At 42.9% G+C, this 56,903-nt stretch carries 56 protein-coding genes and 2 tRNA genes (1 of these 58 only partly in view); 46 read left to right on the top strand and 12 right to left on the bottom strand.

Annotated features, from left to right (window positions below; genetic code table 11):
• Positions 1-2 precede the first annotated feature (2 nt).
• From DFP79_RS13350 to DFP79_RS13330, 5 genes are all read left to right on the top strand, one after another.
• Entirely contained in the window at positions 3-734 is a 732-nt protein-coding gene (locus DFP79_RS13350) for a DUF599 domain-containing protein (protein ID WP_133504434.1), read from the top strand.
• Entirely contained in the window at positions 724-1,425 is a 702-nt protein-coding gene (locus DFP79_RS13345) for an O-methyltransferase (RefSeq protein WP_133504433.1), read from the top strand. Before DFP79_RS13350 ends, DFP79_RS13345 begins: the two co-directional genes overlap by 11 nt.
• Before the next feature lie 162 nt (positions 1,426-1,587).
• Positions 1,588-3,516, top strand: coding sequence for a molecular chaperone HtpG (gene htpG / locus DFP79_RS13340; protein WP_133504432.1), 1,929 nt, complete (start codon positions 1,588-1,590; stop codon positions 3,514-3,516).
• A 143-nt stretch (positions 3,517-3,659) separates the two neighbouring features.
• A complete protein-coding gene (locus DFP79_RS13335) occupies positions 3,660-4,487 on the top strand; it encodes a DNA ligase (RefSeq protein ID WP_133504431.1) in 828 nt (275 codons plus the stop codon).
• An 8-nt stretch (positions 4,488-4,495) separates the two neighbouring features.
• Entirely contained in the window at positions 4,496-5,203 is a 708-nt protein-coding gene (locus DFP79_RS13330) for an alpha/beta fold hydrolase (protein WP_133504430.1), read from the top strand.
• 38 nt (positions 5,204-5,241) lie between these two features.
• Here DFP79_RS13330 and DFP79_RS13325 read toward each other — a convergent pair whose 3' ends face one another.
• Together DFP79_RS13325 and xthA are read right to left on the bottom strand one after the other, a co-directional pair.
• Entirely contained in the window at positions 5,242-5,553 is a 312-nt protein-coding gene (locus DFP79_RS13325; protein ID WP_133504429.1) for an ArsR/SmtB family transcription factor, read from the bottom strand.
• Positions 5,554-5,765: 212 nt separating this feature from the next.
• The gene (gene xthA, locus DFP79_RS13320; protein WP_133504428.1) at positions 5,766-6,572 is read right to left on the bottom strand and encodes an exodeoxyribonuclease III; all 807 of its coding nucleotides are present in this window, start codon (positions 6,570-6,572) and stop codon (positions 5,766-5,768) included.
• 148 nt (positions 6,573-6,720) lie between these two features.
• On the opposite strand from xthA, the gene gorA reads away from it, so the two are divergent.
• The 5 genes from gorA to cobO all read left to right on the top strand — a co-directional run bounded on the left by gorA (position 6,721) and on the right by cobO (position 14,934).
• Complete coding sequence (gene gorA, locus DFP79_RS13315) at positions 6,721-8,085, top strand: glutathione-disulfide reductase (RefSeq protein ID WP_133504427.1); 1,365 nt, start codon at positions 6,721-6,723, stop codon at positions 8,083-8,085.
• A gap of 159 nt (positions 8,086-8,244) precedes the next feature.
• A complete protein-coding gene (locus DFP79_RS13310) occupies positions 8,245-9,723 on the top strand; it encodes an aminoacyl-histidine dipeptidase (RefSeq protein WP_133504426.1) in 1,479 nt (492 codons plus the stop codon).
• Between the two features lie 252 nt (positions 9,724-9,975).
• Positions 9,976-13,707 carry a methionine synthase gene (gene metH, locus DFP79_RS13305; protein ID WP_133504484.1) on the top strand — a complete coding sequence of 1,244 codons (3,732 nt, stop codon included), beginning with the start codon at positions 9,976-9,978 and terminating at the stop codon, positions 13,705-13,707.
• Positions 13,708-13,886: 179 nt separating this feature from the next.
• Complete coding sequence (locus DFP79_RS13300; protein ID WP_133504425.1) at positions 13,887-14,342, top strand: SRPBCC family protein; 456 nt, start codon at positions 13,887-13,889, stop codon at positions 14,340-14,342.
• The gene (gene cobO, locus DFP79_RS13295; protein ID WP_133504424.1) at positions 14,326-14,934 is read left to right on the top strand and encodes a cob(I)yrinic acid a,c-diamide adenosyltransferase; all 609 of its coding nucleotides are present in this window, start codon (positions 14,326-14,328) and stop codon (positions 14,932-14,934) included. Before DFP79_RS13300 ends, cobO begins: the two co-directional genes overlap by 17 nt.
• 94 nt (positions 14,935-15,028) lie before the next feature.
• Here cobO and DFP79_RS13290 read toward each other — a convergent pair whose 3' ends face one another.
• On the bottom strand, positions 15,029-15,529 hold the full coding sequence (locus DFP79_RS13290; protein ID WP_133504423.1) for a cyclic nucleotide-binding domain-containing protein: 501 nt from the start codon (positions 15,527-15,529) through the stop codon (positions 15,029-15,031).
• Between the two features lie 363 nt (positions 15,530-15,892).
• On the opposite strand from DFP79_RS13290, the gene DFP79_RS13285 reads away from it, so the two are divergent.
• Positions 15,893-16,174 carry a DUF6404 family protein gene (locus DFP79_RS13285; protein ID WP_133504422.1) on the top strand — a complete coding sequence of 94 codons (282 nt, stop codon included), beginning with the start codon at positions 15,893-15,895 and terminating at the stop codon, positions 16,172-16,174.
• A gap of 101 nt (positions 16,175-16,275) precedes the next feature.
• On the opposite strand, the gene DFP79_RS13280 is transcribed toward DFP79_RS13285, so the two are convergent.
• The 3 genes from DFP79_RS13280 to DFP79_RS13270 form a co-directional block, all read right to left on the bottom strand.
• Entirely contained in the window at positions 16,276-17,109 is an 834-nt protein-coding gene (locus DFP79_RS13280; protein ID WP_133504421.1) for an MOSC domain-containing protein, read from the bottom strand.
• 95 nt (positions 17,110-17,204) lie between these two features.
• Positions 17,205-17,642 carry a DUF6691 family protein gene (locus DFP79_RS13275; protein WP_133504420.1) on the bottom strand — a complete coding sequence of 146 codons (438 nt, stop codon included), beginning with the start codon at positions 17,640-17,642 and terminating at the stop codon, positions 17,205-17,207.
• Positions 17,643-17,647: 5 nt separating this feature from the next.
• Positions 17,648-18,049 (bottom strand): YeeE/YedE family protein, encoded by a 402-nt coding sequence (locus tag DFP79_RS13270; protein ID WP_133504419.1) that lies wholly within the window; start codon positions 18,047-18,049, stop codon positions 17,648-17,650.
• A 202-nt stretch (positions 18,050-18,251) separates the two neighbouring features.
• Here DFP79_RS13270 and DFP79_RS13265 point away from each other — a divergent pair, with 202 nt between their 5' ends.
• Both DFP79_RS13265 and DFP79_RS13260 read left to right on the top strand, forming a co-directional pair.
• Positions 18,252-18,731: a DUF6942 family protein gene (locus tag DFP79_RS13265; RefSeq protein ID WP_133504418.1), complete on the top strand. Its 480-nt coding sequence runs from the start codon at positions 18,252-18,254 to the stop codon at positions 18,729-18,731.
• A gap of 9 nt (positions 18,732-18,740) precedes the next feature.
• On the top strand, positions 18,741-19,181 hold the full coding sequence (locus tag DFP79_RS13260; protein WP_133504417.1) for a tellurite resistance TerB family protein: 441 nt from the start codon (positions 18,741-18,743) through the stop codon (positions 19,179-19,181).
• Positions 19,182-19,258: 77 nt separating this feature from the next.
• Here the strand turns inward: DFP79_RS13260 and DFP79_RS13255 are convergent, their stop codons facing one another.
• Entirely contained in the window at positions 19,259-19,843 is a 585-nt protein-coding gene (locus DFP79_RS13255) for a superoxide dismutase (protein ID WP_133504416.1), read from the bottom strand.
• A 164-nt stretch (positions 19,844-20,007) separates the two neighbouring features.
• Between DFP79_RS13255 and DFP79_RS13250 the strand changes: the two genes are divergently transcribed.
• From DFP79_RS13250 to nadA, 18 genes are all read left to right on the top strand, one after another.
• Positions 20,008-21,015, top strand: coding sequence for a hypothetical protein (locus DFP79_RS13250; RefSeq protein ID WP_133504415.1), 1,008 nt, complete (start codon positions 20,008-20,010; stop codon positions 21,013-21,015).
• A gap of 132 nt (positions 21,016-21,147) precedes the next feature.
• The gene (trhP, locus tag DFP79_RS13245; RefSeq protein WP_133504414.1) at positions 21,148-22,503 is read left to right on the top strand and encodes a prephenate-dependent tRNA uridine(34) hydroxylase TrhP; all 1,356 of its coding nucleotides are present in this window, start codon (positions 21,148-21,150) and stop codon (positions 22,501-22,503) included.
• 169 nt (positions 22,504-22,672) lie between these two features.
• The gene (gene cysD / locus DFP79_RS13240) at positions 22,673-23,584 is read left to right on the top strand and encodes a sulfate adenylyltransferase subunit CysD (protein ID WP_133504413.1); all 912 of its coding nucleotides are present in this window, start codon (positions 22,673-22,675) and stop codon (positions 23,582-23,584) included.
• Between the two features lie 18 nt (positions 23,585-23,602).
• The gene (gene cysN / locus DFP79_RS13235; RefSeq protein WP_133504412.1) at positions 23,603-25,216 is read left to right on the top strand and encodes a sulfate adenylyltransferase subunit CysN; all 1,614 of its coding nucleotides are present in this window, start codon (positions 23,603-23,605) and stop codon (positions 25,214-25,216) included.
• Positions 25,217-25,324: 108 nt separating this feature from the next.
• On the top strand, positions 25,325-25,834 hold the full coding sequence (locus tag DFP79_RS13230) for a GreA/GreB family elongation factor (protein WP_166637706.1): 510 nt from the start codon (positions 25,325-25,327) through the stop codon (positions 25,832-25,834).
• A gap of 209 nt (positions 25,835-26,043) precedes the next feature.
• The gene (gene aspS / locus DFP79_RS13225) at positions 26,044-27,813 is read left to right on the top strand and encodes an aspartate--tRNA ligase (protein ID WP_133504410.1); all 1,770 of its coding nucleotides are present in this window, start codon (positions 26,044-26,046) and stop codon (positions 27,811-27,813) included.
• A gap of 115 nt (positions 27,814-27,928) precedes the next feature.
• Positions 27,929-28,486, top strand: a complete 558-nt coding sequence (ruvC, locus tag DFP79_RS13220; RefSeq protein ID WP_133504409.1) for a crossover junction endodeoxyribonuclease RuvC — start codon at positions 27,929-27,931, stop codon at positions 28,484-28,486.
• Positions 28,476-29,075, top strand: a complete 600-nt coding sequence (ruvA, locus tag DFP79_RS13215; RefSeq protein WP_133504408.1) for a Holliday junction branch migration protein RuvA — start codon at positions 28,476-28,478, stop codon at positions 29,073-29,075. Before ruvC ends, ruvA begins: the two co-directional genes overlap by 11 nt.
• Before the next feature lie 5 nt (positions 29,076-29,080).
• Positions 29,081-30,097 (top strand): Holliday junction branch migration DNA helicase RuvB, encoded by a 1,017-nt coding sequence (gene ruvB, locus DFP79_RS13210; RefSeq protein ID WP_133504407.1) that lies wholly within the window; start codon positions 29,081-29,083, stop codon positions 30,095-30,097.
• 10 nt (positions 30,098-30,107) lie between these two features.
• Positions 30,108-30,788 (top strand): protein TolQ, encoded by a 681-nt coding sequence (gene tolQ, locus DFP79_RS13205; protein ID WP_133504406.1) that lies wholly within the window; start codon positions 30,108-30,110, stop codon positions 30,786-30,788.
• Positions 30,788-31,213: a protein TolR gene (gene tolR / locus DFP79_RS13200; protein ID WP_133504405.1), complete on the top strand. Its 426-nt coding sequence runs from the start codon at positions 30,788-30,790 to the stop codon at positions 31,211-31,213. Before tolQ ends, tolR begins: the two co-directional genes overlap by 1 nt.
• Before the next feature lie 3 nt (positions 31,214-31,216).
• Positions 31,217-32,236 (top strand): cell envelope integrity protein TolA, encoded by a 1,020-nt coding sequence (gene tolA, locus DFP79_RS13195; RefSeq protein ID WP_133504404.1) that lies wholly within the window; start codon positions 31,217-31,219, stop codon positions 32,234-32,236.
• Positions 32,236-33,534 carry a Tol-Pal system beta propeller repeat protein TolB gene (tolB, locus tag DFP79_RS13190; protein ID WP_133504403.1) on the top strand — a complete coding sequence of 433 codons (1,299 nt, stop codon included), beginning with the start codon at positions 32,236-32,238 and terminating at the stop codon, positions 33,532-33,534. The genes tolA and tolB overlap by 1 nt, the downstream gene beginning before the upstream one ends.
• Before the next feature lie 20 nt (positions 33,535-33,554).
• On the top strand, positions 33,555-34,160 hold the full coding sequence (gene pal / locus DFP79_RS13185) for a peptidoglycan-associated lipoprotein Pal (protein WP_133504402.1): 606 nt from the start codon (positions 33,555-33,557) through the stop codon (positions 34,158-34,160).
• A complete protein-coding gene (gene ybgF / locus DFP79_RS13180) occupies positions 34,160-34,990 on the top strand; it encodes a tol-pal system protein YbgF (protein WP_133504401.1) in 831 nt (276 codons plus the stop codon). The genes pal and ybgF overlap by 1 nt, the downstream gene beginning before the upstream one ends.
• A 43-nt stretch (positions 34,991-35,033) precedes the next feature.
• Positions 35,034-35,109: transfer RNA gene (locus DFP79_RS13175), tRNA-Lys, on the top strand.
• A gap of 31 nt (positions 35,110-35,140) precedes the next feature.
• Positions 35,141-35,216 (top strand) — tRNA-Lys (locus tag DFP79_RS13170).
• Between the two features lie 39 nt (positions 35,217-35,255).
• On the top strand, positions 35,256-36,302 hold the full coding sequence (gene nadA, locus DFP79_RS13165) for a quinolinate synthase NadA (RefSeq protein ID WP_133504400.1): 1,047 nt from the start codon (positions 35,256-35,258) through the stop codon (positions 36,300-36,302).
• Positions 36,303-36,383: 81 nt separating this feature from the next.
• On the opposite strand, the gene DFP79_RS13160 is transcribed toward nadA, so the two are convergent.
• Complete coding sequence (locus DFP79_RS13160) at positions 36,384-37,811, bottom strand: M48 family metallopeptidase (RefSeq protein WP_133504399.1); 1,428 nt, start codon at positions 37,809-37,811, stop codon at positions 36,384-36,386.
• A gap of 46 nt (positions 37,812-37,857) precedes the next feature.
• On the opposite strand from DFP79_RS13160, the gene DFP79_RS13155 reads away from it, so the two are divergent.
• Together DFP79_RS13155 and DFP79_RS13150 are read left to right on the top strand one after the other, a co-directional pair.
• Complete coding sequence (locus DFP79_RS13155; protein WP_133504398.1) at positions 37,858-38,109, top strand: sulfurtransferase TusA family protein; 252 nt, start codon at positions 37,858-37,860, stop codon at positions 38,107-38,109.
• Positions 38,110-38,113: 4 nt separating this feature from the next.
• A complete protein-coding gene (locus tag DFP79_RS13150) occupies positions 38,114-39,184 on the top strand; it encodes an AI-2E family transporter (protein ID WP_133504397.1) in 1,071 nt (356 codons plus the stop codon).
• A 105-nt stretch (positions 39,185-39,289) separates the two neighbouring features.
• On the opposite strand, the gene bcp is transcribed toward DFP79_RS13150, so the two are convergent.
• Positions 39,290-39,739, bottom strand: coding sequence for a thioredoxin-dependent thiol peroxidase (gene bcp, locus DFP79_RS13145; RefSeq protein WP_133504396.1), 450 nt, complete (start codon positions 39,737-39,739; stop codon positions 39,290-39,292).
• Between the two features lie 291 nt (positions 39,740-40,030).
• Between bcp and dapA the strand changes: the two genes are divergently transcribed.
• The 5 genes from dapA to DFP79_RS13120 all read left to right on the top strand — a co-directional run bounded on the left by dapA (position 40,031) and on the right by DFP79_RS13120 (position 44,848).
• Positions 40,031-40,909: a 4-hydroxy-tetrahydrodipicolinate synthase gene (gene dapA / locus DFP79_RS13140; RefSeq protein ID WP_133504395.1), complete on the top strand. Its 879-nt coding sequence runs from the start codon at positions 40,031-40,033 to the stop codon at positions 40,907-40,909.
• Positions 40,909-42,012: a hypothetical protein gene (locus DFP79_RS13135; RefSeq protein WP_133504394.1), complete on the top strand. Its 1,104-nt coding sequence runs from the start codon at positions 40,909-40,911 to the stop codon at positions 42,010-42,012. Before dapA ends, DFP79_RS13135 begins: the two co-directional genes overlap by 1 nt.
• Before the next feature lie 31 nt (positions 42,013-42,043).
• Complete coding sequence (gene purC, locus DFP79_RS13130; RefSeq protein ID WP_133504393.1) at positions 42,044-42,760, top strand: phosphoribosylaminoimidazolesuccinocarboxamide synthase; 717 nt, start codon at positions 42,044-42,046, stop codon at positions 42,758-42,760.
• 173 nt (positions 42,761-42,933) lie between these two features.
• Positions 42,934-44,175, top strand: a complete 1,242-nt coding sequence (locus tag DFP79_RS13125) for a lipoprotein-releasing ABC transporter permease subunit (protein WP_133504392.1) — start codon at positions 42,934-42,936, stop codon at positions 44,173-44,175.
• Complete coding sequence (locus DFP79_RS13120) at positions 44,168-44,848, top strand: ABC transporter ATP-binding protein (RefSeq protein WP_133504391.1); 681 nt, start codon at positions 44,168-44,170, stop codon at positions 44,846-44,848. Before DFP79_RS13125 ends, DFP79_RS13120 begins: the two co-directional genes overlap by 8 nt.
• Before the next feature lie 61 nt (positions 44,849-44,909).
• Here the strand turns inward: DFP79_RS13120 and DFP79_RS13115 are convergent, their stop codons facing one another.
• Positions 44,910-45,425: a DUF2062 domain-containing protein gene (locus DFP79_RS13115; RefSeq protein WP_133504390.1), complete on the bottom strand. Its 516-nt coding sequence runs from the start codon at positions 45,423-45,425 to the stop codon at positions 44,910-44,912.
• A 242-nt stretch (positions 45,426-45,667) separates the two neighbouring features.
• On the opposite strand from DFP79_RS13115, the gene DFP79_RS13110 reads away from it, so the two are divergent.
• The 8 genes from DFP79_RS13110 to murI are packed head-to-tail and all read left to right on the top strand — an operon-like array spanning position 45,668 to position 51,998.
• Positions 45,668-47,347: a ComEC/Rec2 family competence protein gene (locus DFP79_RS13110; RefSeq protein WP_166637705.1), complete on the top strand. Its 1,680-nt coding sequence runs from the start codon at positions 45,668-45,670 to the stop codon at positions 47,345-47,347.
• A gap of 11 nt (positions 47,348-47,358) precedes the next feature.
• A complete protein-coding gene (locus DFP79_RS13105) occupies positions 47,359-47,973 on the top strand; it encodes a MotA/TolQ/ExbB proton channel family protein (RefSeq protein ID WP_133504388.1) in 615 nt (204 codons plus the stop codon).
• A gap of 23 nt (positions 47,974-47,996) precedes the next feature.
• Positions 47,997-48,413 (top strand): ExbD/TolR family protein, encoded by a 417-nt coding sequence (locus tag DFP79_RS13100; protein WP_133504387.1) that lies wholly within the window; start codon positions 47,997-47,999, stop codon positions 48,411-48,413.
• Positions 48,413-49,441 carry a tetraacyldisaccharide 4'-kinase gene (lpxK, locus tag DFP79_RS13095; protein ID WP_133504386.1) on the top strand — a complete coding sequence of 343 codons (1,029 nt, stop codon included), beginning with the start codon at positions 48,413-48,415 and terminating at the stop codon, positions 49,439-49,441. The genes DFP79_RS13100 and lpxK overlap by 1 nt, the downstream gene beginning before the upstream one ends.
• A complete protein-coding gene (locus DFP79_RS13090) occupies positions 49,438-49,632 on the top strand; it encodes a Trm112 family protein (RefSeq protein ID WP_133504385.1) in 195 nt (64 codons plus the stop codon). Before lpxK ends, DFP79_RS13090 begins: the two co-directional genes overlap by 4 nt.
• A gap of 1 nt (position 49,633) precedes the next feature.
• Entirely contained in the window at positions 49,634-50,095 is a 462-nt protein-coding gene (locus tag DFP79_RS13085) for a low molecular weight protein-tyrosine-phosphatase (RefSeq protein WP_133504384.1), read from the top strand.
• Positions 50,096-50,100: 5 nt separating this feature from the next.
• Entirely contained in the window at positions 50,101-51,114 is a 1,014-nt protein-coding gene (murB, locus tag DFP79_RS13080) for a UDP-N-acetylmuramate dehydrogenase (protein WP_133504383.1), read from the top strand.
• A complete protein-coding gene (gene murI / locus DFP79_RS13075) occupies positions 51,111-51,998 on the top strand; it encodes a glutamate racemase (protein WP_133504382.1) in 888 nt (295 codons plus the stop codon). Before murB ends, murI begins: the two co-directional genes overlap by 4 nt.
• Before the next feature lie 22 nt (positions 51,999-52,020).
• Here murI and DFP79_RS13070 read toward each other — a convergent pair whose 3' ends face one another.
• Positions 52,021-53,706, bottom strand: coding sequence for a SulP family inorganic anion transporter (locus DFP79_RS13070; protein ID WP_133504381.1), 1,686 nt, complete (start codon positions 53,704-53,706; stop codon positions 52,021-52,023).
• Positions 53,707-53,797: 91 nt separating this feature from the next.
• On the bottom strand, positions 53,798-56,903 hold the 3' portion of the coding sequence (gene rne, locus DFP79_RS13065) for a ribonuclease E (RefSeq protein ID WP_133504380.1). The gene runs 86 nt beyond the window's last position; only the last 3,106 of its 3,192 coding nucleotides appear in the window; its start codon lies beyond the right edge, outside the window; its stop codon occupies positions 53,798-53,800.

The following is a 56,903-nucleotide window of genomic DNA, read 5'->3' as shown; positions in this document are numbered from 1 at the left end:
TAATGGAAACCGAAACGGCTTCTCGTCTCCTCGATCCTCTCAATATCGCAACTATCGTTGTATTCTTTACGTGCTGGTGGGGATACTCACTTTACGCTCAATACAATTCTAAACGTAAATCCTGTTTAGTCAGCGTGTTACATCAATTCAGACTGGCGTGGATGTCTCGTTTGCTTCGGCGCGACAATCGCATTGCCGATGCTTCGGTTATGGCCAACTTAGAGCGGAGCAGTTTATTTTTTGCCTCCAGTAGTTTGCTTATTATTGCCGGTTTGTTTACGGCGTTTAATTATTCTGAAAAAGCGGTAGGAATTATCGCTGATTTCTATCTGCTTGCTCCAAACAGTCAACAAGAGTGGGAAATGAAGGTCATTATGTTGATTGTCATTTTTGTCTACGCATTTTTCACCTTTACTTGGTCTGTAAGACAATACAACTTTTGCTCTGTGCTAGTGGGCAGTGCTCCCTTGGCAACAGAGCGTGGCGTTGACGAGAATGAAAGGCAATCGTATGCGACACATATGGCACGTGTGTGCAGCCTCGCTGCCAATCAGTTTAACTATGGATTAAGAGCGTATTATTTTGCTATGGCATTTTGTGGTTGGTTTTTAGGCCCCTACTTTTGCATGGCATCTAGTCTAATGGTCGTGCTTGTATTGTATCGTCGAGAGTTCCGTTCAAAAACATTTAAGACTTTAAACAGAGGATTAGTCGTAAATAACCATGCTTCCTAATTTTCCGAAACCGGTATCAGAAGAAAACCGTCCAGTTAATCGCACTGTAAAAGTCGATGATAACCTTTATAACTATTTAATCGATCATTCTGTTAGAGAGCCTGATGTTTTAGACGCGTTGCGCCGAGAAACGGCTCAATATCATATGGCTCGCATGGCGTTATCTCCAGAAGTCGGCCAGTTTCTTGGAATGCTGACTTCGTTAATGAATCCTCAAAAAGTGTTAGAGATAGGCGTTTTTACAGGGTATAGCACAATATCGATCGCTCGATGCCTTTCCGCTGGGGCGACTATGTTGGCAGTTGATAAAAAACAAATGTGGTTAGACATTGCCAACCGGTATATCGATCAGGCAGACATCGAGGCTGATATAAAGACGGTCTGCGCCAATGCCGTAGATGTAATGCGACAGTTACGTCAAAGTGAACCCAATACCTTCGATTTTTTATTCATCGATGCGGACAAAGCTAACCTAATGGAATACTACGAAATTGGAAAAGAGCTGCTCAAGTCCGGTGGGTGTATGGTTATTGATAACACGTTATGGTGGGGCAATGTAGCCAATCCAGAGTTTGATGATAAAGATACCGTTACTGTAAGAGCTCTGAATGACCGTATTCATAGTGATTCAGATGTAATGTTGTCACAGTTGCCTATTGGTGACGGTTTGACCATTGTTCGTAAACATTAATCCACCGGCCACTAATAATTTGCATAAGTTCCAAACAACTTAAAGAAAATGTGGTTATGAGCCTTGAAATCTGAATGGCAGCCTCTATTTAAGAATACACATTATTGAATATGCCACCTTCCTTGGGTTGGTTAAGTGTTATAAATAGGAGCTGCTAGAAAGATGGCAACAGAAACTCAAAAAGAAACGTTAGGATTTCAAACTGAAGTAAAACAATTGCTTCACTTGATGATTCACTCTTTATACTCCAACAAAGAAATATTTTTGCGAGAGCTCATCTCTAACGCATCCGATGCCGTAGACAAACTACGCTTTGAGTCTGTATCAAACGCAGACTTATTATCAGATGATCCTAATTTACGTGTTCGTTTAGAATTCGACAATGAAGCCGGTACAGTCGTTATTGATGACAACGGCATTGGTATGAACCGTGATGATGCAATCAATAACTTAGGTACGATTGCCAAATCAGGTACAGCTAGTTTCCTTGAGCAGCTTAGCGGTGATCAGAAAAAAGACAGCCAGTTAATCGGCCAGTTTGGCGTTGGTTTTTATTCTGCATTCATCGTAGCGGACAAAGTAACGGTTGAAACTCGCAAAGCGGGTTTTGCATCAAATGAAGCTGTACGCTGGGAATCTAATGGCGACGGCGATTTCACCATTGAAGCGATTGAAAAAGAAACGCGTGGCACGCGTATTACGCTTCATCTTAAAGCGGATGAAAAAGAGTTTGCGGATAACTACCGTTTACGTTCTTTGGTAACAAAATACTCCGATCACATTTCTATCCCTGTGGAAATGGAAAAAGTGGTTTATCCTGAAATGGATGAAGAGGGTAATCCTAAGCCTGTTGAAGAAAACAAAGCGCCAGAATTCGAAGCGGTTAACTCTGCTAAAGCACTTTGGACTCGCGCTCGCAGCGAAGTCTCTGATGAAGAATACGCTGAGTTCTATAAGCATGTTTCACATGACTTCCAAGAGCCTCTAAAATGGTCGCATAACAAGGTTGAAGGTAAACTTGAATACACAAGTTTGCTATACCTTCCTGCAAAAGCGCCACATGATTTGTGGAATCGCGACATGCAGCGCGGATTAAAGCTTTACGTTCAGCGTGTATTCATCATGGATGAAGCGGAAGCATTCCTTCCTCCTTATATGCGCTTTGTAAAAGGTGTAGTGGATTCGAATGATCTGTCTCTAAACGTTTCTCGTGAGATTCTTCAGAACGATAAAGCTGTTGACTCCATGCGTTCTGCTCTTACTAAGCGCGTACTCGACATGCTTACCAAGATGGCGAAAAACGATACTGATAAGTATCAAACGTTTTGGGATGAGTTTGGTAACGTCCTAAAAGAAGGGCCTGCGGACGACTTTGGTAATAAAGATAAGATTGCTCAGTTGCTTCGATTCAGCACAACGCTTACAGATAAAGCAGAGCAAACAGAATCTTTAGCGGGCTACGTTGAACGTATGTCAGAAGGTCAGGATAAGATCTACTACATCTATGCTGAGAATCATAATACTGCGAAGAACAGCCCTCATTTAGAAATCTTGCGTAAGAAAGGTTTTGAGGTCTTATTGCTAAGCGATCGTATTGACGAATGGATGATGTCGTCTCTACAGGAGTTTGATGGTAAGAAGTTCCAAGACGTTACTAAAGGTAAGCTTGATCTTGCTGAAGACGACAGCGAAGAAGCGAAGAAAGAGAAAGAGCAGAAAGCTGAAGAAATTAAGCCACTGCTTGATCGAATGAAAAGCGTTTTAGAAGAACAAGTGACAGATGTTACTGCTACTGATCGTCTAACCAATTCACCGGCGTGTTTGGTTGTTGGGGAATACGACATGGGCCTTCAAATGCGTCGTCTACTTGAGCAAGCTGGTCAAGCAATGCCTGAATCTAAGCCTAGCCTTGAGATTAACCCAGACCATCCGATCGTTGTTAAAATGGACAAAGAATCTGATGAGGATCGTTTCTCAGATATGGCTTGGTTGTTGTTCGAGCAAGCGACGTTGTCTGAAGGTGGCCAGCTAGACGACCCAGCTTCTTTTGTTTCTCGTATGAACAAGTTGATCGTTCAGTTAAGTCAGTAATACTGGCGAGACTTAAATAACCCGTTAGAGAGGTTCTGACGGGTTATTTTTATATCAAGCTTAAGTGCTGTTTGTTACCCTGAGTTATGGGAACACGGCCAAAATCACAACGGAATATGTGATTTTAAAGAGAAGGAATCTCTATGAATCTCTCCTATTTTTTGAGCGGTGTTTGTGTGCTGCTCTCCTCATGCCTGTTTGCTCAAGATGTTCAGCTTGCGAAAGCGTATCGTACTGATATACCCATATCAGACTACTATGTAAGTGAAAAATACGATGGTATTCGCGCCATTTGGACGGGCGACCGTTTAGTGACAAAAAACGGGCATCCGATACACGCACCGAGCTGGTTTATCAAAGATTTGCCTAAAATATGGCTTGATGGTGAGCTGTGGGGAGGGCGAAATAAGTATCAGTTTGTCGCATCGACTGTATTGGACAACACTCCTGACGACTCATCTTGGCGTCAAATAAAGTATATGATTTTTGATGCACCAGATTATATACATCCTTTTAGTATGCGGTGGCGTGTTTACGACGCCTTGGCTAAGTCACTTAATTCAGACCATATTCAGGCAGTACAACAGCAAGATATCAAATCTCAAGACGCGCTTTACATATTACTTGAAGAAATAACTAATATGGACGGAGAAGGCCTTATCTTGCACAAAAAGTCTGCTTTATTTGCATCTGGCCGTACCGGAAACTTGCTAAAATTTAAAAAGTTTAACGACGCTGAGGCGGTTGTTGTATCTATACAGCCTGGAAAGGGAAAGTTTAAAGGTATGATGGGAGCGCTTGTGGTGAAAATGCCGTCAGGCCTACGCTTCAAAATAGGAACAGGATTTTCAAATCTTCAGCGGATGAATCCTCCAAAAGTGGGGGAGAAAGTAACCTATAAGTATTTTGGCTTTACGAGTAAGGGTCTGCCTCGATTTGCAAGCTTCTTACGTGTACGACCGCAAGAGTAAGACCATTTATGTTAAAGACAAAGTTGATACGCAGAAAACTCTACTGTCTACCCGGTACCATGTGTGATGAGCGGCTTTGGTCGGATGTCGAAAGACATTTGGACCCTTCAACAGAGCTTATTCACATTGATATCCCAATGGCATCTAGTTTACGCGCAATGATAGATAAAATTGCGACCGTATTGCCAGACGAGCCTGTTGAAATGGTTGGATTTTCATTGGGAGGGTATTTGGCAAGCTATTTCACCGCCTATAACCCTGAGAGGGTTTCTCGTCTATACGTGGTGTCAAATAGTGCTCAGGCATTGCCTGAAAGTGAGCTAGCTCAGCGAAAACAGGCGCTTAATTGGGTATCTAAGCGAGGGTACCAAGGAGTGCCCGTAAAGAAAGCGGAATCTATGCTAGGTGCTCGTAGTCGACGTAAGCGAAGTCTCGTTCAACAAATAATGTCGATGGCGGATGTATTAGGAGAACAAGCCTTTGTCAGTCAGTTAAGTGCTACGATGAATAGGCCGTGCCTTATCGATGAGTTGAGCGCTTCGCGCGTACCGATTAAAGCATTTATTGGGATGGAAGACAGTCTTATTTCAATGAGACAAATTCGTAAACTTTCACAGGTAGAAAATTTGAATATCTATCTAACGTCTGATTGTGGGCATATGTTGCCCATGGAGCAACCTAAGTGGCTGGCTTCACATCTCAATAAATCGAGTTGAACGGGTACGATCATGGATTGCAGAAAACGAGTAATGTTTTATCCTTTGCAAAATAGTGTATACATAGTTTGCATGAGTTGTCGTACTCGTTCATCGCCGATGGAATAATAGATGGTTTGGGAATCTCGTCGTGTTGTGACCAATCCATCTTTCCTTAGTACTGCTAAATGTTGAGAAAGCGCTGATTGGCTCAACGGGAGTCTTTCATTTAGGCCGCTAACGGACAGTTCTTGATCCACTAGGTTGCATAAGATAATTAAACGTCGTTCATTTCCTAATGCTTTTAAAAAGCCCGCTGCTTCTGAAGCGCGCGCTAACATTTCATCCATGGATAAGTTGCTATCTGTCATAGGTACTGCTGTCCAATAATTTTAAACGTGTTTACATTTTTCAGTATTCATCCACAGACTCTGTGGATAAACTTGGGGGAAGAGGTCTGATAATTCTCTCTTCCTTCCTGTTTGCAGGGTTTTGGTCTTGCGAATTTATGGGTGTCTAAAAAACGCTCAAAAATCCGCTTTTAAATACAAGTAATGGCGACTGAGTGCAGGTGCAACTACTTTTAGGAAAAGCTAGCCCAAATAGGAGCGTGATCAGAAGGTTTTTCCGAACCACGAATATCATAGTCTATGCCAGTTTCCACTAACTGATCAACTAATCCGTCGCTTGCAAGAATAACATCGATTCTTAGACCTCGTTTCGGTGAATCATCGAATCCTTTTGAGCGGTAATCGAACCAGCTAAACAATTCGTTACTGTCTGGGTTTTGAGAGCGATAAGTATCTGTTAATCCCCAGTTTAACAATTTGTTGAACCACTCTCTTTCTTCGGGGAGGAAACTACACTTTCCAGTTTTTAACCATCGTTTGGCGTTTTTTTCGCCAATGCCGATGTCGAGGTCAGTAGGGGAAATGTTGACATCACCCATGACGATAATTTTTTCATCTTTTGTGTGGTTTTCAAGGTATGACATAAGGTCAGCATAGAACTTTCGCTTTGCAGGAAACTTTGTTTCGTGATCTTGACTTTCACCCTGCGGGAAATAGCCATTAATGATTTTAACTGGGCCGTTTTCGGTATCGAATGTAGCGATGATCATGCGACGTTGTGCGTCTTCTTCATCTGTTGGAAATCCGTATTCCACTTTTACAGCAGGTTGCTTGCTGAAGATGGCAACGCCGTAGTGAGACTTTTGCCCATAGTAATATGCGTGATACCCGTGTTCTTCAGGAATTTCTTTTGGAAATGCATCGTCATGCACTTTTATTTCTTGTAAGCCGATTACATCAGGCTGGTGTTTTTCGGTAAGTGCTGCGATTTGATGAGGACGTGCTCTTAGTCCGTTGATATTAAAAGAGATAACTTTCATATTTGTTTAGCCTTGTTAGTTAAGCCTGAATAAGACAAGAATAAAGCTTATTGTTAAAAAATGCGATAATTGGAGCGCTTTTAGAGCATTTGTAATGGCTTTCTATTATGGTTACAGTCGTTAAAAATTGATTGAGGAGTTTTATGTGATGTCTTATCAGTACGATTTGTTTGTTATAGGTGCTGGTTCTGGCGGTGTTCGCGCGAGTCGCGTTGCGGCATCTAAAGGCTATAAGGTCGCTGTCGCTGAGTCGTCTGCATTGGGGGGAACATGCGTTAACATCGGTTGTGTTCCGAAGAAACTATTTGTATACGGTTCGGAATTTTCCCATGTAGCGCAGGATGCTAAAGGATACGGTTGGTCGTTTCCTGAGCCGTCGTTTGATTGGAAGACATTACGAGACAATAAAACGAAAGAAATCGAGCGTTTAAATGGTATCTACGGAAACCTGTTGGCATCTCCGGGTGTTGAAGTTATCGATGGGCATGGAAAACTTGTTGATGCACATACGGTAGAGGTGGCCGGTAAGACTTATACTGCCGAGCGTATATTGATCGCTGTTGGTGCGACACCCTTTGTTCCTGATATTCCAGGTAAAGAACACGTCGTTGTATCAGACAATATGTTCTATTTGGAGGAGTTGCCGTCTAAAGCACTGGTAGTGGGTGGCGGGTACATTGCGGTTGAATTTGCATGCATTTTAAAAGGTCTTGGTGTTGATGTGACATTGGCTTATCGTGGTGATCAGCTTTTACGAGGGTTCGATTCTGATGTACGAGCGTTTGCGTCACAAGAATATATTAGGTTAGGCGTTGATGTACGATTGAATACTGATGTCTCGAGCATTTCCGAAGATGACGGCATTAAGCGTGTAACATTTAAAGATGGCTATGATGAAGACTTTGGGCTTGTTTTGTATGCCACGGGTAGAGTGCCCAATACAGCAAGCATTGGTTTGGCAGATGTGGGCGTCGATACGTCTGGCAAAGGTGCAATCAAAGTAAACCGAAATTATCAATCCAGTGTGCCAAGTATATACGCAATTGGCGATGTGACCGACAATATACAGCTTACTCCGGTTGCAATTAAAGAAGCGATGGCTTTGCTGGATTATTGGTTTGAAGGGCGCGACGTTCAGCTGGATTACGATAACATTCCAACGGCAGTGTTTAGTCAGCCTCAGATTGGTACCGTTGGTTTGAGTGAAGACGATGCTGACTCCAAAGGGATGGATATTCGGGTATACCAAACAGACTTTAAAGCCATGAAAAACACCTTGAGTGGAAACGAAGGTCGGTCATTCATGAAGTTAATTGTCAATAATGAGAACGACAAAGTAATCGGTGCTCATATCGTTGGCGATTATGCTGGTGAGATCATTCAAGGCTTGGGGATTGCAATTAAAGCGGGAGCAACAAAAGCGCATTTTGATTCGACCGTTGGTGTACATCCTACAAGTGCGGAAGAGTTTGTTACGTTTTCAGCAAATGCGCTGAAACAACGAAACCGTTAGAATTTAAGTTCACTTGAACATCTAAAAAGCCGTAAGGGTCAACCTTACGGCTTTTTCTTATTTACTTTTTAAATAAGAGTGTTTCTTTATTTGAATTGCCTCCTAATGACCATTCCATATATTGTTAACTCAAATTGAAAGGAGCCTGCGAGAATTTTTATGAATGAGCACTTAGCCACTTTGGAACCGAGAATAGTATGGCGCCATTTTCAAACGTTGTGTAATACACCTAGGCCTTCTTACAAAGAAGCCGATTTAAGGAAAAAGCTTATTAGATGGGCTGAGTCAAAGGCGCTTGAGACCTATGTTGACCCTGTTGGTAACCTGATCATACGAAAGGGCGCTACAAAAGGTATGGAAAACTGTATGGGCGTTGTTCTTCAGGGGCATTTAGATATGGTGGCCCAGAAAAATGCAACCTCAATGCATGATTTTGACAAGGACCCTATAAAAACCCAAGTAATTGACGGATGGGTTCACGCGACCGAAACAACTTTAGGTGCAGACAATGGCATTGGTGTTGCTGCGGCGCTTGCTGTTCTTGACTCTCAAGATATAGAACACGGACCGATTGAAGCATTGTTTACCATTGAAGAGGAATCCAGCTTGCGTGGAGCGCTGCAACTGGAAGAAGGCATATTAAAAGGCAAAATTCTTTTGAACCTTGATTCTGAAGATCGTGGTGATGTGTACATAGGGTGTGCGGGCGGTGTCGATGTTAATGTAAAAAGGTGCTTCAATTCTGTAGACGCATCGGAAAATCAAATAGGGTTGACGTTAAAAATTGACGGTTTAAAAGGCGGACACTCTGGGTTAGACATTCATAAAGGGAGAGCCAGCGCCAACGAACTGTTAGTTCGTTTGCTTAATGCGTTACACAATCAGTTCTCGGTATCGTTAACCTCATTTTCTGGCGGTACGTTGCGTAATGCGATTGCCCGAGATGCTGTTGCTACGTTCAACGCAGCGCCTCATCATTTTGACGAAATAGAATCTTCTCTTAAACTGCTGTATCGCGATATAAAAAACGAGTTCGCGCAGACTGAACCTGATCTTGGCGTTAAGTTGAGCGCTGGAAGTGCTCATGCTAGCTCCTTGGCTTTAGAGGATCAGGAAGCGCTGCTTGCATCATTAAATTGCGCTCCACATGGCGTGATGAAGATGAGTTCTGAGTTAGCAGGTGTGACGGAAACGTCGAGTAATTTAGGCGTAATAAGTTTAGAAGCAGACGGTACCCAAACAATGGTGTTTTCTGCATGTTTGCTAACCCGATCGATGATTGACTCAGCGTTTGAAAATGTTGCAAACAAAGCAAAAAGTGCGTTTCTCCTTTGTGGCGCTGAAGTGGTGTTCGAAAATGGTTACCCTGGCTGGAAACCTGAGCCAGAAGCTCGTCTGTTAAAACAGTTTTTGAATGTACATAAAGCAGCGATGGGTTACGAAGCAAACGTTAAGGTCATACATGCGGGTTTAGAGTGTGGCATTATTGGTGCGAAATATCCGGGCATGGAGATGGTGTCATTTGGGCCAAATATACGCGGCGCCCACTCGCCATCAGAAAAATTGGAAATCAGTTCTGTTGCTGATTTTTGGACACTTCTAAAAAGCTTACTGTCTCTGACTCCGGTAAACCCGTAGTCATCGTGCAAAAGTTTTTTTAAAATAGTTGTGTTGTTTTCCTCTTCTAAAAATGAGCTGTTTTTGGAGGAGGGAAACTGATATATGTAAATTCCCCTCTTGGAATCCTCCTCAATACAAGATTATCTGATTAGCTGTTTTTAAATTCGTCATTCATTCGGTTCATTCATTTTCTTATTATAAATTTTCACCTCGAATTTTATTGCGTCAGTTATAGTAATGGAGCGACTTAATATTTGAGGTGAAAGTGTGATCGTTAAATCTCGTTCTTATGAAGTAATCGAAAGCCGATTAAAGGAAGACGTTCTGATTCTCGACGGTGCAATGGGCACTATGATTCAGGATCATAAGCTTGACGAAGCCGGTTTCCGTGGTGAACGGTTTGCTGATTGGGCGAGTGAACTTAAGGGAAATAATGATCTTCTTTCGCTGACACAGCCTGAAATGATTAAGGCCATTCATCGCGCCTATCTGGAGGCCGGAGCTGACATTGTTGAAACGAATACGTTTAATGCCAATGCGATTTCCATGATTGATTACCACATGGAGGCGTTAAGTTATGAATTAAATTTTGAATCGGCATCACTTGCAAGACAAGTTGCCGATGAAATAACGGCAAAGGAGCCTCATAAACCGCGTTTTGTCGCAGGGGCTATAGGGCCAACTTCTCGTACTTGTACGATATCTCCGGATGTAAACGATCCAGGCTTTCGAAACATCCATTTTGATGAGCTTGTGGCGGCGTACGATACCGCTATTGATGGATTAATTAAAGGCGGTGTCGATCTCATTCTAATCGAAACAATTTTCGATACATTAAATGCAAAAGCTGCGATCTATGCAACGCTTGAATACTTTGAAAAAACGGGTGTTCGTTATCCGATAATGATCTCAGGTACGATTACAGATGCTTCCGGACGAACATTATCTGGACAGACTACGGAAGCGTTTTGGAACTCGATTGCCCATGCTAAACCAATTTCAGTGGGACTAAACTGTGCATTAGGGCCAAAAGACCTGCGCCAGTACATTGATGAACTGTCCCGAGTCGCGGATACCTATATTTCAGCGCACCCAAATGCTGGTTTGCCTAACGCCTTTGGTGAATACGATGAAACGCCTGAAGAGATGTTGTCAGAAATCAGTGAGTGGGTTGCGTCAGGCTTACTTAATATTATCGGAGGGTGCTGCGGCACCACACCTGAACACATTTCCGTGTTCGCGGACTCTTTTAAAAATGCAACGCCTCGCCTTGTTCCTAGTATTGAAAAAGCATGTCGCCTGTCTGGGTTAGAGCCGTTTAACATTGGTGATGACAACTTGTTTGTAAACGTGGGCGAACGAACCAATGTAACTGGATCGGCTCGTTTTAAACGTTTAATTAAAGAAGGCGATTATGACGCGGCATTGGAAGTTGCAAGGCAACAAGTAGAAAATGGCGCTCAAATTATCGACATCAATATGGATGAAGGGATGTTGGATTCGAAAGCCGCGATGGAGCGCTTTTTAAAGTTGATCGCCTCTGAACCAGACATATCCCGTGTGCCTATTATGCTAGATTCCTCTAAATGGGACATTTTGGAAGCTGGGTTAAAATGGGTTCAGGGTAAAGGTGTCGTTAACTCGATCAGCCTAAAAGAAGGCGAAGAAAAATTTGTTCAGCAAGCGCGTCAGCTTATGAAATACGGCGCAGCTGTCATCGTGATGGCATTTGATGAAGTCGGTCAAGCGGACACTCGTGATCGCAAAATTGATATTTGTCGTCGTTCTTACGATGTATTGGTCAATAAAGTTGGTTTTGCGCCAGAGGACATCATATTTGACCCTAATATTTTTGCTATTGCTACCGGCATAGAGGAACACAACCGCTACGCGTTGGATTTCATCGAAGCAACGGGTGATATCAAGCGTGAGTTACCTTACGCTAAAATTTCCGGAGGGGTGTCGAACGTATCTTTTTCATTTCGCGGAAATAATCCAGTCCGTGAAGCAATCCATGCCGTCTTTTTATATCATGCGATTAAGCAGGGTATGACAATGGGCATCGTGAACGCAGGTCAGCTTGCTGTATATGAAGACATACCAAAGCGTTTACGAGAGGTGGTGGAAGATGCGGTTTTAAATCGTACGCAGGATGCAACCGACCGATTGTTGTCTATTGCCGGGGAGTTTTCTGGAACAGGTGAAGCCGTCGAAGCAGAAACTCAGGAATGGCGTACACTTTCCGTTAGCGAGCGCTTAAGTCATGCACTTGTTAAGGGTGTCACAGAATTTATTGAAGAAGATACGGAAGAAGCTCGTCAGCAATATGATCGTCCGCTTGAAGTAATAGAAGGTCCTTTAATGGCTGGAATGAGCATTGTGGGAGATCTATTTGGAGCGGGAAAAATGTTCCTACCGCAAGTGGTGAAATCCGCCCGCGTGATGAAAAAAGCGGTCGCGTATTTGATGCCTTATATAGAAGAAGAAAAGGCGCGCAACGCGGATTCCGCTTCGTCAAGTGCTGGTAAAGTGATTATGGCGACAGTCAAAGGCGACGTCCACGATATCGGTAAAAACATTGTAGGTGTCGTACTTCAATGTAACAATTTTGAGGTGATTGACTTAGGCGTCATGGTGTCTGCGGAGAAAATTTTACGTACTGCACGAGAAGAAAAGGCAGACATTATAGGACTGTCTGGTTTGATCACTCCATCGTTAGATGAAATGGTGCATGTGGCGAAAGAGATGGAGCGGCAAAGCTTCGACATTCCCGTTATGATAGGTGGCGCGACTACTTCTAAAGCGCATACAGCCGTAAAAATAGAAAAAAACTACTCTCGTAATCAAGTTGTACATGTAACCAATGCTTCTCGTAGCGTAAGCGTTGCAAGTTCGTTATTGACAAAAGATGCGGACCGTCGCCAAACGTTTATTGATGGTATCAAAGATGATTATGAGAAAACGCGTCAACGATATAAAGATCGCGTTAGTGCAGGGCGGCGTGTGTCGTTAGACAAAGCACGAGAAAACAAAACGGCAGTGGATTTTAGCTCAATAGTAAAGCCCAATAATATGGGCGTAACGGTGTTTACGGAATCCGATATCGATTTTAGCGTTGTTCAGAGTTACATTGACTGGACGCCTTTTTTCCAAACTTGGGAGCTGGCCGGAGCCTACCCGAGAATTTTAACAGACAACGTTGTCGGTGAAGAAGCAACTCAATTGTTTGAAGATGCAAATGCAATGCTTGCTAAAGTCATTGCGGAGGGCAGCCTGCAAGCGAGGGCTGTGGTAGGTCTTTTTCCTGCAGCTCAAGTTGATCACGATGATGTTGTTATTTATGAAGATGAAAATCGAGAAAAAGAGCTCGTACGCTTGAACTTTTTACGGAATCAAAACGAGCTGAAAACGCCGGGTAAGTACAATCAATGTTTGTCGGATTTTGTTGCCCCGAAAGACAACGGCATAAATGACTACATGGGCGCTTTTGCCTGTGCAGCGGGTTTCGGTATCGATCCACTTGTCGAAGCGTATGAGGCGGATCACGACGATTATAACGCCATAATGATAAAAGCGGTTGCAGATCGTTTAGCCGAAGCCACCGCAGAATACTTGCATGAGAAAGTGCGTAAAGAGCTATGGGGTTACGCATCGGATGAAAACCTAACGAATGACGCCATAATCAAAGAGCGTTATCAGGGAATTCGCCCTGCACCTGGTTATCCTGCGTGCCCTGATCACACTGAAAAAGACAAGCTTTGGGCGTTGTTAAACGTCAAAGAAAATGCCGATATCGACCTAACGGAAAGTTACGCTATGTGGCCAACCGCGGCGGTAAGCGGTTGGTATTTTGGAAATGGAGACAGTAATTATTTTGGTGTTGGGAAAATAGGCCCAGATCAAGTCGAAAGTTATGCCAAACGAAAAGGCATGAGTAAAGATGATGCTGAGCGTTGGTTGGCTCCAAATCTTGGATACGATCCGGAAGATGATCGTATATAACGAAGGGACTTAAGCGGCCTCTATTTACCAATAGAAGCCGCTTCCAATCTGTTTTGTGCCGTCAATAACGTATGTGATGGTGGTACCGCGTTAATTGAGTTGCCTAAGTGCTGTGTATTGTGAGGCATTTTACGTTAGCATTGTGTATTTTTAGCTTAATGGTTAATAGGTCATATTGAGTGAAAGTATACGAATCCACTACTATTGTTCGCGCTGCCCCTGAACCTCTTTGGCGTGCTGTTCTCGATCACTTTCAAGACGATAACGCGCCGCTTTTCTATATCGACTCAACGCTCAAATCTTGGCCTTCTTTGGCGGATGTTAAACTGGTTTCTAAATATGGCTTTAGACGAAAAATTCTAAAAGGTCAGGTTGTTATTGCAGATCCTCCTAAGCACTTGTCTCTCAGCTTTTCGGTGCTGTTGCCTTTATTTCATACGAACGAAGTTTGGTCTTTGAGTATTGAATCTAAAAGCGATTTTTCGTCCACAATCGTTTTTTCATCGAATGTAAAAGGCTGGTGGGCACTAAGACATTTTAGAAAAGTGCGTACTGAACGGCAGCTTCAAATTGATAATTTCATGCATACGCTTAAGAGCACTATTGAGGTAGTTAAAGATGTCCAAAGTGATTAAGGATCCAGAAAAGCACATTGAAAGAATGAAGCGGATCAAGGAACATGTAGATCGTCGAATCGCAAAAGCACAAGAAGATAAAGGTACATTTGTTCTACTGACGGGCAACGGCAAAGGGAAATCCAGCTCTTCTCTTGGTATGGTGGCAAGAGCACTAGGACATGATATGAAAGTTGGTGTCGTGCAGTTTTTAAAAGGTGAATGGGACACTGGTGAAATTCGTTTTTTTAAGCAGCATGCAAACGTACAATGGCATATTATGACTTCAGGATTTACTTGGGAAACGCAAAATAGAGCGCAAGACAAGGAAAGTTCAGAAGAAGCGTGGGCTCACGCCAAAGTGTTGCTTCAAGATGAGGCAATGGATCTAGTAGTGCTTGATGAACTAACGTATTTATTGCACTACGAATATCTCAATGAAGATGAGGTGCTAACGGCGATAATGAATCGCCCTCAAAACCAACATCTTGTTGTCTCTGGTCGTGGCGCGTCTGACGCTTTGGTTGAGTTGGCTGATACCGTAAGTGAAGTAACAGAAGTTAAGCATGCTTTCAAACGTGGGGTCAAAGCGCAGAAAGGTCTAGAGTACTAATAGTATATACGACGGTAGTTTTAATTACCGTCGTTACGTACAGCGTTATTTTAAGAAATGCGGTTAACCATATCGATTAGCCGCTTTCAGCGTCTTAATTTATACGAGTTGTATCGAGCACGACTTCTTTATCCACTAAAGCGTTGCTAATTTGTCTAACTGATCTTGCCATGTCTCTGGCTAAATTCAGGATGAGTATGCCAAAATCGAATGCATATCGATCGTGTAGCGCATTGAACAGCTCGTTGTTTATTTCAAGCAGCACGCAGTCTGTTTTAGCTTTTGCCGAACCTACTCTGTCATGTAGAGCAATCATTGAGACAAACCCTAGAGCTTCTCCATAAGTCACGGTGCGTGTGTGGCACACTGCATCATTATGTTGCTTGTAGAAGTCAACTTCACCTTCTAGAACAATAAAAAAGCTTTTCACTTTCTCGCCGAACTCAAAAATAGACTCGCCGGAATGGTAAGAGAAAACGCGTCCATTTTTTATCATAAAATCTACAGATTGTTCGGACAATGCACCAAAGACGGAACCGTTTTTAAAGTCACGAGCTAAATAGCCTGTTTTGTTATTTTCTTTGACGGTGTTCATAAATCACCCTCCATCTACTGCCTACTGATTTAGTATGGCAGATTGCCTTCTAGTATGTCGTTAGTTTTAATGACGTATCGTAGAGCTGTGTAAATAATTGCGACGAATTATTGCTCTAAGTGCACACTTTCTGTAAAGTTCGGTTCGTTGCAAAAGGCATACCTATGTTGTCGAAATTTGTGCAATATAATTGTATATACAAATATGAAGTTCATACTTTTAGACGATTTCCACTAAATTTGCATGTAAGTGGAAAACGCTGTGGATTTTATAAGCGTTGCATTTTAATCAAAAGGAATATTGGTTATTTTACGGAACGATGATCGGCTTCCTAAGCCTCATACAAGGATAACAGGCAAAATTATGTTTTTTTCTAGATTTACTTCCCCTATTCAAATGATTCTTTCTCGTCTTGGGCTCGATTTTCTATTTAGCGGAAAATTAGGTGTTACTTTCTCAACCTTTTTCCTGGGCGTGCAATTTGCTGTCATTTGGGGGGGGCTAATGTGGTTGTTTTATTGGTCCGTTAATCCTGTGGAATTAAGCTTTCAGATTCTACTTTCTGGTCTGGTTGGCTTAGTGGTTGGTGGTTGGATGACCTATTGCAATCGCAAGCATCCTGATGAGAATGAACACTCATTTTAATTTAGCCAATCAAATAACCTGTTTTTTATAAATGGCTGTTTTATATCGCACGGATTAGATACAACCAATAAGCCACCCAGTTGAAAGGTGGCTTATTTGAATTAGCGTTTATCGGTATAAACTTCAGGCGTTTTGTACTCTATTACCTCTATTTGATCCCCTTGTTTGATGATCCCTTCGTTCAGAGCGATGAGGTTTACACCAAATGTTACCCCTTTCTTTTCGAGTTTTCTGAACTTTGCTAATGTCCGGAGCGGCTCGGCGAAGGAGTTCTTGTCTGACGTGTCTGGGTCAATAGTTGTAAAGCTGCATCGGATGCAAGGTTTCACGTTTTCAAATTGGACATCGCCGATTCTAATAATTTTCCAACTGTCTTCTTCAAATGGTGTTATGCCTGAGACCACAATATTGGGACGAAAACGTCGCATATCGACCGTTATCTCGGTTGTGCGGTTCAATTCCTCTAACGAGGCGGTATTCGTAAGTAAAAAGGGGTAGCCATCTGCAAATCCGACTGGAGAGTTTGGACGTCGGCTAGTAACGCGCTTAGATTCATCTCCAAAAAAGAGTAGATGAACCTGCAACGATAAGAGTTGAGAGAACCATTGGTCGGCATGTTCGGTGGTTTTTTGCCCTTTCACTTGCGTCTTCCAGATTTCAGTAGACATATAGGTCTTTTCGAAAGAGGCTGTTCTCAGCTCAAGTTCACTGTCCATTTTGGGGTGAGTAAGGGTGATGGACCCATTATCGTGAACGACGGGGTGAACTAATGTTAATGTTGGGTGTGTTCGGGCAGTGATCATCTTTCCGTTTTCGTCACACAATAAATACCTACGATCATATGCGAGCCCTGATAGGTTCACACGTGATGAATGAAGAGGAATACCTTTTATTGATTTGACAGGGTAGATGGCCAGAGATTCTAGTTTTATCACGTAATACTCCTTCAATGTGAAGGAGTATTATCTAACTTACTCCATTGTGAAAGCTACATCTAGTGACAAGAAAGTATGAAAGAATTGTGCTTTTATTATCGCAATGATGGTAAATGGGAGGGAAAAAAACGCCCCTTCTTCTCGAAAATATAGCTTCCTACTATTAAGCTTATAAAGAACAGTAAACCAGAGCTAGGAGATAAGAATGCAGCGAGGAGTCCTGGTCCAGGGCAATAGCCACTAAGCCCCCAGCCGATGCCGAATATGGTTGCGCCAATAACAAGGTCTCTATCGATGTTCGTCTTTGAAGGAATTTGCCAATCAACCGCAATAAAGGGGCGTGAGCGCTTTTTTCTGATGACATTTGCGACTAAGCCTACGGATACGGCACTGGCCATAACAAACAATAAGCTAGGATTCCATTCGCCAAATATATCTAGAAACCCAATGACGTTTTCTGGATTCGCCATTCCTGAAATCATCAATCCTGCTCCGAAGAGTAGGCCGGAAAGAAAATAATTGAATGCATTCATTTTTGTTACCTCGTTAAAATGACGGTTACGATAGCGGATACGATAAAAATGCAAGTCGCGATAAGAGAACGTAGAGAGAGGCGAGGTATTCCACATACACCGTGACCGCTCGTGCAGCCGCTTCCAAGTCGAGTTCCATAACCAACGAGTAGGCCTGAAAGTATGATCATCCAAAATGGTGTATTTAATGTGTTCTCTATTGTGTCAAAACCAAAAAACGTTTGGCTAAAAGTGCCGCCTAAAATTAAGCCTGCAAGAAAAAGAAAGGGAAGTATCTTTCTATCTTTAAACAGGAGATTTGCAAGTAGTCCGCTTATCCCTGCGACACGTCCTGAGCCTAGTAATAGTATGCTTGCAGACAGCCCGATCAAGAGGCCGCCTATAATTGGGTATGTGAAATCCGACATTTTAATCCTGTTATTTTGTTATCGTAAGACGGTTCTGAATAATGAGTATTTTAAAATATAAGACAATTCTAATATTAGGTTATTCTAATATAAAAACCCCATTTGTCCACCTGAAATTTCGAATTGATGTTATTTTCTATTTGTTTACACTTCATTTGTTTGTGAGTGAGGTAGTTTTAATGGGGCTTATAGGAAAGGCTGAATGCTAGGTGCGGAACTTAAAAGTGCGAACATTGTCTTTTGGATGCCAAATGCGCCTTGTATTACTAAAGACGGCGTAAACTCGGTTTCAGATGAAAATGAAGTCGCAGCTATAGAAAACCAAAATGGTAATCATTGGCGTAAAATATTGACTATCGCTGCAAAATTGAGTGTTGATGTTGAGGAAGAATGGCGTCATTACAAAGCAAATCGATTGTTGATCGAATCGACCTTCGTTTTTTCTAAAGCGGATTTTGAAGGAAGCAAAGCAAAATTTAAGTTTATTGTTGGCAAACAACTTGCGGAGTCAAAGCCGCCTCCACTTGATGCAGATAAAATCTATGGAGTAAATGACCCTCTTGAAAGGTCTAACGATCGCGTGGTGTTGTCAAAAGAAGGGGTATACTGGACGCCGTATTTTGATTATAGGCAGTTCCCTAATGCATTAATTGGTGCTGTTCGAGCTTATATGCAAGATTAAAGGTTTATTATGATTCAAGCGTTACGAAAGTTGTTTCTGACAGAAACAGAAGAAAAGGCTCCAATCAGCTATCAAAGAGCGGTCGCAGCTTTGTTGATTGAAGTTATGTTGGCGGACCATGAGACGGATGAGCGCGAAGTCGAAATGGTTAAAGAAGGATTACGAGATATCAGCGAACTAGGAGAGGATATCGATGCTATTTTTGATGATTCTCTAAAAGGTGTAGATGAAGCAAATGATTTATATCAATTTACAAAAGTGATTAACGAGCAGGCTTCAAATGCACAAAAAATGGAGTTGTTAAAAGGTCTATGGCGAGTTGCATTCGCGGATAATAGTTTAGATGCCTACGAAGATCAGAGAATTAGGCGTATTAGTGAGCTACTGTTTATGCCGCATTCGGAATTTATACAGTGTAAATTAGCGGTTCAGTCTGAACTGGGTGACTAGGGTGTCAAAATAGAAACTTATGCAAAAATAAAAAATGCGGCCATTGCCGCATTTTTTATTGACTGGTCTAGCTTAGCTTATGCTGCGAAGTTTGCTGCTGCAAATTCCCAGTTAGCTAGTGCCCAGAAACCTTTTAGGTAATCTGGACGTACATTACGGTAATCAATGTAGTAAGCGTGTTCCCAAAGGTCAACTGTCAATAGAGCAGTTTGATCCGATGTTAACGGCGTTGCAGCGTTGCTTGTGTTTACAATATCCAAAGAACCGTCAGCTGTTTTAACTAACCACGTCCAAGAAGAACCGAAGTTGTTAACTGCTTTATCGTTGAATGCTTCTTGGAAAGCCGCAAAAGAGCCCCATTTTGCGTTGATCGCATCAGCCAAAGCGCCTGTTGGTTCACCGCCACCATTTGGGCTTAAGCTATTCCAGAAGAATGTGTGGTTCCAGATTTGAGCGGCATTGTTAAAAACAGGGCCCGCTGGAGCCGTTTTAATGATTTCTTCAAGAGACTTACCTTCGTATTCTGAACCTGGAACAAGTCCGTTTAGCTTAACTACGTAGGTGTTATGATGTTTGCCGTGGTGAAACTCAAGAGTTTCAGTAGACATGTGTGGCTCTAATGCGTCTTTAGCATAAGGTAGTGCCGGTAGTTCAAAAGCCATATCTATATCTCCATGCTTTGTTTTTACGAAAAATGCTTGTTATCAAGCAGTTAATGGTGCTTATATAGTAGCACTGAACATATGAATATTATATTCATGATATTTGTGTGGTTATTTATATCTCAATTCTTTTAATTTTTCATAAGTAAAGTGCGTTAAATTTCATGCAAAGAGACGATGAAGTAGAAATTCCAAGCTTAACTCTGGATCTGGATGAGTTGCAGAGCAGAAACCCGCAACAATCCAAACCTAAGAGGAAGCTTAATCCACCCCCTGCAAAGCCGACATCGTCAGCTGCGCAGGCGAAAGCGCCTGTCTATAAAAAGCAAAGTTTGTTTGGAGTATATTTCCTCTTACTTTTAATTCTTGGGGCGGCCTCTGCGGCGGGTTATTGGCTTTGGCAACAAAATCAACAGCTTAAAGGGCAACTTGCTGGTGCCTTAAATGAAATTCAAGATTTGGATCACCAACTTATTGCAGCGGATGTTTCTGCCGGTGAGCTAGGGTCCACGGTCGAAGAAACACTTAAAACTCATGAGAGTGAAATACGTAAGTTGTGGGGTGTTGCCTATGATCGAAATCGTAAAAATATCCAAACAAACATTGAAGGCTTAAAATCAACTCAAACTAAGCTTGCTGAATTACGCGAGAATGTGGCAACTCAAGGTAAACTTGTCGCGGTGCAAGGTGATGCGTTTAATGAGATTGAAGATGGATATAACCGCCTTGTTGAGTCCGTAAGTTCGCTTGATAAAAAGTCTGATGAAGAACTGTCTGCTTTGCAGCTCAATGTTCAAGCTGTTCAGCTTCAAGGTGAGCAGGTAAGCGGCAAGCAATCGAATTTACAAGCTCAATACGAGGCGTTAGCGCTACAAATTAATAAGACTCTGGCAAGTATCGAGTCTTTGGAGGATAAAATTGAGGCGAATAAAACCGAAATCGATGAGGTTGCGGTATTGGCCGCAGCAGCAAACGCAAAGCCAGTAGCGACAGCGCCTTCAGTTAAGCCTGATGAATTGGCTAAATTGGATAAACAAGTTTCTGAAAATAATGAAGCAATTGCTTCGATTGATGTATTCCGTTCACAAGTGTTGAGTCAGCTTAATACTCTTAAAGCACAAGTGAATCAGCTTGCGCTGCAGCAGCAGTTAACAAACAGCGACGGTTTATAGCAAAGCTCTTTTGATCTGAATCAAAAAAGGCCAACTTAGTTGGCCTTTTTTTGTACCTAGTAAACTCTCTTTCCCCTCGTTTCGATAGAATGCGCCGGTTTTTATGATGATTAATGGCAATTAGTAGGGTTTATGACAGAGTTACTTTCTCCAGCCGGAACGCTAAAAAATATGCGTTATGCTTACGCTTATGGTGCTGATGCAGTGTATGCCGGGCAACCTAGGTACAGTTTACGTGTGCGTAATAATGACTTCGATATGTCGAATCTTGCTACAGGTATAGAGGAGGCTCATCAGAAAGGTAAGTCGCTGTATGTTGCAAGTAACATTGCCCCTCACAACGCAAAAATCAAGACTTACTTAAAGGATATTGAGCCCGTAATTGAGATGGCGCCGGACGCATTGATTATGTCAGATCCTGGCATGATGATGTTGGTAAAAGAGAAATGGCCTGATATGCCTATTCACTTGTCGGTGCAGGCAAATGCAGTGAATTGGGCAACGGTTAAGTTCTGGCATGACTATGGTTTGACGCGGGTTATATTATCGCGAGAATTATCGCTGGATGAAATCGGAGAGATACGTCAGCAAGTGCCTGATATGGAGATTGAGACGTTTGTTCATGGGTCCCTGTGCATCGCTTATTCCGGACGCTGTTTGTTATCTGGGTATTTTAATCGTCGCGATCCAAATCAAGGTACATGTACCAACTCATGTCGCTGGCAATATGATGTTAAAGCGGCGAAAGAAGAGCCTACAGGCGATATCGTTCCCGCAGACGGAAGCCATCTGAAAGGTGTTCAGCAGTTCGTACCTGATTCAACGTCTCACCAAACAACGCTAGGAGAAGGGAAGCCTTACGATGACGTTGTTTTGCTAAGAGAGCAAGGTAGAGAAGGGGAGTATATGCCCGCTTTTGAAGATGAGCACGGTACATATATCATGAATAGTCGCGACCTCCGCGCGATTCAACATGTTGAAAAACTGATTGAGATGGGGGTGCATTCTCTGAAAATTGAGGGGCGTACAAAATCTCATTTTTATGCTGCTCGAACGGCTCAATTATATCGACAGGCGATTGATGATGCCGTTCACGGAGAGTCGTTCGATATGTCTTTAATGGATCGTTTGGAAGGACTCGCGCATCGGGGCTACACTGAAGGTTTTTATCGACGCCATGTCCACGATAAATATCAAAATTATCAACATGGTAACTCTATGTCGACGCATCAACAATTTGTTGGCGAGATGATTGACTGCAAAAATGGCTGGCTAAGTATTGACGTGAAAAATCGTTTTAAGCTAGGAGACACATTGGAGTTGATTACACCCAAAGGCAGTCAGTATCACACTATTAGCGCAATGGAGAGCCTGAATGGTGAAAGAATGGATGTTGCGCCTGGATCTGGCTATAAAGTAAAGATCGCGTTAGATCGACCAGATTTTGATACAGAATTTGGGCTTGTGATGCGCAACTTGCCTAGTTAATAAATCATCGTCGCATCCCCTACGTGTGATTAAATTTCTAAAAGGCTCAGCTTATGAGCCTTTTTTTATATTTTTATATCACTAAAGTCTAAATGAATTGATTTTTATAACTTAAATGCATGTTATAGTTAACCTAACAAAATCCTTCGATATTTAGAGATGGGGAATTATGACTACTGAGGCAAGACTGACTCACTTGAAACAGCTTGAAGCGGAAAGTATTCACATTATTCGTGAAGTGGCCGCTGAATTCGATAATCCAGTGATGCTATATTCCATTGGTAAAGACTCTGCTGTGATGTTGCATTTGGCAATGAAAGCTTTTTATCCAGGCAAACCGCCATTTCCATTGATGCACGTTGATACTGGATGGAAATTCAAGGAAATGATCACGTTCCGTGATGAATTGGTTGCAAAACTTGGTCTTGAATTGATTGTTCATCAAAATCCAGAAGGTATAGAGCAAAACATTAATCCGTTTACACACGGCAGTGCGAAGCACACTGATGTGATGAAGACGCAAGGCTTAAAACAGGCGCTTGATAAATACGGTTTTGATGCTGCGTTTGGTGGAGCGCGTCGTGATGAAGAAAAATCACGAGCAAAAGAACGTGTCTATTCGTTCCGTGATAAACAGCATCGTTGGGACCCTAAAAATCAGCGTCCAGAGTTATGGAATATATACAACGGTAAAGTGAACAAAGGCGAAAGTATCCGCGTGTTCCCTTTATCTAACTGGACTGAACTGGATATTTGGCAATACATTTATCTTGAGCAAATTCCGATTGTTCCTCTTTACTACGCAAAAGAGCGTCCTGTTGTTGAGCGTGATGGTACGATGATCATGGTTGATGATGAGCGTATGCCACTTAAAGAGGGTGAAGTTCCCGAAATGAAATCTGTACGTTTCCGCACCTTGGGCTGTTACCCATTGACTGGCGCGGTATCTTCCGATGCAGAGACGTTACCTGAAATTATTCAGGAAATGTTGCTGACCAAGAGCTCAGAGCGTCAGGGTCGCGTTATTGATCATGACTCTTCTGGCTCGATGGAAGAGAAAAAGAAACAAGGTTATTTCTAATTTCGGAGTGGTATAAGAATGTCTCATCAATCAGAACTTATCAGTCAAGACATCCTTGGCTACTTGAAGCAACATGAAGAAAAAGACCTGTTGCGTTTATTGACTTGCGGTAATGTAGACGATGGTAAAAGTACACTAATCGGTCGATTGTTGCATGATTCTAAGCTTATTTATGAAGATCATCTTGATGCTGTGAAACGTGACAGTAAAAAGTCAGGTACTCAAGGTGAAGAAGTGGATTTGGCTTTGCTTGTAGATGGCTTGCAGGCCGAGCGCGAACAGGGGATTACAATCGATGTTGCGTATCGTTATTTCTCCACTGAAAAGCGCAAATTTATCATTGCGGACACACCTGGGCATGAGCAGTATACTCGCAATATGGCGACAGGTGCTTCCACATGTGATTTGGCCATTATCCTAATCGACGCTCGTTATGGTGTTCAAACCCAAACTCGTCGCCACAGCTATATTGCTGCTCTTTTGGGTATTAAACACGTTGTTGTTGCAATTAATAAAATGGATTTGGTTGATTTCTCGGAAGAGAAATTCAATGAAATACGTGCCGATTATCTTGCGTTCGTAGAGCAGCTTGGTGATCGAACACCTGAAGATATTCAGTTTGTGCCAATGTCTGCTCTTCAGGGTGATAATGTTGTAAACCTTTCTGAACAGACTCCTTGGTATCAAGGTCAGCCGCTAATGGCGATTCTCGAAACGGTGCAAATTAATCGAAATGTTAAGAAAGATGCGTTCCGTTTTCCTGTTCAGTATGTGAATCGTCCGAATCTTGATTTCCGCGGTTTTGCAGGAACCATTGCAGCAGGTCAAATACAAAAAGGTGATGAAGTTGTTGCTTTGCCGTCCGGTAAAACGTCTACCGTAGCGGATATCGTTACTTATGATGGCAGTCTAGAAACAGCAAAAGCGGGTCAGGCCGTTACCATCACGCTTGCTGACGAAATCGATATTAGTCGTGGAGACATGTTGTCTCACAAGGGCGAAGAGCCTTTGATGAGTTCGACACTTCGCGCATCCATTGTGTGGATGTCAGAGCAGGACCTAGTGCCTGGTAAGTTGTATGACTTTAAATTGGGCACGCAAACTGTTCCGGGTAAAGTGCATCACTTTAACCATAGGGTTGATGTTAATACGCTTGAAACCAGCGATATAGATGCACTTGAATTAAATGGTATTGCAGACTGTACTATTCAGTTTGATGCGCCGGTAGCATTCGATCGTTATCAAGATAGTCGCTTAACGGGTGCATTGATTGTTATCGATCGTTTAACGAACGTGACAGTGGGTGCTGGCATGGTTGAGCAGGAATTAGCGGATATCAATGAAGATGCGCCAGTTACTGCAGAAGACCGAGCTGCTCGCTTAGGTCAAAAGCCTGCTGTAATCAAAGCGACGTCGGCATTGGTCGAAAACGGTGTTGCTTTGGAGCGTGCATTATTGCGTTCTGGTTTGGTTGCACTTGTTAGGTCCGGTTTAACTGCTGAGCAGGTGTCGTTGCTAAGTGAGACAGGTGTTATTGTCATTACGGATGCTGAAGTGGGTGCTGATAACGACATCGATGTTGCGGATGTGGCCGCTGCTGTCGAAGAGATCGCCGCGCTAGTTCGGTTGTAAGATAATGGTTTAGCGCATTTGCTAGATGCGCGGCTTGCCAAATAGCTAAAAACGCTCGATGTATCCCATCGGGCGTTTTTTTATTCTAGAATGCTTCCTTGGGTTGGTATGTATGAAAAATCTGTATTGAATATGATGAGATTAAAAGAAAGGCTCTTGGTGCTGTTGCCTGTGTTTTTTCAGGAGAGGCTTGACGGTGCTGTGGCTGCGGCAAATCAGGCGAAGGCTGCTGCAACTGATTCTGAAAGTGTGGCGGAATCAAAATACGACACGTTTGGATTAGAAAACTCGTATTTAGCTCACGGACAAAGCCAAAGGGTTGTTGAGTGTAGAGAGGATCTCCATTTTTTTTCAAACTGGAAGCCGAAGTCTGATGAGCATGATTTGGTTTCTATCGGAGATTTGGTTGAGATCGGTGTTGGCGGTTTGAGTGTATTTTATCTGCTTGTACCTAAATGTGGTGGAAATAAAATTTTGGTGCAGGATGTTTGGGTGCAGCTGGTGTCTTTTGATTCGCCGTTGGGTAAGTCTTTAGCGGGTAAAAGTGAGGGTGATGAGTTTTTTATTCTGCGTTCAGGTATTGAAACGTCAGCGGAAATTCTAGAAATTCATTTATAGTCTCTAGAAAATCAAACCTTAGGGTGGCAAAAGTTTCGTTAGTATCAGTAAAAGTCTGGAGAGTCGCTAATGCTTCGCATATAATGCAGTGCTTTAAAAATTATCTAGACTTTTTCTAACGAGATTGGCCATTGCAAATAAAGGTCATCTTAAGAGAAACGTACATTTGCGTGACAGCTCCAAAGAGAGATAGGAATAGGAAACACATTATGCGCAGCCATTATTGCGGCGAACTAACAGCGAAAAATATTTCTGAAGAAATTACATTGTGCGGATGGGTACATCGTCGCCGTGATCACGGTGGTGTAATCTTTCTTGATATCCGTGACCGTGATGGCATTACACAAGTCGTATTTGATCCCGACCGTGCAGAAAGTTTTGCACTGGCAGACAGCGTTCGTAATGAGTATGTTGTTAAAGTTTCAGGTTTGGTTCGTGCTCGTCCAGAAGGTACTGTTAATCCAAATATGACGACGGGCGAAATTGAAGTTCTTGGTAAAGAGCTTGAAATACTAAATCGTTCCGAAACGCCTCCATTCCAGTTAGACGAACACCAAAACGTTGGCGAAGACATCCGTCTAAAAAGCCGTTTCGTAGACCTTCGTCGTCCAGAAATGCAGGAAAAATTACGTTTCCGCTCTAAAGTAACCTCAGTGTTGCGTCGTCATCTAGATGACAATGGATTCTTGGATATCGAAACGCCTATCTTAACGCGTGCAACTCCTGAAGGCGCGCGTGATTATGTTGTTCCAAGTCGCACGCACCAAGGTAGTTTCTTCGCATTGCCTCAATCTCCTCAGTTGTTCAAGCAAATGCTGATGGTGTCAGGCTTTGATCGATACTACCAAATTGCAAAATGTTTCCGTGATGAAGATCTGCGTGCTGATCGCCAGCCAGAATTTACACAGATCGATATTGAAACGTCGTTCATGGATGAAGAATCGATTATGGGTATGACAGAATCCATGATCGTGAGCTTGTTCAAAGAATTGAAAGACGTTGACCTCGGTGAATTCCCGCGTATGCCATATGCTGAAGCAATGGAAACATACGGCAGTGATAAGCCAGACTTACGTATCCCTCTAACCATTCAGACTGTTTCTGATTTGATGGAAGGTGTCGATTTTAAAGTGTTCTCTGGCCCAGCGGTAGATCCAAAAGGTCGTGTCGCAGCCCTTAAGGTACCAGGTGGAAATTCGCTTACTCGTAAGCAAATTGATGCATACACTAAGTTTGTTGGTATCTATGGTGCGAAAGGGTTGGCTTACATTAAGGTCAACGATAAGGACGATCTTGAAGAAGGTCTACAATCTCCGATTGTTAAGTTCTTGCCTGTTGAGGTGCGCAAAGCATTGCTTGAGCGTACAGCGGCTGAAAATGGTGATTTGATTTTCTTTGGTGCTGATAAAGAAACAGTTGTGAACGAAGCGTTAGGTGCTTTGCGTTGCAAGCTAGGTGAAGACCTAAATCTTTATACATGTGAATGGGCTCCTTTGTGGGTTGTTGATTTCCCAATGTTCGAAGAGTTGGCTGATGGTGCTGTAACGGCTATTCACCACCCATTTACTGCTCCATCTTGTTCGCCTGAAGAGCTAAAGGCAAATCCAACTACGGCACTTTCTCAGGCATACGATATGGTGCTTAATGGTACCGAACTGGGTGGTGGTTCTATTCGTATCCATCAGCCAGAAATGCAGCAGACGGTCTTCGAACTATTGAATATTAGTGAAGAAGAACAAGAAGAAAAATTTGGTTTCTTGTTGGATGCGCTTAAGTATGGTGCGCCGCCACACGGTGGTTTAGCATTTGGTTTGGATCGTCTTGTGATGCTGATGACAGATTCTTCTTCGATTCGCGACGTGATTGCATTCCCTAAAACACAAAGTGCTACATGTCTTTTGACACAGGCTCCAGGTGATGTAAGCGATAAGCAGTTAAAAGAGCTGAGTATTCGCGTACGTAAGCCAGTCGCAGAGTAATTTGCTCATTTCATAAAAAAAGCCGCTTTTAGCGGCTTTTTTTATGAATCAATTGCAAGGTGATTTGATAACTGGTCAAATATACAGTTGTTGAAGGCTTTAAATGGAACGGTGAGTGGCTCGAATATTGGCAATTGACCCTGGTTCTCGCATAACTGGGTATGGTGTAGTAGACGCAAAAAACAGTAAGACGGTTTATGTATCAAGTGGCTGTATAAAGTTACCAAATGAAAACCTTGCTGTGCGCCTTCGTGTAATCTTTGAATCTGTATCGGAGTTGATTTCTCAGTTTTCACCCTCAGAGTTCGCAATTGAGGAAGTGTTTATGGCAAAAAATGCCAGCTCTGCGCTTAAGCTAGGTCAGGCTCGCGGCGCTGCGATTGTTGCAGCGAGCGTTGCTGATTTGCCAGTGTATGAATATGCGGCTAGGCGGGTTAAGCAATCTATTGCTGGAAACGGCAATGCAGATAAAGTGCAAATTCAGACAATGGTACAAATGCTACTGAGCTTGCCGGCTCCTCCTCAGGCCGATGCAGCCGATGCGCTGGCTATTGCTATGTGTCACGCAAATACGCGAACGTCTGATGGATTAGAATACGGGATAGGTAAACGAGCAGGTAGGCGTTCCGGTCGTTGGAGTGCATCAGATTTGAGGAAATACAGTGATAAGTAGAATTGTTGGAACCTTAGTGGAAAAAGTACCGCCCGAACTGCTTGTAGATGTAAACGGCGTTGGTTATGAAGTTCATGCGTCAATGACTACTATTTATGATTTAGCGGCAATTGGTGAAACTGTTGTATTACATACGCATCTTCAGGTTAAAGAAGATTCCCACACTCTTTATGGATTCTATTCTAAAGATGAGCGTGCGGTATTTAGAGTGCTTATCAAGGTAAATGGTATTGGCCCGAAAATGGCATTAGCAATACTTTCAAGTATGTCTACCAATGAATTGATTGAAAATGTGCAGGAATCTAACGTCGATGCATTGGTGAAGATACCTGGAGTGGGTAAAAAAACAGCCGAGAGGCTGATAATAGAGTTACGAGATAAGTTGGGCCAAGCAGCGAAGCAAGATTTGTTTTCCGTCCCTAAAGTGTTAAAACAAATTCAAGCAGATCCAAGGCAAGAAGCGGAAGCTGCTTTGGTCTCGTTGGGGTACAAGCCTCAGGAAGCAGCTAAGGCGGTTGCGAAAGTGCCACAAGATGAGTCGAATAGTGAAAGCATCATTAAAGCGGCATTAAAAGGTATGTTGAGGTAGTCAAGTTGATAGAACAAGATCGAATAATCTCCTCGCAAACACAAGGCGGAGAGTCTCAAGTTGACCGAGCGATTAGGCCACAGATGTTGGCTGAATATATAGGTCAGCCGATCGTGCGTGAACAAATGGAGATATTCATTCAGGCGGCCCGCCAGCGTTCGGAGCCGCTTGATCATACCCTGATTTTTGGTCCACCTGGCTTAGGTAAAACGACGCTTGCGAATATCGTGGCGAATGAGATGGGGGCTGATATAAAGACGACATCTGGCCCTGTATTAGAGCGCGCAGGTGATTTGGCTGCTTTGTTGACGAATTTGGAAGAGGGTGATGTTCTTTTTATTGATGAGATTCACCGCTTAAGTCCAGCGATTGAAGAAGTTCTCTATCCGGCGATGGAGGATTATCAGCTTGATATAATGATTGGTGAAGGGCCTGCTGCACGGTCTATCAAAATAGAAATTCCTCCGTTTACTTTGGTAGGGGCAACAACAAGGGCAGGACTCCTTACGTCGCCTTTGAGAGATAGGTTTGGAATTGTGCAACGTTTGGAGTTTTACGATGTCCAATCTCTGACAACCATTGTTGGCCGCTCCGCCAATAAGATGGATGTCGTTTTGGACGATAGTGGCTGTTTTGAGGTTGCGCGTCGTTCAAGGGGCACGCCGCGGATTGCGAACCGATTATTGCGCCGGGTTCGAGATGTTGCGCAGGTTGGCGGAGAAGAAGTTGTTGGAGAAAAGGTTGCTCGACGTGCATTAGATATGTTAAGTGTAGACAGTCAGGGATTCGATCATCTTGATCGTCGTATGTTATTGACTATGATAGAGAAGTTTGATGGTCGTCCGGTTGGCTTAGACAGCATTGCTGCTGCCGTCGGAGAAGATAAAGATACTATTGAGGATGTGATAGAGCCATTTCTTATTCAGCAAGGATTCGTCATTCGGACTCCGCGCGGTAGGCAAGTCACAAAGCGTGCTTACGAGCACTTTAATTATCAGTTACCGTCAGAAGATTTTAAGTAAGAGGTTATAAATGTCGATTTGGGGGCTTATTGCCAGTGCTAGTATTGTCGTTCAGTTAGTTATGTTGACACTTCTGCTCGCGTCATTGTTTTCTTGGATTGTGATATTTCAACGTGTTCGCATATTGAAACGTGCAAAAGTGGTGAGAAACCGCTTTGAAGATCAGTTTTGGTCAGGGATAGATCTTAGTAAGCTATACAAACAACTGACTACCGACGGACGAAAGGTTGAAGGAATCGAAAATATTTTCACTTCAGGTATTCGAGAGTTTACGCGTTTGCGACAGAATTCTCATGTTGACCCTGATGCGGTGATGGAAGGGGTTGCACGTGCGATGCGAGTTGCGCTGTACAAGGAAGAAGAAAAGTTAGACCAACATCTTCCATTTTTAGCAACCGTTGGTTCGATTAGCCCTTATATTGGACTTTTTGGAACTGTTTGGGGGATTATGCATTCCTTTATCGGGTTGGCAGAAGTGCAGCAGGCAACGCTTGCGACGGTTGCGCCAGGTATCGCAGAAGCTCTTATTGCGACAGCGATTGGTCTTGCGGCCGCGATTCCTGCAGTTATTGCTTACAATCGTTTTTCAGCAGGGGCGGATAATTTAGCATCCAGTTATGAAAATTTCTCTGACGAGTTTAGTAGTATTCTTCACCGAAAGGTTCATTCGAGTGAGGGGGCAGGTGCATAATGGCTCGCACTAGAAGAAGGCGCGCGCATCGCAAACAAGTCGCAGAAATAAACGTTGTTCCTTATATTGATGTTATGTTGGTGTTATTAGTCATTTTTATGATAACCGCACCAATGTTAACGCAAGGTGTTGATGTTGAGTTACCCAATGCCAACGCGTCACCGATCCAGCAAGAAGAGACGGATGTCTTGATCGCGTCTGTAGACAAAAAAGGTCAGTACTTTATTGATATTGGCGGCGAGCAGGCTCCTATTTCTTTGGTTGATCTTCAATCGCGTGTGCGAAAAATATTGAGTCAGAATCCAAATATACCGGTATTGGTTCGTGGAGATAAGAATGTTTCTTATGGAGAAGTGGTCGGGCTGATGGTTTCATTGCAAGGGGCGGGTGTGCCGAACGTTGGTTTGGTTACGGAGCCAGAATAAAGCATGAAATGGCTCGATAAAGAGAATTACTCGTTACCCGTAGTGTTTGCAATTGCGCTTCATGCTCTTGTTTTAGTGGGCGGCGTTTTTGTTGTCAATTTCACTGAGGAAACTAAAGTCGCGCCGAAGCCTGCGATTGTTCAAGCTACGGTTATTGATATCTCTCAAACGGTAATCGGTAAACGAGAAGCGAAGACCAAGGCCGCTGCAGCTCAGGCTGCTAACGAAGCTAAGAAAAAAGCAGATAAGGAAAAGAAAAGAAAGGCAGAAAAGAAAGCGCTTGCTGAGAAAAAAAGGAAGTTAGCGGAAACAAAGCGTAAGCAGAGCGAAGCTCGTAAAAAAGCAGATCAGGCGCGCGACCAAGAGCTTCAACGACAAAAAGTTGAAAAGCAGCGTAAAGCGCAAGAAAAAGCAAAAGCAGAAGACGCAAAAAAGAAAGCGAAAGAAGAGGCTAAGAGAAAAGCAAACGAAAAAGCGAAAGCTGAGGCTAAAGCTAAGGCGGATAGACAGAAAAAAGCTCGTGATGAAAAAAGGAAGCAAGAGCAAGCTGAGCTGAAAAAACAGCGCGATGCAGAAAGAAAGAAAAAGGCTGAGCAAGAAAGCTTAGCGCGTCAGCGTGAAGAAACGGCTAAGAAAGCCGCTGACGCAAGGAAGAAACGAGATGACCAGCAAAGACAGCAGCAGATAGTGCGAGAGCAAAAAGAGCGTGATGCCAATGAGGTGCAAGCAGTTCAATCGTTAAGTGGTTTAATTAATGAGCGCATCACTGCTTCTTGGATCAGGCCGCCAAGTGCGCGTAATAATATGAAAGTGAAATTGCGAATCTACTTCCTACCAAGTGGGGAGGTGCGTGAAGTGCAGATATTAGAACGCAGCGGGAATGATGCTTTTGATCGTAGTGCTGTTGCGGCGGTAAATAAAGTAGAGCAAATTGAAGAGTTGTCTAAGCTGGATTCGTACATATTTGAACGAAATTTCCGTCAAGTTGAATTAATTTTTAATCCACAAGATTTGAGAAACTAATGAAGTTATTTAAAACGCTATTGTTAACTTTTGCTTTCCTTGTGCTGTCTCAATCCGCAAGAGCGCAGCTGGTTATCGAGATTACAAGTGGGGCAGATCAGCTGCTGCCGATTGCGGTTGTTCCTTTTCAATATTCTGGAGCTGATCCTCTTCCGGAAGATATTGCACAGATTGTTGAAGGGGATTTGCTCCGCAGTGGAGTGTTTGAAGGTATTCCGCGAACATCCATGTTAAGTCAGCCGGGTTCTTCTGATAAAGTATTTTATCGTGATTGGCGCTTATTGAAGGCTGAGTATATATTGGTTGGTACTGTATTAAGCGCATCAAATGGAAATTACCAAGTTGCATTCGAGCTTTTAAACGTCAATACTCAACAGCGTCTTGGTGATAAAGAAGTTATTTCAGTTACTCCTTCTAGCTTTAGGGATGCCGCGCATTTTATTAGTGATAAAGTCTATCAGGCATTAACTGGGATACGAGGTGCGTTTAGTACGCGTATATTGTATGTGACGGCTGAAGGTGATAGGTCAGCTCCAAACTATAAGCTTCAAGTAGCAGATGCAGATGGCCATCGTGCCCAAGTGATTGTTGAATCTAAAGAGCCTATCTTGTCTCCGTCATGGAGTCGTAATGGACGGTTTATTACTTATGTCATGTTTAATAACCGTAGACCAAATATATTTATTCAAGAGTTGGCAACTGGAAAGCGCAGTAAAATTGCGCAATATAGAGGGTTAAATGGTGCACCAGCTTGGTCGCCAGATGGCAAGAAGTTGGCTATTGTGTTATCAAAAGACAACAATCCAGAGGTGTACGTGTTTGATTTAGCAACGCAAAAGCTAGAGCGAATGACAAATCATTACGCGATTGACACAGAGCCAAGCTGGGAGCCAGATGGAAAAGGTATTATATTTACGTCTGATCGTGGCGGTAACCCTCAAATTTATCGTTTAGATGTAAAAAATAAAGATGTTGAGCGTGTGACATTTGAAGGAGATTCAAATACTCGTGCTCGCATGACACCAGACGGTCGCTATTTGGTTACTGTTCAAAAAGACTCAGGAAATTACCATATTGCGCTTCAGGATATGAAAAATGGTCGAGTTAGTATTTTGACGGAAACTTATTTGGATGAATCTCCGAGTATTGCACCGAATGGAAGTATGGTTATGTATGCAACAACAGAAGGAAATAAAGGTATACTTTCTGTAGTTTCCGTTGATGGTTTGGTGAAATATAAGTTACCATCATCAAATGGTGATGTACGTGAACCTGCTTGGTCACCGTATTTCAAATAAAGCGCATTAAGGAGCGAATAATGAGTGTAAACAAACTAGGTAAGTTTGCTGTGATTGGTTTGTCTGCGGCTTGGATCGCAGGCTGTAGTACAAACGCAACTGAAACGGATTCTTCTGCAACGGTAGCAGAAGGTTCTGCAACGACTGCTGCTGAAGAGCAAAGTGGTGATGCAGCTAGTAAAGAAGGTCAAACTGGCGATTCATTTGCTGCTGGCGAAAATGGCAGCATCACTAGTGTTGTCGTTGATGATGCGGCGGCGGATTCTGCTGTTGATCAGGCTGTGGACTTACTAGCGGGTGTTGAAACAGTTTTCTATTTTGACTTCGATAAGTCAATTGTTCGCCCTGAAGCTCGTGAAGCATTGGCAAAACATGCGGCGTTCTTGGTTGCTAACCCAGATGCTCGTGTAGTGTTAGAAGGTCATGCCGATGAGCGTGGCACTCGTGAGTACAACATGGCTCTGGGTGAACGTCGTGCTAAGGCTGTTGCTCGTTACTTGACTATTCAAGGCGTTGCTGCGTCTCAAATTGAATCAACTAGCTTCGGTGAAGAAGTGCCAGTTGCTTTCGGTCATGACGATGCGTCTTGGCAACTGAACCGACGTGTTGAAGTTCGTTACGAATAATGAGTTTCAATAAGGCGGTTATTCGCTCTATTGCTTTGGTGGCAGCTTCGGCTGCCCCTTTTGCATTTGCTAACTCTCCTGCTCAGGGGTTGTCCCCTGCTGCGGCAGCTGATTTATTGTTTCAACTTGAGTCGTTGCAACAGGAGGTTCAGCAGCTTAGAGGTATGGTTGAAGAGCAAGAATATGAGTTGAAAAAAATTAAGGAGCGCCAAAAAGATCGTTATATCGATCTGGATAAGCGTATTTCCTTGATCATGTCTACAGCTTCGTCTCAGGCTCCCCAAGAGCCCGTAAATTCGAGTGCTAATAGTACGCAGCCTTCTGGAGAGGTTGGAGTGGCACCTGTTGCTGTGGCTCCAATTAGTCAAAGTGCAGGCGTAAATGGAAGTAATACAGAGTTAGAGGGTGGCTCTTCTGAGGGTCCGTTGTCGGTCGTTGAGATTACGGAGCCAAGCGATGAGGCAAAAAGTGCTTACAAAGCCTCATATGCTCTAATTCGAGAGAAAAAGTTTGAGGAGGCAGCACAAGCCTTTGATGACTTTGTGTTGGTTTACCCCTCTAATACGTTAACAGGGAATGCGCATTACTGGCTCGGAGAGTTAAAACTTGTTCTAGGTAAGCCTAGCGAGGCGTTAGACGAGTTTAATATGGTTGTTATGAAATTCCCAAATCACAGTAAGGTCGCTGATGCGACATATAAGTTGGGTATTGTTAATGACCAGCTTGGCAATAAGGATGAGGCTAAGGCGTTTCTTCAAAAAGTTGTTTCACAGTTTGCGGGAACGAACTCAGCCACGCTTGCTGCAGGTTATTTAAATAATATGGAATAAAAGCTTGCATTTCCCAATGGGTTCAGTAATATACGCGCCCGTTGGGTCGTTAGCTCAGTTGGTAGAGCAGTTGACTTTTAATCAATTGGTCACTGGTTCGAATCCAGTACGACCCACCAACAATTCTTTATAGCCTTCAATAGGTGTGCCGGGTCGTTAGCTCAGTTGGTAGAGCAGTTGACTTTTAATCAATTGGTCACTGGTTCGAATCCAGTACGACCCACCATTACACCGGTTTCAATTGCAGTCCTTTAAGGGGGCGAAGATGTCTCAGTCTGTTGATAAAATTGCATTGAGAGAGACCGTTCAAAAGTTTCTTTCCGAAGCTGAAGAAAGTCTGCAGCAACCCTCTCTCGATAACGAAATAATCCGTCAGGAAATCAAAGATCTTTTGGTGGAAAAAAATGCTGTCCTTGTTGCTCATTATTATACAGATGATGCGATTCAAGAGTTGGCCGAAGAAACGGGTGGCGTTATTGCCGACTCTCTAGAGATGGCCCGCTTTGGTGCGAATCATCCCGCTAGCACACTGGTCGTTGCTGGTGTGAAATTTATGGGAGAGACTGCTAAAATCCTTAGCCCTGAGAAGACAGTGCTAATGCCTACCTTGGAAGCGACGTGTTCGTTGGATATAGGTTGTCCTGCTGACGAATTTTCGGCCTTTTGTGATCAGTATCCTGATCGTAAAGTGGTGGTGTATGCCAATACGTCTGCTGCGGTAAAGGCGAGAGCTGATTGGGTGGTTACCTCCTCTATTGCGCTTGATGTTGTAGAGCATCTGCATGATCAAGGCGAAAAAATAATCTGGGCTCCAGATCAGCATCTAGGTGGCTATGTTCAAAAGCAAACTGGCGCAGATATGGTTCTATGGGACGGTGCTTGTATTGTTCATGAAGAATTTAAAGCAAAGGGTGTACAGGATTTAAAAAATGTTTACCCTGACGCGGCGATTCTTGTACATCCTGAATCTCCTGCATCAGTCGTAGAGATCGCAGATGTCGTTGGATCTACTTCTCAGCTTTTAAAGGCGTCACAAGAGATGAGTAACAGTACTTTTATTGTTGCTACGGATCGAGGGATCTTCTATAAGATGAGGCAGGCATCGCCTGACAAGCGTTTCGTAGAGGCTCCCACAGCGGGTTCTGGAGCGACGTGCCGAAGTTGTGCTCATTGTCCTTGGATGGCGTTAAATAGCCTTGAAATGTTAAGAGATTCGTTAAAAAATAGTGATGGCGAAATCTTTGTTGATCATGAAATTAGGCGCAAGGCGTTGATTCCATTGCAGCGAATGCTAGATTTCAATGTAAATTAGTCGCTATTTATCTAAAAGAAATTGATGAAAAAGCTCCTCGTAGGGGCTTTTTTCGTTTTTGCCGATTTTTTTCTGTCGCAATTAAGGGGTTATGTCTGAGGCCTTTTCTGCTTCCAGTATATTCTGATAATAGGTCAGTAAATTATCCGTTGTTGCTTTGTCTCCTCCTTGCTTTTGTGCTCGTGTGATTAGGCCTTGCGCAATGTCGGCTTTGCCTTTATTAAACTCCATTAAAGATTTATAAATGAGCGCAGATGTGTTGTCTTCTTTAGTGACAGCAATGTCTATGTTGCTCTTTAATTTTAATCTTAATTCGAATTGAGGTTCGTTTAGAGAATAGGGTAGGTATTCGTTGTCTTCTAACTGCGCTAACAGTGGAGCGAATATAGGGTCGTTTGGTGCTAGCTCTAACCTATTATTTAGCTGACGCTTTGCTTTTGATATGTTGTTGCTTTTAATGTGTGTTAATACAAGTAAGTAGTCGGTAAAGCGATTGCTTAATTCAATTTTGTTCAGGGTTTCAATGGTGTTGAGTAGAGAGTTTGATTGATAGCTAACAATCGCTTGAGCAAAGAGCGTCTCGTCTGAACTGAGTTGTTGGTTTTGAATATAGCGATAAGGTCTATCATCTAGTAACGCGCGATATGCAATGAGTGTTGCCCTGAAAAAGCCAAAGCCATATTGCTTTTGGTTGTTTTTCTCTAAAATTGAAGTGCTTAAAGGTGTTTGTGATTCGCCAGTAATCGAGTCACTTAACCTTGTTTGAGGAAGTGGGTGTGTAGATAGAAATTCAAGCTTATTTCCTCCAAGTGAATTTTTTAGGAATTCATTGAAGAGTTTTGTCATTGCACCTGAAGGTATTCCGATATTGTTGAGTAGTTGGCGTCCGCGTCTATCGGCTTCTTGCTCGTTTTCTCGTGAATACGCTAATTGATTTGTTGCTTGGTTTGCGATTCCGCCAATCCAAAGGGCAGATGTTGTGTCGGCATCTTTTCCTATTATGGCTGCTGCAACACCCGCAGCGAGTAGCAAAAGCAGTCTTTTTTTCTCTTGTTCGGTATTATATAAGCGACGCTCATAGTGTCGTAATTCTAAGTGTGATATTTCGTGAGCAAGTAGAGCGTAAAGTTCGTCTTCTTCCTTGATTAGCGATAGTATGTCACTGTAGATAAATAGATGATTTCCAGGTAGGACGAAGGCGTTGGCTTGTGTGCTATTTAGCAGTGAGGTTTCTACTGTCTTGTTGTTCAAATTGCTATAGGAAGACAGCTGGCTCACAGTATTGCTTAGATATTCATAAGCAGGTGGAAAATCAATAAGTGCATTACTGCCGTTGTACTTGCGGAACCAGTATTGCCCAAGCACATAAGATGGGTTTGAAAGGCTTCTTTCATCTTTGATGGCTTCTAAGTCCGGTATTTTATCTGCCGCAATAGAATACGTTGCCAAGCCCAGTACGAGAATTGGTAGTGCAAATAAAGTGATAATGGTTTTTGTTATTCGTTGCATTATGTAAGTTGTTAGCTAGGAAGTAGAATGATAAAAAGGTGTATAGATGTTACCCATTGATACAACGGAGTATGACGTATTCATCGATGCTTTAGAAGATCGATGTCCAATGCCGTTGCTTAAAACTAAAATGGCGCTGACTAAAATGTCTATGAATGGGCGTTTGTGTATTGTTGCATCTGATGAAGGTTCGATGAAAGATATCCCGAGATACATAGAAATGTCAGAGTATATAATGGAACAGAGTCAAATAATCGATGGAGTGTATATGTTTGTAATACGCAAAGGTGACGTTTAATTTTATGTTTAAAATCGTCGATTCATTAATTAAAAGGTACCTATCGAACGAAGAAGTTGTTGTTTTTATGCTGCTTCTTACTACAAGTATCTTAGTGCTTGCGTTTTGGGGTGGGATTCTTGCTCCGGTATTGATTGCAATTGTACTTGCTTTTTTATTGCAGGGAGGTGTTGTTCGGCTTAAGAAAGCAGGTGTCGGACACAATGTTGCTGTGTCTATTGTGTTTATTTTCTTTGTGGTCAGTTGTTCTGTGATTATCGGGGTTATGGTGCCAATAATTTGGAGGCAGGCTGTAAGGTTTGTGAACGATCTCCCCCGAATGTTTTTGGATTTGCAAATTTTTTTAGAGACGTTTGCAAAAGAAAACTCGGCTTACGTTAGCGAGTCAGCGATTCGGGAGGTTATTAGTACTGCAACAAATGAGCTTGCTGGTTTAGGGCAATGGGTGGTTTCGTTTTCTTTATCAAGTATTCCATCTCTGTTTTCGCTCGCGATTTACCTTGTGCTGGTTCCGCTTGTTATGTTTTTTTTACTTAAGGATCAAAAGAAAATTTTGGCCTACTTAACCTCCTGGCTTCCTCAAGAGCGTAGTATGATGAAAAACATAGCGAATGAAATGAACGATCAGATTGCAAACTACGTTCGCGGTAAAGTTATTGAAATGCTCGTAGTTGGGGTTGTTACATATATCGTCTTTTGGTTTCTTGGTTTGCGCTATGCTGAACTGTTAGCGCTGCTAGTTGGTATGTCTGTTCTGATTCCGTATATAGGTGCTGCTGCAGTAACAGTGCCCGTTGTTTTGGTTGCATTTTATCAACATGGTACGGCGAATGAATTTTGGTATGTGTTCGCTGCATATCTGGTTGTGCAAGGTCTTGATGGCAACGTACTGGTTCCACTGTTGTTTTCGGAAGCGGTAAATTTGCACCCTTTAGCGATTATTGTTGCTGTTTTGTTTTTTGGAGGGATTTGGGGTTTTTGGGGGATCTTTTTTGCGATCCCGCTCGCTACGTTAGTAAAAGCTATTATAAATGCGTGGCCTGATAGTCAGGAGTATCGCCAGTACCATCGATGATGTGGCGGCACTCAGTATAGAGTTTCTTGTTATGTATCCACCTCCAGCACAGAATGTGTGTTTCGTGTGATAGCTGGAGGTGGAGCAGTATTGTGCTTGCGCGGGTTACTTTAGAATTTGAGCGGTGTGATCTTTCGTCTTCACTTTGGTGATAATGTCTTCTATTTTACCGTCTTCATCAATGATGAATGTTGTTCTAACTGTCCCCATGTATTCTTTTCCCATGAACTTTTTCAATTGCCATGTGTCGTATAAGTCGTGGACTTCTTTTTCCGTATCGGAAATAAGGGGGAAAGGTAGTTCGTTTTTCTTAATGAAATTTAAATGACGCTTCTCTGTATCTGTACTAACCCCTAAGACGATGTAGCCTTGTTCAAGCAAAGTGTTGTAATTGTCGCGAAGGTTGCATGCTTGAGCTGTACATCCTGGGGTTGAATCTTTCGGGTAAAAGTATAAAACGACTTTTTTACCGCTAAAATCGCTCAAAGAAAGTGCGTTGCCATCTTGATCTTTTGATGTGAAGTTAGGCGCGATGTCGCCAATGTTAAGGCTCATGTGTTTTCTCCTTAAGAGCTGAAATTATAATCGTGTCAATAGTCTAACAGATTGATCATGAGGGAGTGTAAATCTTCCTATGGATGACTCGGCGGAGTTTTAGGTTCTTGCGGGTGGGTAAAGTACCGGATTTTTAGAAAACGCTTGTCATTTGGTAAGTCCTTAAGTGTTTTGTTGATAAAAATCCTTAACATTAGGGCAAACTCGTGTTGTTTCCGCCTAAACACGACGGTACTATTAGCACGCTAAAAATTTTAATGGCATGCTAAAAATTTTAATTGGAGTTTTGAAATGATCACAGGTAGTTTAGTTGCGCTTATCACCCCTATGAAGTCCAACGGCGACGTTGATAAGCAAAAGCTAGATGAACTTATTGAGTTTCATTTGGAAGCCGGTACGCACGGCATTGTAGCGGTAGGAACAACCGGTGAGTCGGCAACTTTAACGTATGAAGAACACTCAGATGTTATACGCCAAGTTGTTGATACCGTTAAAGGTCGTGTCCCAGTTATTGCCGGAACCGGAGCGAATTCAACTCATGAAGCCATCGATCTTACTCAAAGAGCCAAAGACGCGGGTGCTGATGCCTGTTTATTGGTGACTCCATATTATAACAAGCCAACACAAGAAGGTTTATTTCAGCATTTCAAAGCAATTGCTGAGGCGGTGGATATCCCACAGATTTTATACAATGTTCCTGGGCGTACTGCTTGTGATATGTCTAACGAGACGGTGCTAAGACTGACCGAATTTGAAAATATCGTAGGTATTAAAGATGCTACTGGTGATTTGTCTCGAGCGAAGGATTTAATTGCGTCAGCACCTTCTGAGTTCGCTGTCTATTCTGGCGATGACCCTACCGCTGTTGGTCTAATGTTGTTAGGCGGTAAAGGAAATATCTCCGTTACAGCTAACGTCGCGCCAAAACAGGTGGCTCAAGCTGCGGAAGCGGCTATAGCTGGTGATGAAGAATTGGCGGAATCGTTAGATGCAAAAGTAGCTGTTCTTCATGAAAAACTGTTTGTGGAATCTAATCCCATTCCAGTTAAATGGGCTTGTGCCGAGCTAGGGTTATGCGATTTGGGGATTCGACTTCCTCTGACTGTTCTTTCTGCTGAGCATTATGATGTAGTTCGTGATGCATTAGCTAAAGCAGGAATTACTAAGTAATGGGCTTATATAAACGATTTTCTCTTGTGGTCTCTGCTTCGGTTTGCATTGCTGCACTCAATGGATGCTCATCCATTGTTAAAGACCACGGTCTTGATTATCAAGACAGCCAAGCCGCAACTAAAAAGCTGGAAATGCCTCAAGGCAGTCACGTACCGAACGATAAGTTACAGATTCCAAATGAATCAAAAATTGACTCTTATACTGCAACGGGTGAATTTGAAGCACCTAGAGCGCCTTTTGTTTATTCGCAGATGGCGCAAATAGACATCCTTGAAAAAGAGTCGGTTGTCATTCTTGATGTGCCTGCGCCAGTCACAACAACGAAGCGCTTAATCCAGAACTACTTGAATGCATTATATGGAGAAGAGGGGATTGCTGAATCCCAAGCAGATAATGTTATTTCCACTTTGCCCCACACACTCAAAGCGACGGGAAAGCTTAAGCGTATTTGGAGCAAAATTACGCGCTTACCTCTAGAAGAGGTGATTTGGCGATATAGGGTGATGGATGCTCCGCTGACGGGACAGACACAATTAGAAGTGTCTATTCGATTTAAAAAAGGTGATGAGTACAGCGATTGGCAGTCTCCGGTGGGAGATGATGCTACGCATGAGCAAGTGATTGAATTTTGGCGTAGTTTGGCTCAAAACCTAGACACTGGGTCTGTTATTCTATCGAAACGTGAAAATAAAACGTTGGAAAAAGACGCTATTTGGTCTGCTTTAAATGGCAATTTAGCATTCTATCTTGGTGTAGAGAATGTTCAGTTGGCTCAGATTAAAGATAGGGTTGATCGCAATCCTTTGTTGTATTCTGACTTACGTGATGCTCAATTGTTCATCTCTGTAGTGCCTAGTGATCAGGTTGCTAGAGTGGGTGATGTTGTACCCTTGACATCTCCGCTTCCTGGGCACGCAGAAGAAGTTAAATGGTTCAATGTTAGGCGTAAAGATCTCGATGATGTGACATGGCAAGAGCGGGAGTATCCCGTCAAGCTGATTAGGCAGGCATCAGGTATCCTTTTAGAGATTGATACTTCAGCAGCAGAGTACCCATTGCTTATTTCATATCGATTGCTTTCATTGCTATCGAAAAATTAATACCCTCACAGACATAATCGGAGACCCTTCAATGGAAAAACGACAAGAGCTATATGCAGGTAAGGCAAAATCTGTATTTCGTACAGATGATCCTGACAAAATGGTTCTCGTATTCCGCGACGATACCTCAGCTTTTGATGGCAAAAAGGTTGAGCAGTTGAATCGAAAAGGCATGGTAAACAACAAATTTAATGCGTTTATTATGCAAAAACTAGAAGAAGCTGGTATACCAACACACTTCGAAGCATTGTTAAGCGACAACGAGGCGTTGGTAAAGCGTCTTGATATGATGCCTGTTGAGTGCGTTGTACGAAATGTTGCTGCGGGAAGCCTATGTCGTCGCTTGGGCGTCGAAGAAGGCCTTGAGTTGACACCACCTACGTTTGAGTTGTTTTTGAAAAACGATGAGTTAGGTGATCCTATGATCAATGAATCTCATGTGGAGTCGTTCGGCTGGGCTGATGTAGCGCACTTAGCTGAAGCAAAAACGCTAACCTATCAAGTAAATGATGTTTTAAAAGCATTGTTTGCTGAAGGCGGGATGATTTTGGTTGATTACAAGTTGGAATTTGGTTTATTCAATGGCGAGGTTGTTTTAGGAGATGAATTTTCTCCTGATGGTTGTCGACTTTGGGATGCTGAAACTAAAGAGAAGCTTGACAAAGATCGCTTTCGCCAAGGTTTGGGTGGTGTGATTGAAGCCTACGAAGACGTTGGTCGTCGTATCGGTATTGATTTTGATGCTTAAAACGCCATGACCGTAAAAAAGGGGCTTAAATAAGCCCCTTTTTGTTTTTAATAGATGGATGCAGGAGCGCTTTATTTAGACATGAGCTGAGGTAATACTCCAAAGAAGTTGGAAACTTATATATTTCTCCAATGTCATAGAGACTGCATTATTTATAAGAATGGAAGATTCACTTGAACTTGCTACCCGTAAAAATTGGACTTAGATACGCTCGAGCAAAGCGTAAAAATCACTTTATATCATTTATTAGCTTTTCTTCAATTGCTGGAATAACGTTGGGTGTAGCAGTACTTATTACTGTTTTGTCTGTTATGAACGGGTTTGATAGAGAGCTTCGCCAGCGCATATTGGGGATGGTTCCGCATGCAACAGTGTGGGGAGATCCAATACTTCAAAATTGGCAATCTACGGCCAAAATGGTCAGCAAAATGCCTGGTGTTGTGGGTGTGGCACCTCACATTCAAGCGCAAGTAATGTTTCAATCGACCCGAGGTGTGCACGGAGCACTGTTAAATGGAATCGATACCGATATGGAATCTAAAATTTCCATTCTAGATGAAAATATGAAAAGCGGTTCGCTAGACGCGCTAAAGAATCAAAAATTCGGCATTGTTCTTGGTTCTCAGTTAGCGAAAATGCTAGGTGTTCGTGTTGGCGACAAAGTTACTGCTCTTTTGCCGAAGGCGAATGTGTCAATTGCAGGCGTTACTCCAACACTCAAGCGATTCACCGTTGTGGGCACATTCTCGGTGGGTGCCGAGCTAGACAGTTCCTTGGCGTATATTAATATCGCCGATGCCGCGAAATTGAAGCGCTACCCTTCTAATAAAGTTGAAGCGTTAAGGATCAGTTTTGATGACTTATTTGATGCGCCTTCTAAAATCTGGGATATTGCTAGAGCTGTTCCTGGCCAAAACCGCATTAGTGATTGGACGAGAACGCATGGCAATTTATTTCAAGCTATTAAAATGGAAAAGACCATGATTGGCTTGCTGTTAACACTTATAGTGGCAGTTGCAGCGTTCAATATTGTCTCTACTCTTGTGATGGTCGTTACGGATAAGCAAAGCGATATTGCGATATTGCGTACAATGGGGCTTACTTCGGGTCAGGTTATGCAAGTGTTTGTTGTGCAAGGCGTGTTTATAGGTTGTTTGGGAACCTTGATCGGTTTGGTGCTTGGTGTTGTTGCGGCATTGAATGTTAGTGCTGTCATTGCATGGGTAGAGCAAATGATTGGTACCAAATTTTTAAGCGGTGATGTTTACTTTATTAATTACCTTCCTTCAGAGCTTCAATGGAGCGATGTTCAAATTATTGTTGGTTTTGCCTTTGTTATGACTGTGATGGCTACATTGTATCCGGCGTGGCGAGCGTCTAAAGTTGAACCTGCGGAGGCTCTGCGCTATGAGTGATTTTGTATTAGAGTGCGAGGAACTTTCCAAAGCATACGTTGATGGTAAACGAGAGGTTCGCGTACTAAATAGGATTAACTTCTCGATTAGTGCAGGGCAGGCAATTGCTATTGTAGGGTCTTCAGGTTCCGGTAAAACAACATTGCTCAATCTGTTGGCTGGTCTCGACTCTCCGACGAGCGGAGAGGTGCGTATTGAAGGTGTTTCTTGGGGGTCATTGAAAGATTCGAAGAGATCCAAACTGCGTAACACTTCAATGGGTTTTGTTTATCAGTTTCATCATTTGCTGCCAGAGTTTAGTGCGTTAGAAAACGTTATGATGCCTCTCAATATAGCGGGCGTAAAAAGTTCAATTGCTCGTGAAAAAGCGTTAAAGGTTATTCGACGGGTTGGGTTGTCTGAAAGGTCAGATCATCGGCCCGGCCAATTATCCGGGGGTGAACGCCAGCGTATTGCCATAGCGCGAGCACTCGTTACCCAGCCTGCGTGCGTGTTGATGGATGAGCCAACTGGGAATTTGGATGAGACTACCTCAAACGAAATTCAGGCGCTTATTGGAGAACTGAAAGAAGAATTAGGTATGGCGTTTATTGTTGTCACTCACGATGAGCGAATGCTGGATTGGATGGATGGCGCGTACCGGCTTACAAGTGGTGAACTCAACAAAATTTAGATCTAGAGTGCCGATAAGAGAGAGTTTTCTTCTTATCGGCGACTCGATTTTAAGTGATGTGTTATTTGTTTCTGCTTTGTTTGCGATTGCGCCAACGTTTTATAACGTGCATGCGCCATAACACCAAAACGGCGATATAAGATAGTACGCCAACAACCATTCCGACGATGACTGACCCTGTGTAAAGTGGGAGCCATATGTGTTCTATTTTGGCCCAAATCCATTCAACAGATAAGTGAAAATCTCGGTCACTCTCATCGCCAACGAATAATGTGCCGATGAGATAGTTGAAGTAAAACACAAAAGGCATTGTTATAGGATTTGTTATCCACACCATTGCGATAGACAAAGGTATGTTGGCGCGTAATGGAATAGCTAACAATGCTGCCGCCAGCATTTGAAGCGGCATCGGTATTGCAGCCCAAAATAAACCATTCCAACACGCTTTAGCGATTGATTTTCTATTCATGTGCCATAAATCTGGTTCATAAACCTTTGAACCGAGTATCTTTAATACTTTGTTTTGGCGTAACTTTTCTGGGTGCGGAATGTATCTTTGTAAAAAACGCTTTGGCATAGTAGACGTGTAAAACGTTTAGCAACAATGTGGACAAGGAGGTCCTATTGCTAATCATTAACCTTATAGTGTTAGTGAGTGGAATGTTAGTGCCACAGAATCTAATTGCGCTGTATTCTACTTGTATCATTCTGTTATGTCTCTACTTAATCTGGACAGAAAGATACTTGGGAGCAATATTCATTTTTTTAGTGATATTGCTTTTATTTTTCCACAATGTGTTTTCCTTAAAGACGCCGTTGTTGAGTGATCGGCCTAACAGCGTCATGCTGAGCATCTCAGATAATTGTTACACGGATAAGACTAACCGCTTCAATGGGTTAGATGTACTTATTGTTGACAAGTACTCTAAACGCCAAGATATTTATTCTCTTTGTCGAGTTTCACTGGATGACTCTTTAGAAGTTGATTTACGGTTGGTATCGATTAGAAAAGAATACCCCGTCGCAGCGTTTGGGTCTTTTTATCAAAAAATGGCATTTCAGAATGGATGTGTTGCCGTTCTCCTAGTCAACCTTAAAGAGGTAATGAACAATTCTGAGTTGTCTAGTGTGAAATTAGGCGTCTACTCTGGGGTGTACAAAGATGTTGGGGGGTATGAGTCTTGGCGTTATTCACAAGCCCTTCTGTACGGAGATAAGAGTCTTCTAACTCAAAGTGACGTATGGGTGATTCGTCAGTTGGGGTTGTCACATTTGTTTGTCGTTTCTGGAATGCATGTTGGGTTTGTGTGCATACTGGGGTGGTGGTTGGCAAAATTTATATGGAGGTTTTTGCCGAAAAACTGCGTGTTTTATCTTAGTGATATTTTGTTGTTACGCGCAGGAGTCTGTACGTTCTTTGCAGTATATTATGCATCACTCGTTGGCTGGAGTGACCCTGTTAAGCGTTCTGTATTGATGGCGTGTACATATTTTGTTGTTCAATTGATGGGAGTACGAACTAACATATCCACCGTTCTATTTTCGGTAATGCTGTTTATGTTAATGCTTGAGCCGTTCCGACTCATTTCGCCTAGTTTCTGGTTATCTTTTGGGATGGTGTTTGTTCTGATTGCCATCTCTCGAACATTCTCGTCTTTCAAAACAGTTCGTACTCAATGTATGTTGTCTTTGTGTTCTTTGGCGTTGATTTTTGGTTGGCAAGACCAAATTAGTTCTGTGTCACCTTTGGCAAATATGTTGATGTTGCCCGTTGTGGGCCTTGTTTGGTTTCCTGTTATTGTGGTGTCGAGCCTTTTTTATGAGTTGTTCGAGTTTGATGTGTACTTTATGTTGGATCCGGTTCTCGTCTGGCTGATCAATGCGTTGGAATGGGTGGCTTTTAATGTTACGCCCGTGAACTTGGTTCTCTCTGATTTACCCTATAAGAAGCTTTCTTTGATTCTAATCATGCTTGCAGGGTTGGCGATTTTTTCTATTGGACGGAGTGTCATTTTTCTACTCTGCGCTTTTGTTTTGATGTTTTCTCCGACGTTTTTTGAGCAAATGAGTGGCGCGTTTGTTGTATATAATAAAAACGGTGATCTTTATGAAAAAAGAGACGATCAACTGCAGGCGATAGCGCTCAATCACAACCAAGCAACGGTTCCTTTAAGTAAACTGAATGAAAAGGCATTACTGCTGTCTGGGAATGTACATCTGCTTGTCGACGCGAATGTGGGTGCGGATTATATTATAGAAAATGATATCGACTGGGTTATCACTGCGGGTTTCTTGCCAAAAAGGGTGTTTAATTTGCTGTCGGCGTTGGACGTAGAGGTTGTATATTTGCCAATGAATGAGTCGTTTTACATTGTACCCGACAATGAAAAAGTTATCGTTAAATCAAGCTCTTGCTCGCAAATGAGCGTATTATTCAATTCAATGTATTGTATGCGTGTTGCTGAACTAAATAGTATGTTAAATTTGGATCGTCTGTAATAGGAGGTGTTGTGCTCGATTTTATTCAAACAGGTGGTATGTTCATGTGGCCGTTATTAGGCTGCTCTATTTTAACGCTTGCTATTGTGATCGAACGATTTTGGACGTTGCGACGCACTAGAGTTGTACCAAAAAATCAACTGAATGAAGTTATGGCGCGATTGCGGGAAGACCGCATGAGCTTGGAATACATCCGAAATATGCAGCAACACACTGGATTGAGCTCAATTCTTGCTGCTGGCCTGTTGAGTTCAAAGCACGGTCGTCGAGTTATGAAAGAAGCGGTGCAAGACGCAGCGTCTCAAGTTATCCATGAATTAGAGCGTTTTATGAGTTCATTGGGGACGATAGCAGCGGTTTCTCCTTTACTGGGGTTGCTTGGCACTGTAGTGGGTATGATTAAAGTCTTTTCTGTTCTGATGGAAGAAGGGGCAGGGAATACATCTTTGTTAGCAGGCGGAATATCCGAAGCTCTTTTGACTACGGCGGCAGGATTAGGTATTGCGATCCCTGCAATTATCTTCCATAGATTTTTCAGCCGAAAAATTGATGAGTTAGTTGTGTCTATGGAGCATCAGTCTTCGAAATTGATCGACGCTCTTCAAGGCGATCGAGATTCAAATTAAGAGAATCTGAATTAGAGGTCTTCATGAAATTTCGCCGCCAAAAAATTGAGGATGTACAGATTAACCTAACACCGCTAATTGATGTGGTGTTTCTTTTGTTAATCTTTTTTATGGTGAGTACCACGTTCAAACAAAGTACTGAACTGACCATAGATTTACCGAGCGCGTCCAGCGAGGCGCCTTCATTAAACGCCCAAAAAACGATTGAAATCACCATCACCTCAGATGGTCAGTATGTTATCAATGACAGAACGCTTGTGAATGAGCAAGTATCTACATTAGTTCAAGGCATCCAAGAATCGGGAGGTGACAATCTGGATCAGCCGCTTGTTATAACGGCTGATGCTAAAGCTCCCTATGAATTAGTGTTGCGAGTGTATGATGCAGCCTCTCAACTGGGTATATATAAAATTGCGCACACAGCGGAACGAGAAGAGTAGTGACTGTTGAAAAATGGATTACCGATTCTTGGTATACAAAGAAAATCGGAGTTACCTGGTTATTAGCACCGCTATTACCTGTCGCAAAATACATTATCGAGAATAAACGGTTGAAGTTCCTTTCGAAGGAAGGCGTATATAAGTCTTCTTTACCTGTCATTGTCGTTGGTAACATAACGGTAGGCGGAACAGGCAAGTCACCTATGGTTGTTGCTGTATGCGAGCTGCTAAAAGCAGAAGGCTTTTCACCGGCTATTATTTCCAGAGGACATGGTGCAAATGTAACTGCTCCCACCTTAGTCAGTATAGATTCTTCGCCTTATGAGTTTGGTGATGAACCAGTCATGCTTGCTAAGCGCACTAATGTTCCTGTGTGTGTTTGCAAAAACCGAGTAGAAGCTGTTCGCTTTTTGGAGTCTAGAGAAGATGTCAATGTTGTAGTGTGTGATGATGGTATGCAGCATTATCCACTCGACAGGGATATAGAAATCGCCATGATCGATGCGAAGAGGGGTGTTGGCAATGGCTTTTTATTGCCAGTTGGTCCGCTTAGAGAACCCGTAGAAAGGCTTAATAGTGTTGATCTTGTTTTCAGTGTGGGCAAGCCTACTTTTGATTTGAGCAGTATTCCGTCAGACCTTTGTGTGTGTGATGGTGATTTGCAGTTCTCTGAGATGAATTCGGTTAAGAGACCGAATAAAAAACAGCCTTTATCATGCTTGGCTCAAGGTAGTTGGCATGTTATTGCTGGCATAGGGAACCCTAGCCGATTTTGGCGTTCGTTAATTGCGAGTAACTTGCCGGCTAATTCAAAGGTGACATGGTTTTCAGATCATCATCGATATGTAGGAAGTGACTTGCCAGCAGGGAGGTTGGTTATGACCGAAAAGGATGCCGTAAAATGCGCATTGATTGCACGCGAAGAAAGCGACTGGTGGTATGTGCCGGTATCTTTGAATTTGCCTGATGAATTTAAACTCAGGTTGCTTCGTTTATTGAAGAATATAGTTAAAGAGAGAAAGAGATGAATAAAGCTTTATTAGATATTTTGGTATGCCCAGTAACTAAAGCACCATTGACAATGAATGCGGAAGGTACCGAGTTGATTAGTAAGGTCGGTGGCATGGCTTATCCTATTCGAGATGGAATTCCAGTGTTATTAGAATCTGAAGCTCGTACTTTGACGACTGATGAGCGCTTGAACTCTGAAGAGAAATAAAATGAATTTGCTGGTTGTGTGTTTGGGTAATATTTGCCGCTCACCGGCGGCCCAAGGTATTGTTGAGCGTGCTGCATTGCAAAAAGGTCTGCACCTTAATGTTGATTCCGCTGGAACCGCTGCTTACCATATTGGTAAATCGCCTGATAGGAGGTCTGTTAACGAATTAGGTCGAGTAGGGATAGACCTATCTCGGCAGAAAGCTAGGCAGGTCGTTGTATCAGATTTCTACAAATTCGATTGGGTTTTGGCAATGGATCGATCAAATTTACAGAATTTGCTGGCAATGAGGCCAAAAGATGCAACAGCAAACGTAGTTATGTTTGGTGAATATGTTGAAACCGTTTCTTTTGGAGAAGTGGATGACCCATATTATGGCGATGAGAGTGGATTTCAGACAATGAGACTTCATTTGACTGAAATCGCTGATTCGTTTCTTGAGTATATTAAACCTGTAAAATAACCCCCATGTCTCATATTGAATCTAATGTTAGTCTGAAACCCTACAATACATTTTCTTTTGATTACTCGGCAGAGCGTTTCGCAATTGCTGATACACCAGAATGTCTCATAGCCTTGGTGAAATTCGCAAAGACTGAAAAGTTGGATATCACCGTGATAGGTGGTGGCAGCAATTTACTTATTCAGGGAGATATTTCAGGGTTAGTCATTCTAAATCGGATTATGGGGCGCTCTTATTTCGAGGGTTCTGAGCGAATAGAGGCAGTATTCGGTGCTGGTGAAATATGGGACGAATGTGTTAAAGAGTGTGTGTCGAAAGGTTATGGTGGAATTGAAAATCTAGGTCTTATTCCCGGTACGTCTGGTGCGGCTCCTGTGCAAAATATAGGTGCATACGGTGTTGAGATTAAAGATGTTCTGGTAAGTGTCGAGGCTCTCAATTGCGATACAATGGAGCTCGAGATTATTGATTCAGATAAGTGCGGGTTTGATTATCGTGAAAGTTACTTTAAACGACTTTGGGCATCTAAGTATATTATTACCAGTATCCGTTTGAAGCTTAGTCAATCCGCTGGACTTATATTGAATTATGGAGGGTTGGCTAAAAGGCTAACGTCATCAGCAAGTTATAAAGATGTTTATGATGTAGTGTGTGAAGTGCGACGTTCGAAACTGCCTGATCCACTTAATCTACCAAATTCGGGCAGTTTTTTTAAAAACCCAGTAGTAAGCGATAGTGAACGAAATCGCTTGCTGAGCGAATTTGAAGATTTGGTCAGTTTTAAAGTTGAGGGTGGCTGGAAGCTGGCTGCTGGGTGGCTGAATGAAAAGGCGGGTTGGAAAGGCTGTCAAATTGGTAATGTTGGAGTGTACGAAAAGCAAGCATTGGTATTGGTTAACAGAGGGGATGAGAAAGCTGCCTGCCTAAGACAGCTAGAGAGTGATATTATCCGCTCTGTTAAAGATATGTTTGGCGTAACGCTTGAACGCGAGCCAGTGCTTCTTGGAACACCTAGATGACGATTAATGTAGCCATTATTGACTCCGGCGCTGGCGGGTTGTCAATATTGAATGCTATACGAAATCAAATGCCACAGTTAAATTTATATTATTATGCGGACAGTAAGTATGCACCGTATGGTGATAAACCCTCCTCTTTTCTACAATCTCGGATACGTAATATTGGTGTTTATTTATCGTCACTCGAAACGCCTATTCATGCGATTGTTGTGGCATGTAATACTGCCACTGTTGAAGCGATTGATGTATTACGAGAGGTGGTTTCTATTCCTGTAATAGGGGTGGAGCCCGCCGTAAAGCCTGCCTTAATCGACCCTTTAGTTAATCGTGTTTCGGTTTTAGCGACGCCAGTTACTACTCAGAGCGAAAGGCTACAAGAGTTACTCTCTCTGTGGAAGGAAGATAAGCATGTGGATCTAATAGCGAGTGATAGTCTAGCCCAATTGATAGACAACGCGGACCTGTCATCTGAAGGGGCGTTATCTTTAGAGGTAGCACGGATTTGCGATAAGGTTCAAATGCTTCGCTCAGATGTATTGGTGTTGGCGTGTACTCATTATCCTTTGGTTAAAAGGATGTTTGAGGAGCGGCTTTTGGGGGTGGCTATTTTGGAGCCTAGTATGGGGGTTACGGATCAACTTCTGTGGCGTTTGCACGAGGTGGCTTCTGCTAATCATATATCGACAGGCAATCCATTTGGCCAGAAGGTTGATTGTGGCTCGAAAGAGGAGTGTTGTTGGTTGCGAGAGATGCCTTTAGGGCGTGTTACACTTCATTCTTCTGGTAGTGAGACTTCGTTGGGCTCTCTTCGTTATTGGTGTGAAGATAAAAGTGCAATATCTGGAAAGACGTATTTGAGCTTCCATGATACTGCACCTTTTTAACCTCAATTATGCGCGAGCGTTTTTAGCTACGTTTACTTGCACTAGTTGTCGCTTCTATCTGGGTTGAATTTACCGCAGATTTAAGCGCATTTAAACGAGTATCACAGAACGTTTCTTCTGGAAGTCGCGCCATAACGCCAAGTTTTTCCAATCGCTCCGTGGTTTGTCCATTAGGACTGAAAATATACACACCGCAGCCTGCATCGACCGCATCAATGATCGCATTTTCTAAAGCTAACCCAATTGTTAAATCCATCATTGGCACAGCGCTTAGATCAATAACTACGGCCTCATATTGATTGATTCTATTGTGTTGGCGAGCAATGGCTTTGCTGACGCCAAAGATCATCGGCCCAGAAAGATAGAAAAATAATACTTTGCCTTTTGCGCTATCAAGCAACTCCCTTTCATCTTCTTTCAGGGGGACATCATCGTCAGCATCGCTGATCGCTTTAACATTGGTTTCTTGTAATCTACTCAATTTCTCAATAGTAAGTATGTTTGCGATAAACACGCCAATGCCAACGGCTACCATTAAATCAACAAAGATAGTGAGAGCCATCACGCCATACATAATAATAGCAGGGCTGCTGGCGACTTTATGTGCGCGTTGTATAAAGCTCCAATCCAGTATGTTGATGCCTACATACAACGATATTCCCGCCAATACAGCCATGGGGATTGTTTGCGTTAGCGATGATGCACCTAACACGACGATAAGCAAAATTAGGGCGCGAGTGATGCCAGCCAGCGGAGATTTACCGCCAGATTGAACATTTACAACGGTGCCCATAGTTGCGCCAGCACCGGGTAAGCCTCCGCAAATCCCCGATATTGTGTTAGCAACGCCTTGACCAATTAACTCTCGGTTAGAGTCGTGCTCATTTCGGGTTAGGCTATCTGCGATAACAGCAGTAAGTAGTGTGTCAATACACCCTAGTGTACCAAGAACAAGGGCGTTTATAACCATTGTCATTATTTGGTCAAAGGTGAATGAAGGTATGTGAAAATCTGGTAGGCCAGACGGAATGGTGCCGATACGGCGAACACCATCTTCTGAGAAGATAATTACCGATAGTAGTGTTACTGCGACCAAAGCGACCAGTTGAGGAGGGACTCGTCTACGCCATTTTTTGGGAAGATAAAAAAGAATCCCTAGGGTAACTAAGCCGAGAAACAATTCAGAGAACGATATATTTAATAGTAAATTTGGTAATTCAGAAAGTGTGCCTGTGACGCCGCCTGGTGGGGTGGCTTGCCCAAGAAATGGTGCAAGTTGGAGGATTATTAAAATAACGCCGATACCGGACATAAACCCTGATATCACACTATAAGGCATTAAGGTAATGTATTTACCGAGTTTTAATGCGCCAAGGGCAATCTGAAATAGTCCAGCCATCATGACGACGGTAAATGCCATGGCAACTCCTTGCTCAGCATTTGCAGCAATCATTGCACTGAGGACAGCGGTCATAACCACCGTCATAGGTCCTGTTGGCTCTGATATAAGAGATGTGGAGCCGCCAAATATTGATGCGAACAAGCCTACAAGAATCGCTCCCCAAAGCCCTGCCTCTGCACCTGCTCCAGACGCAACGCCAAAAGCGAGTGCCAATGGAAGAGACACTATGGCTGTCGTGAGTCCTCCAAACAAATCTCCAGTTAAAGACGCGTTTTTAAACCTAGATATATCTATAAGTGTCTTCATTTTTCCAAACAAAAGTTATTAACTAAAATTTTTAATTTATAAAAAAGAGCCCGCAGGCAGCGGGCTCTTTTACAGCTAATAGCTAATTTTACTAAGCAGTTTCGGTGTCCGAGTCAGTAGTTGGGTTTTCTACTTGCTGGTTTTCACCGCGTGACAATCGAGGGTCGTTTTTAACTCTCCCTTCACGTCGCCCTTTTCGCTCGCTTGAAGTTGCACGTTTTTCTTCCAGTGCTTTTTTAGCTTCTTCTTGCTGCTTAAGGATTGTTTCCGGCAATTCAACCGCTTCTTTTTTCTCTACAACTTTTGCTGCAGGCTTTCCGCGCCCGCGTCGTGGAGCTCGAACTCTTTTCGCTGAAGTAGTGCTTTCTACAGTCGCGTCGGATTCTGGTTGCATTTCCGTCGCTTCGCTAGATGCATTTTCATTGCTTTCGTTCGATTTTGCTTCAGCCGTTGTTGGAGTCGCTTCGATGGTGTCTTCAGCTTTGGCTGTGTTCACCTCTAACGGTGCTTCAGGCTCTGCTTTTTCTTTGATTTCAACGTGAGAAACGGGAGTAGGTTGCTCTGATTGTATTTCTACTACAGAGGTCTTTGTTTCGTTCGTAGTCTCAGCAATTGAATTTTCTTGTTCCGCGATAATAGGGGAAGTTGAATTTTCTTCAGACTTGTTGCTCTCAGAGCTGCTAGCTTCAGTTTGATCTTTTGTAGTTTCCTCATGAGTCACTTCAGACTGAACTGTTTCGCTAGAAGGAACTTCAGGAGCTGTTGAGTTAGCGTCTGTGTCTTCTGCTGGTTCTTGAGCGTTGTCTTCGGCAACTGTATTTGATTTTTCAGCTGGTGCTTCTACTGGAGTTTGAATGTCTACTTTTTCAGCTTGGGTAGCTTGCTCAGTAGGCGTTTGGATCGCAGCTTCTTCAACTGATGAACTCACCTCTGTTGCTTCTTGCTTTTTCGTAGGCTGTTGTTCTGTACTCGGTGTGCTGTTTTCAGTAACTGCTTCAGTTGTAGTCGTTGCTGGTGCAGCATCTCCACGAGGTGATTTACGTGAACGGCGTGATCTACGTGGTTTTCTTTCTTTCGTGCCGGATTCATTACTAGAAGATGCCGGGCTTTGAGCGTCATTTACGTTAGTTTGAGCAACTTCTTGTGCTTCCGCTTCCTGTTGCTTCACAACTTCTTGTTTCGCCAATTCAGCTTCTTCACGAAGTTTGCCGTTTCTACGTTTGTTTTCGTTACGTGAACGTTTGCGCTCTTTAACTTCTGGAACTTTCTTTTCGGGAGCAACGTCTGGTGTCTTGCGCTTGTTTTCGTTGCGAGTTTCAGATGTATTCACCTTTTTCTTTGGAGATGGTGAAGTCGTAGTGTTGTCAGGAGTTACTTGAGCTTCAGCTTGCTCGCGACGCGTCTTACGAGTAGAGCGCGGCTTATCTTGTTTACGATCTTCAGAGTAATCGCGCTTTTGATGCTTGCTGGTGCGTTGTGGTTTGTTGCGTCTGTTGCGGTCAGAATTCGAGCTCTGACCGGATTTAGCTTTTGTATTAGAGCTTGAAGAGGTTGTTGTCGCTTTCGTAGTGCTGCTGGTTTCTTCAGTGCTGCCAAAAAGAGCTCGGATAATGCGAGTGAAAATACCGGCTTTTTCGGCTTTTTCTGCTTTTTTGGGTTCGGCAGTTGGTGCTGGTGCAGGAGACTTGGGAGCAATGCTTGTTACTGCTGCTTGTGGACGAACCTGTTCAACTGTTTGGCGAGGCTCATAAGGAGCTTCTTCAGGTGTTTCTACTAGCGTGTAGCTGCTGTCATCTTGTGTGATAACTGCATTGTCATCGCGGATACGTTCCACTTTAAAGTGTGGTGTTTCCATGTGAGGATTAGGCACTAGAATGATATGAACGTCATTGCGTTTTTCGATCTTCGCAATGTTGGTACGTTTTTCATTCAGCAAGAATGTAGCAACAGAAACAGGTAAGATTGCACGAATCTGAGCTGTACGCTCTTTGGCGCACTCTTCTTCAATAAGGCGTAATACGGACAATGCTAACGATTCAACGTCGCGAATAAAGCCTTGGCCATTACAGCGAGGACAAACGATACCGCTTGTTTCACCTAGAGAAGGGCGCAAACGTTGACGAGACATTTCTAACAAGCCAAAACGTGAAATTCGACCAAGTTGTACGCGAGCTCGATCGGCTTCAAGTGCCAATTTCATCCGGTTTTCAACTTCTTTTTGGTTCTTTAATGGCGTCATGTCGATAAAGTCGATAACGACCAAACCACCAATATCTCGCAATCGTAGTTGGCGTGCTATTTCGTCAGCCGCTTCTACGTTAGTTTGCAGCGCTGTTTCCTCTATGTCTCCGCCTTTAGTGGCACGAGCAGAGTTGATATCGATGGAAACCAGTGCTTCCGTTGGGTCGATAACAATCGATCCGCCTGAAGGTAGGCGTACCTCACGTTGGAACGCTGTCTCGATTTGAGTTTCTATTTGGAAGCGATTAAACAGAGGTGTTGTATCTGAATAAAGCTTAATGCGGCTTTTAAACTGTGGCATGACTTGCATGACGAAGTTTATTGCATCCTGATAGGCACCTTTTTCGTCGATAAGCACTTCGCCGATGTCGTCGCGCAAATAATCGCGAATTGCGCGGATGACAATATTACTTTCTTGATAAATTAGGAACGGAGCGGGCTTTTCTGAAGCGGCTTTTGTGATCGAGTTCCATAATGTGTCTAGGTAATCTAAGTCCCATTGGAGTTCTTCTGTCGAGCGGCCTACACCTGCTGTGCGTACGATGAGTCCGCCGTTTTCTGGAGTAGAAAGGCCAGACATAGCTTCTTTGAGCTGAGTTCTGTCATCGCCGTCGATACGACGAGAAATGCCGCCAGCACGCGGGTTGTTTGGCATTAATACAAGATAGCGGCCAGCAAGGCTGACAAACGTTGTTAGTGCTGCACCTTTGTTGCCACGCTCTTCTTTATCTACTTGGACAATGACTTCCTGACCTTCCGTTAAAACATCTTTAATGTTTAAGCGCCCGTCAGAATGAGATTTTTTCGAGAAGTAGGTCTTAGAAATTTCTTTAAGAGGAAGGAAACCGTGTCTTTCGGCGCCGTAGTCGACAAATGCAGCTTCTAAGCTTGGCTCGATACGGGTGATTTTACCTTTATAAATATTAGCTTTCTTTTGTTCCCTTGATCCTGATTCT

It is taken from the genome of Marinomonas balearica, assembly GCF_004362145.1.
GTDB classification, from domain to species: domain Bacteria; phylum Pseudomonadota; class Gammaproteobacteria; order Pseudomonadales; family Marinomonadaceae; genus Marinomonas; species Marinomonas balearica.
Note: the sequence above shows the minus strand (reverse complement) of the source record. Positions and strands in the feature narration are given on the sequence as shown.

What these genes read in the sequence shown, in the direction of transcription:
- DFP79_RS13350 (WP_133504434.1), top strand. Translation starts at nt 3, where the DNA reads ATGGAAACCGAAACGGCTTCTCGTCTCCTCGATCCTCTCAATATCGCA.
- DFP79_RS13345 (WP_133504433.1), top strand. Translation starts at nt 724, where the DNA reads ATGCTTCCTAATTTTCCGAAACCGGTATCAGAAGAAAACCGTCCAGTT.
- htpG (WP_133504432.1), top strand. Translation starts at nt 1,588, where the DNA reads ATGGCAACAGAAACTCAAAAAGAAACGTTAGGATTTCAAACTGAAGTA.
- DFP79_RS13335 (WP_133504431.1), top strand. Translation starts at nt 3,660, where the DNA reads ATGAATCTCTCCTATTTTTTGAGCGGTGTTTGTGTGCTGCTCTCCTCA.
- DFP79_RS13330 (WP_133504430.1), top strand. Translation starts at nt 4,496, where the DNA reads ATGTTAAAGACAAAGTTGATACGCAGAAAACTCTACTGTCTACCCGGT.
- DFP79_RS13325 (WP_133504429.1), bottom strand. Translation starts at nt 5,553, where the DNA reads ATGACAGATAGCAACTTATCCATGGATGAAATGTTAGCGCGCGCTTCA.
- xthA (WP_133504428.1), bottom strand. Translation starts at nt 6,572, where the DNA reads ATGAAAGTTATCTCTTTTAATATCAACGGACTAAGAGCACGTCCTCAT.
- gorA (WP_133504427.1), top strand. Translation starts at nt 6,721, where the DNA reads ATGTCTTATCAGTACGATTTGTTTGTTATAGGTGCTGGTTCTGGCGGT.
- DFP79_RS13310 (WP_133504426.1), top strand. Translation starts at nt 8,245, where the DNA reads ATGAATGAGCACTTAGCCACTTTGGAACCGAGAATAGTATGGCGCCAT.
- cobO (WP_133504424.1), top strand. Translation starts at nt 14,326, where the DNA reads ATGTCCAAAGTGATTAAGGATCCAGAAAAGCACATTGAAAGAATGAAG.
- DFP79_RS13290 (WP_133504423.1), bottom strand. Translation starts at nt 15,529, where the DNA reads ATGAACACCGTCAAAGAAAATAACAAAACAGGCTATTTAGCTCGTGAC.
- DFP79_RS13285 (WP_133504422.1), top strand. Translation starts at nt 15,893, where the DNA reads ATGTTTTTTTCTAGATTTACTTCCCCTATTCAAATGATTCTTTCTCGT.
- DFP79_RS13275 (WP_133504420.1), bottom strand. Translation starts at nt 17,642, where the DNA reads ATGAATGCATTCAATTATTTTCTTTCCGGCCTACTCTTCGGAGCAGGA.
- DFP79_RS13270 (WP_133504419.1), bottom strand. Translation starts at nt 18,049, where the DNA reads ATGTCGGATTTCACATACCCAATTATAGGCGGCCTCTTGATCGGGCTG.
- DFP79_RS13265 (WP_133504418.1), top strand. Translation starts at nt 18,252, where the DNA reads ATGCTAGGTGCGGAACTTAAAAGTGCGAACATTGTCTTTTGGATGCCA.
- DFP79_RS13260 (WP_133504417.1), top strand. Translation starts at nt 18,741, where the DNA reads ATGATTCAAGCGTTACGAAAGTTGTTTCTGACAGAAACAGAAGAAAAG.
- DFP79_RS13255 (WP_133504416.1), bottom strand. Translation starts at nt 19,843, where the DNA reads ATGGCTTTTGAACTACCGGCACTACCTTATGCTAAAGACGCATTAGAG.
- DFP79_RS13250 (WP_133504415.1), top strand. Translation starts at nt 20,008, where the DNA reads ATGCAAAGAGACGATGAAGTAGAAATTCCAAGCTTAACTCTGGATCTG.
- trhP (WP_133504414.1), top strand. Translation starts at nt 21,148, where the DNA reads ATGACAGAGTTACTTTCTCCAGCCGGAACGCTAAAAAATATGCGTTAT.
- cysD (WP_133504413.1), top strand. Translation starts at nt 22,673, where the DNA reads ATGACTACTGAGGCAAGACTGACTCACTTGAAACAGCTTGAAGCGGAA.
- cysN (WP_133504412.1), top strand. Translation starts at nt 23,603, where the DNA reads ATGTCTCATCAATCAGAACTTATCAGTCAAGACATCCTTGGCTACTTG.
- DFP79_RS13230 (WP_166637706.1), top strand. Translation starts at nt 25,325, where the DNA reads ATGTATGAAAAATCTGTATTGAATATGATGAGATTAAAAGAAAGGCTC.
- aspS (WP_133504410.1), top strand. Translation starts at nt 26,044, where the DNA reads ATGCGCAGCCATTATTGCGGCGAACTAACAGCGAAAAATATTTCTGAA.
- tolQ (WP_133504406.1), top strand. Translation starts at nt 30,108, where the DNA reads ATGTCGATTTGGGGGCTTATTGCCAGTGCTAGTATTGTCGTTCAGTTA.
- tolR (WP_133504405.1), top strand. Translation starts at nt 30,788, where the DNA reads ATGGCTCGCACTAGAAGAAGGCGCGCGCATCGCAAACAAGTCGCAGAA.
- tolA (WP_133504404.1), top strand. Translation starts at nt 31,217, where the DNA reads ATGAAATGGCTCGATAAAGAGAATTACTCGTTACCCGTAGTGTTTGCA.
- tolB (WP_133504403.1), top strand. Translation starts at nt 32,236, where the DNA reads ATGAAGTTATTTAAAACGCTATTGTTAACTTTTGCTTTCCTTGTGCTG.
- pal (WP_133504402.1), top strand. Translation starts at nt 33,555, where the DNA reads ATGAGTGTAAACAAACTAGGTAAGTTTGCTGTGATTGGTTTGTCTGCG.
- ybgF (WP_133504401.1), top strand. Translation starts at nt 34,160, where the DNA reads ATGAGTTTCAATAAGGCGGTTATTCGCTCTATTGCTTTGGTGGCAGCT.
- nadA (WP_133504400.1), top strand. Translation starts at nt 35,256, where the DNA reads ATGTCTCAGTCTGTTGATAAAATTGCATTGAGAGAGACCGTTCAAAAG.
- DFP79_RS13160 (WP_133504399.1), bottom strand. Translation starts at nt 37,811, where the DNA reads ATGCAACGAATAACAAAAACCATTATCACTTTATTTGCACTACCAATT.
- DFP79_RS13155 (WP_133504398.1), top strand. Translation starts at nt 37,858, where the DNA reads ATGTTACCCATTGATACAACGGAGTATGACGTATTCATCGATGCTTTA.
- DFP79_RS13150 (WP_133504397.1), top strand. Translation starts at nt 38,114, where the DNA reads ATGTTTAAAATCGTCGATTCATTAATTAAAAGGTACCTATCGAACGAA.
- bcp (WP_133504396.1), bottom strand. Translation starts at nt 39,739, where the DNA reads ATGAGCCTTAACATTGGCGACATCGCGCCTAACTTCACATCAAAAGAT.
- dapA (WP_133504395.1), top strand. Translation starts at nt 40,031, where the DNA reads ATGATCACAGGTAGTTTAGTTGCGCTTATCACCCCTATGAAGTCCAAC.
- DFP79_RS13135 (WP_133504394.1), top strand. Translation starts at nt 40,909, where the DNA reads ATGGGCTTATATAAACGATTTTCTCTTGTGGTCTCTGCTTCGGTTTGC.
- purC (WP_133504393.1), top strand. Translation starts at nt 42,044, where the DNA reads ATGGAAAAACGACAAGAGCTATATGCAGGTAAGGCAAAATCTGTATTT.
- DFP79_RS13120 (WP_133504391.1), top strand. Translation starts at nt 44,168, where the DNA reads ATGAGTGATTTTGTATTAGAGTGCGAGGAACTTTCCAAAGCATACGTT.
- DFP79_RS13115 (WP_133504390.1), bottom strand. Translation starts at nt 45,425, where the DNA reads ATGCCAAAGCGTTTTTTACAAAGATACATTCCGCACCCAGAAAAGTTA.
- DFP79_RS13100 (WP_133504387.1), top strand. Translation starts at nt 47,997, where the DNA reads ATGAAATTTCGCCGCCAAAAAATTGAGGATGTACAGATTAACCTAACA.
- DFP79_RS13090 (WP_133504385.1), top strand. Translation starts at nt 49,438, where the DNA reads ATGAATAAAGCTTTATTAGATATTTTGGTATGCCCAGTAACTAAAGCA.
- DFP79_RS13085 (WP_133504384.1), top strand. Translation starts at nt 49,634, where the DNA reads ATGAATTTGCTGGTTGTGTGTTTGGGTAATATTTGCCGCTCACCGGCG.
- murB (WP_133504383.1), top strand. Translation starts at nt 50,101, where the DNA reads ATGTCTCATATTGAATCTAATGTTAGTCTGAAACCCTACAATACATTT.
- murI (WP_133504382.1), top strand. Translation starts at nt 51,111, where the DNA reads ATGACGATTAATGTAGCCATTATTGACTCCGGCGCTGGCGGGTTGTCA.
- DFP79_RS13070 (WP_133504381.1), bottom strand. Translation starts at nt 53,706, where the DNA reads ATGAAGACACTTATAGATATATCTAGGTTTAAAAACGCGTCTTTAACT.